Origin of the sequence: Sutcliffiella deserti (assembly GCF_020037475.1) — a bacterium.
Classification (GTDB): domain Bacteria; phylum Bacillota; class Bacilli; order Bacillales; family Bacillaceae_I; genus Sutcliffiella_A; species Sutcliffiella_A deserti.
This window is the reverse complement of record NZ_JAIQDB010000005.1, coordinates 1-57,671: the sequence shown is the minus strand read 5'-3', so window position 1 is coordinate 57,671 and position 57,671 is coordinate 1. Positions and strand designations below refer to the sequence as shown.

The window sequence follows — 57,671 nt, the reverse complement described above, 5'->3', positions numbered from 1 at the left end:
CTGTAAAATACCATTACCTGCTTTAAAGTTCTCCGCTGAAATCTCCACTTCATACCCGTTTAAGTTCCAGTTTTCACTTTCTCCATTAAGGACCAAGTGATCCCTCTTATTAGTTTCTTCATGAATACAGCCAGATAGTATAATTAATGAAATCAACATTAGTTTTAACACACTGTTACTCTTCTTCACTCTATCCCGCCTTTTTTATAATAATATTTATTTTGTTACAGAAATCCCCAGCAACATGGTGTTTTATGGTAAAATTTGTAGATAAGTGATACTTTTACCTTCATTGGTCTACTTTTAATCTATAGGTGCAAACCTTATGCACTATAAGCCGCAGTAAAGAAAATTATGTATGGTACTGGGGGGCGTATAAACTACAATGAAAACTAAGCTTGCTAAAATTCTCACAACATCGTTCATACTAGTTCTATTCATTGTTTCAGGTTGCACTGATGTAAATACTGAACATAAGGATATGGAGAGCATAGCCATTGAACTAGAGAAAAGACCAGTAAATCAATTTCAATCGCAAAGTGATAATTACAACATACAAGGGAAAATATTTAAGAGCTTATTAGAAGACAGGGACGTTATTAATTTTGAAGTCATACTTGATGAACCTAAATCCGAACTTTTAGATTTAACTGTTACATTTGTTCTGAATGAGGATTTAATACATTACTTACACGCTAATTTCTTTTTCACATCAAATTTATTTAGTACATCTAACCTTTCTCCTGATGGCGAGGAAAAAGGATTGGGTGTATCCAAATCTTTCTCCTTGCTACCTGATGACCATGTGTTAAAGTATGAAAAATTTGATAAAGAAACGTTTAAATCCTTGATTGAGCAGATTAAAGTTAAGACATCTTGGAGAGATACAAACGGAAATGAACATAGTGAGTATATTTTACTCGAAGGTAAAAATATATCTATAGATGAAACTATCTATACTTTGTTTGAATAGAAAAACAAAATAATGCAGGACGGAAAGAGAACAAACTTTTCCGTCCTGCTTTTTTGGGTTGCTTTGTTTTCTACTGCAGTAATAAAGTTCACCAACGATAATGCCACGAGGTTACCTTCCCACCATATTATTACTCCAACTCTAAATTCCCTATAATATTTTCCATTTTCTCATAATAATCATGGCTGTTTAGAACATAATAGTGGCCCGAATTTTCTGATGAAATGATTATCCGGTTGCTGTCATCAAAGTTAATGTAAAGAGAATCAGTTTTTAAAACACCTGGTGATTTTTCGTTACTTACCTGAACAGAAATACTGTATTCTCCAAGCCACCTATCTGTCGGATTAGCCTCTCGTCTTAACCATAATCCAGAGAAGTTTTCTACCATTTCTTTAATTAATTCTACATCTTCAGTTGATCCTTCAGCTATTTTTGCGTCAAATCTATTCCCATCTTCAGAAGGTGCATACTTTGTGACAGTGGCACTTTTAATAATGGTGTCTTCATTAAATTGCTTTGAAATAATGGTGTCAGATGTTTTTATATTGATAAAAATGATGAGTGCTATAAAGGCTAGGAAGACTGTACTGATGATAATGGATAATTTCCTCATGTACTTTGAAGACTCCTTCCTTTTTTAATAAAATATTAGCTACTAATTTAGTTTTCTTCCATTAGCTAATTACCAGCAAGGAATCTATTAGTAATCCCGAAAAAATTAAAGCAATACCTATTAAAAGGTTCACTTTTTTTTCATTCATCTCGGTTTTCTCAAGGAAATATATTGGTACACCTATTGATGCTAAGTATTGGATGCTGTTTAAAAGATAATATTCTTTAAAGATCATTAAATTAGGGAAATATTGATAGATCCCTGAAACTAATCCCAATATAAAAAGCATCATTGGTATTCTTAATTTCCACTTCATCTCTAACCTCCCAATATCTATAATGGTGCACAAACTTTACGTCACCAGTGTCTGCTTTTACAAAAGTTCTTCCACAGCAGCCATCACCTTATGCGGCCCTGCTGCCTTGTTGGACGGAATAACAAGGATGTTGCCTGAAGCCGGGTAGTAGCCCGAGGCAAAGCTTACGCCAGGATCGTATCCCATAATATGATACTTCACTATGTTGTCGTTTTGCTTCTCGATCCATATTCCATATCCATAATTGTCTTCTTCATCCACTTCTACATGTGGAGTCAGAAGCAGGGTGGTCATCTCTTCATTTAATAACCTGTGCTCCATCAAGGCTTTCCAAAGCTTCGCCATATCTGGTGCTGTAATAAAAGCCCCGCCATCTGCTCCGCCTTTAATTGGAATCGAGTAAATATTACTTCTCCACGTTCCATCGTCGTTGTCGATATATCCTGTCGCTGTGTTGGCAGGCAAACTATCTAAAGAAAAATATCCGGACCCTCTCATATCGGAAGGAAGGAAAATACTCTCTTCTATATAATGAGTAAAGCTTTTTCCTGTGATTTGTTCCACAATCAATCCCAATAAAATAAAGCCCGCATTATTATAATGAAATCTCTCACCGGGTGAAAACATCATGTCAGCCTGCTGAAATAGAGGCAAAAAATCCTGCAGCCTCTTGATCCCATACATCGGCCTGCTCTTCCACAGATCCTCGTAATCCTCCATAACCTCTTCATCAAAATAATCCGGTATTCCCGAGGTATGCGTTAACAAATGATGGATCGTGACACTTATATCAAAGTTTGGAAAACTAAACTCCAGAACTTCCTGCAACTTTGACTCGAAACTCAACTTTCCGTCCTGTACCAGACGGCATATGGCAATGGCGGTAAAGAGCTTGCAGCCCGAAGCTATTCCGAACTTAGTTTCCACTTTATTTACTAATCTATCAGCCCGATTCGCATATCCATGGGCAGAGCTGTATACAGTGCCTGTATTGTTCTCCAAATAGACCACACCTGAAAAATCAATCTCTCTGGCTTTCTGCTCTATCAGACTATCTATCTTTATCATCAAATACACATCCTCGTTTTTGTTTCCATTGGCATATGCAGCTCATTGTCGTTATATACGGTTAGGGACTCACTAACAATATTACCATATTATTCTTATCTGTGGGCAGAGGGTGTGTTTTTACAAATCCAATACTGTGAGTCTTATTTGAATGGCTGTGTTAAACGCCCTGTTGATTTCCGCAAAAGGCTACGCGTTCCACGGGGCGGTGCTAGAGCCTCCTCGGCTGTGCCTGCGGATCGCAAGTATTCCGCGGCCGGACGTGGAGTCTCCGCCTTTTGCTCCAATCATCGCTAGAATAGCGTTATTATCAACATAAAACTTTAACAGAGCCATTTGAATAAAAAAAACGCCCTTCCACATATAAAATGTAGTAGAACGCTTCTATATTCTCTGCAGGATGAAGCCCGACTGCCTTTAATTTGTTGTTTTAACTGCTCTTTGCAAGGAAGGGCCGGGCTGGAATTCGATTTATCGTCCATTCTCGAGCGGTTATTGTCCGAAATTTATTTTTATCGTTCAAAATAGCCAACTTATCATCCACTATTTTATTTTATCAACCATTCTATCCGATATATCGACCATTCGACAAATCGTGACAAGTTTCGCCCCCCGTCTCTTCCTTCGTCACTCAGCCCCCAAACCGCCATCAATAAGCCTTCGCCCAATAAACCATCTTCTTCGCTTCACCACCACAGCACACACATTCCTCTGACAGTTTTTCCTGCTCAAATGGCATGCAGCGTGACGTCGCACCAGTCTCTTCCTTAACCTTGTCTTCACAGCTTTGCTCGCCGCACCACATTGCCTTGATGAAGCCTGCTTTTTCCTCGAGCTCTTTTCTAAATTCGTCAAAAGTCACGGCGACACTTGTCTTCTCCTCGCGATGCTGCCTTGCTTTTTCCAGCAAGCTCGCTTGAATTTCCTCAAGCAGCCCTGCAACCGTCGTTTCCAGACCATCCATCGAAACGATCAGTTTTTCCCCCGTATCACGCCGCACCAGCACAACCTGGTTTTGCTCGATATCGCGTGGACCAGCCTCTAAGCGAAGCGGAATGCCTTTCATTTCGTACTCGTTGAATTTCCAGCCCGGCTTTTTATCGCTTGCATCAATGCCGACACGGAACTGGGCAGCCAGACGCTCTTTCAAGTTATAGGAAAAGTCCAGCACGCCTTCTTTATGCTGTGCAATTGGCACGATCATCACCTGAGTTGGTGCAACTCGAGGTGGAACCACCAAGCCCCTGTCATCCCCATGCACCATGATCATGGCGCCGATAATGCGAGTGGTAAAGCCCCATGAGGTTTGCTGAACATACTGCTGCTTGCCTTCGCGGTCAAGGAATTGAATCCCGAACGCTCGCGCAAAACCGTCCCCTAAATGATGGGAGGTGGCAGACTGCAAGGCCTTTCCGTCATGCATCAAGCTCTCAATAGTATACGTATGCTTGGCGCCTGCAAACTTTTCCTTCTCGGTCTTTTGTCCTTTTACAACTGGAATCGCCAGAAACTTTTCACAGATTTCTGCATACACATCCAGCATTTTCACGGTTTCTTCCTGTGCATCCTCATCAGTTTCATGGCACGTATGGCCCTCCTGCCACAAGAATTCCAGGGTACGCAGGAACGGCCTTGTTGTTTTCTCCCAACGAACCACATTTGCCCACTGGTTATATAACTTCGGCAGGTCACGGTAGGAATGGATAATATTTTTATAATGCTCCCCGAAAAGCACCTCAGATGTTGGACGAACCACCAGCCGCTCTGCCAGCTTCTCGTCACCGCCATGTGTTACCCAGGCCACTTCAGGTGCAAAGCCTTCAATATGATCCTTTTCTTTTTGCAAAAGGCTCTCCGGAATAAACAATGGCATATACACATTCTCATGTCCCGTCTCCTTAATCCGGCGGTCCAGCTCATTTTTGATATTTTCCCATAACGCATAGCCATATGGCCGGATAATCATCGAACCACGTACACTCGAATAGTCCACAAGCTCCGCCTTTGTTACCACATCGGTATACCACTGTGCAAAATCATCATCCATCCCGGTAATCTTTTCAACAAACTTCTTGCTCATCGCCAACACCTCTTTTTATAAAATAAAAAAAGCCATGCTCGTATAAGGGACCATTTCTGGCGGTACCACCCTTATTCAAAGCATCGCTTTACACTCTCCATGGTAACGGTTTTGAACCGCTGTATCTTCATACAATCTGATACAGAACTCTGAGGCAGGTTCAAATGAACATCTATAGGCGCCTCTCACCACTCAGCACCCTCTCTTAATAGACATGACCACTCTACTAATCCTCTTCCACGTTTTGATATTTGAAAAGATTATATCCAGTTTGTCTTGCATTGTCAATGTTCCAAAAAGGGAAGCTAAATGATTTATATTCTATACCTAGTACTTCAAACCCGCATCACAATACCCTTCTCCGATAGTAGCCGTTGCAGGGAAAAGCATTATTTAACATCTGTTTCCTTTATTTCAATCAGTTCTGACACAGTTCCGACCTTTGCTGCTTGGTATTTCGTGCCATCAGCTGTTTGAAAATACACACCTTGAATGGATGCATCCTGTTCCAAAAGTTGAATAATTTCCTCTTGCGATAGCTCTTTAGAATTAAAAGTAATTTTACCTTTGATTCTAAATTTATTGTCATCCAACTCTTCAAAATCACTAATTTCTTGTTCTATTAATCTCTCTTCAATCCAGCCTGCGATTAAAGGTTCTACCGTTTCATTGTCCATTTCAAGTCTGTCACTATAATTCATATGAATTTCATAAAATAAAGATTGTTGATTAAGTTCTTCATTCTCTTCCATGGAGGATGTGATTTCATAGATGTCTACTTCCAGCGGTTCATTGTCTTGAGGATTAGAAGTACAGCCAACAAGCATTATTGCTATAAGGCATAATAAAATAAAGCCTTTACATTTCTCTGCATTCATTTGTTTTCCTCCCCCTGGCTAAAAGAAGTTCTTCTAAATCTTAACATATTTTTCCTTAAAACAGTGAGAAAAACGGTGCAAATCTTCTAGGAGATTTGCACCGTTTTTTAGATTCCTTTAGTCATATTCCATTTTCTCAATCTAACTATCTTTGCTTCCCCTTTTGCAAAAAAGGAAATTCCATTTGCAAGTTGGGAAGGATAGATTCTTGCTGTCATTACTTTTTCCCCGCCGTTGATGAATACTTCAACCGAAGAGGAGTCGACAAATATCCGGAGAGTGAGCTTATTGTCCACCAAGGACACTGGAGCTTGACGAGTCCCCCCTGGCCCTGCTCCACTTTTTTCCCTGTCGAGCGTAAGAAGCTTTTCTTTTACATTATAGGTGAGGACGGTTTCTTCCTGCTCACTTTTACGCAGCTTTATCCCAAATTCCTCTGCTTGTCCGGAATTAATTGTTACCTCCATTTCAAGACTCGTGCCTTCCACTGAAGAAAATGATGTCTCTGTGGTCAGCAGTTCATTTTCAAAACTTACTTCATCAGCCCGCAGCTTTTTCAATTCTTCCACCGGTGTGCTTATGATTTTACCGTCTACTAATTGAAGCTCACGAGGGATCGTCATCGCACCGGCCCATTGATACTTCTGCTCCGGCATCTCACTTTCCCACATCGCCATCCATGCAATCGCGATTCGTCGGCCGCTGTCATCCACCGTGGTTTGAGGAGCGTAGAAATCAAAGCCATAATCAAGCATTTCAAAAGGTCCATGTTCCAATCTTCCTGTTTTATAATCAAGTGATCCCAGCACATAACCTGCCTGGTGAAGATTATGGAATTTTACACCCTCTGGTTTCATTCCTTGAGGCGACATCACGAGGACGCCCTTGCCATCAAGCTCAAAATAATCGGGACATTCCCACATGTAACCGAAATTCCCTTCCCCTTTTGCCATAACAGACATAAAATTCCACTCTACAAGATCATGGGACTGATAAAGCAAGACCTGTCCGATATGTTCCTTCGTTCTCGATCCAAGCACGCAATAGTAGTTCCTATTATGCTGCCATACCTTTGGATCACGAAAATGAAATGGGTGAATATCGCCCTCTGGCGCCTTTGCTATCACAGGATTATTCTCATACTTTGTGAAATGGATTCCATCCTCACTGATGGCTAATGCTTGTACTTGCTCTAGTTCACTTTCATGGTCTTCCCCTGTCCATACATTTCCGGTATACATTAAATAGAGCTTACCGTCCTTTTCCACTGCACTTCCAGAAAAGCACCCATCTTTATCATATTCGCTGCTTGGAGCCAAGGCGATTGGAAGGTGCTCCCATGACGCCAGATCCCTACTTTTCACATGTCCCCAATGCATCGGTCCCCATGTCGGATCGTAGGGATGATGTTGATAGAATAGATGATATTCCCCTTTGTAGTAGGAAAATCCGTTAGGGTCATTAATCCAGTGTGCAGGAGAAGCTATATGGTAGTTAAGGCGCCAATGATTTTGACTTACGCTTGCTTTTGCCTTATGTATAGAATGCTCTGCTTCTTGAATTGCTTTTTCGTGGCTGTTCATCATCTGCCTCCTCTTTTCTATCCATTATAATAAAACGCTGACCTTTTTGAAACTTCACCGTCCTACCTTCTACAGGATAAACTTAAGAAGGCTGGCGTAACATGTCAGCTGTACGTAAACTGTAACCTTCTCTGGTTTTTATCGTCAAAAGATTAAAGGGGGAATTAGTTTGAAATTATTGATTAAGTATACTTCATCTATATTACTTTCTATTCTGGTTCTTGTTATCACTGGCTGCTCAGGGGATAAGGTTAATATGGATGAAGAATTCCCTCCATCTATGCCTGGCTTTATTATGGTAGATGATACGGAATATGAAATGGCTCAGGGGAATTATCGTTGGGAGAAAAAAGAGGGCTTTTCCACACATGTGGCTCGGACTGACGCAGCTTCCCCTAACCAGATTGCTGAGAATGTTGAAGCAATCAAGATCCCACCCAACACCAAGTTGACCATTATAGTTGAAGAAAAACCTGCCTTGACTCTCTATCAATGGAATGAAGACGGTGGAAAAAAAGCGATGACATTAACTGATCATTCCTTCTCAGTCCCAACAGAGGAAGGCAGATATATCTACGAAGTCTTGGCTGAGTGGAAAAATGGGGAAGTGTCCTACACAATTGTGGTAGAAGTTGAGTGATGGAGGAGGGAGAAGATTTCATCATTCTGCTCCAACCTTACTTTTCATATACTAGCTTCGAGTTCTGGTAACTTTCTTCCCAAAATAAAAAAACAGCAGGCTTTCCCGCTGTTTAGTGGCATTTATTCATTTCAGTGACTCTACGTTTCTCGGATACAATCACTTCAAGGTGGCGATAAAGATTAACGAATTCTCCAGGAAGAAGGCCGCCATATTCCCCATCAAGGTTCAACTGCATTTTTTCCTGCGTACTGACTTTTACACGATTTGCTTTTGTATAAATAATATGAGGATCCTTAATGTGGTCCCCTCTTAATGCCATTGTAGCAATTCGGATAAAATCAGCGATGTTTGCTTTTTTCAAGATAATTAAATCAAACATCCCGTCGTTCATGCAGGAATCAGGGGCAAGCTTCTCAAATCCACCGACTGAATTGGATAAGGAAACAAGAAAAAGCATGATTTCTCCTTCATACACCTTCCCGTCAAATTCGATAACTACATTGGTTGGCCTGATAGAGGGCAGCATTTCCATTCCTTTTATATAATAAGCAAGCTGGCCAATGACAGTTTTCATCTTGCTTGGAACCTCGTAGGATAACTCGGTCATTTTTCCGCCACCGGCAATGTTCACGAAATATTGATCATTCGCTTTGCCGATATCGATTGGCATTGGAACTCCATTCGTGATAACGTCCACACACCCTAAAATATCGTCCCTTGGAAGATCAAGTGCTCGAGCAAAATCATTGGTGGTACCAACAGGAATGACGCCGAGTTGCGGTCGGTAAGGTTGTTCCGCCAACCCGTTTACCACTTCGTTAATAGTGCCATCTCCTCCTGCTGCAACAACTAAGTCATACTCGCGTTCTACAGCGAGCCTTGCTGCCTCTGTTGCATCCCCTTGGCATGTGGTGGCATGGCAGGACGTTTCGTATCCAGCCTTCTCTAACCTCACTAACACTTCTGGTAAGTGCTTTCGAAAAGCTTCACGCCCAGAGGTCGGGTTATAAATAACTCTTGCACGCTTCATTTACCATCATCCTATAATTAAATTTGCAAACTTGTATATATAGATTAAAATCTCGCTATGCTTAGATGAATGATTGATTATTGATCGATCTATTGAATCACTAAATTTACAGATCAAATAGAGTCAACCCCTATTTAACCACAGATAACATATTAGCCTATTATATGGTCAAGATGCAATAAAAATGAAAACCCAACTAACTCCGCACACCCAAACTAAAAGGGCCAGGCCCTCGGCAATACTACATAGAGTAGCAAATTCCTGCCGGGGTCTGGCCCCTAAAATAAATTTATTTATTGAGCATTTGGACTTTCGTCGTTTTTGTTTTGAGCTTTGATTTCATTTTTTACTGATAGTTCGTTTGCTAGGCTGTCGATGCTGTTTCTGACGTTGCCTTTTCCTGAGAAGTTCTCGATTAGCTCTTTTACATCGATCCCAGATGATGCTTTTAGTGATTCCTGTAATGTGGACATCAGGTTTGTCGCATAGCCAGTAACTTTGTTGGCACCGCTGTTTTCGCCACTTCCACCTGTATCGACAACTGTGATCTTATCGATGTTTCCAAGCGGAGCTGCCACTTGTTTCGCATATTCAGGAAGCATTTTGAGAATCATGTCGAGGATGGCCGCTTGACCGAACTGTTCGAATGCTTCTGCAATCTTCTCTTTCGCTTCTGCCTCTGCAAGACCTTTCAGACGAATGATATCAGCTTCGGATTCCCCTTGTGCTCTTTGTGCATCCGCTTTTGCCAAACCATCAATACGGATTTTTTCAGCTTCTGCTTTGGCCATTGCCTCAATGCGGTACTTTGTTGCATCCGCTTCTGCCATTTGCTTCGCTTTATCCCCGTTTGCAGCTTGCTCGACGGAGTAACGGTCCGCATCTGCTTTTTTCTTCACTTCAGAGTCATATTGACGTTCACGACGCAAGATTTCTTTCTCTTCTAATTCAATTTGCTTCTGACGCTCAATGATTTGTACTTGCATTTGCTGCTCCGTTACTTCTTGCTTGGCGCGTGCTTCTTCTAGATGGTACGCTTGGTCCGCACGGGCTTTCGCGATATCTTGCTCTCGGCGGTATTCTGCCATTTTCATTTTGTTTTCTTTTTCTGCTTCCGCAATCTCGGTTGCACGCTCAAGCTCCGCACGCTGCGCATCTTTGGATGCCTCTGCACGCTTGATACGTGTTTCTTTGTCTGCTTCTGCTGTTGCAATATCAGCGTCACGCTTTACTTGTGCGATACGTGGCTTACCAAGTGATTCTAAGTATCCATTGCTGTCACGGATGTCACGAATGGTGAAGGATACGATAATTAATCCCATTTTCGCTAAATCTTGTGAAGCAACACGTTGTACTTCCTGAGAGAATTTTTCACGGTTTTTGTAGATTTCCTCTACTGTCATGGATCCTAAAATAGAACGTAAATGTCCTTCTAAAACTTCACGAGCTTCATTTTCCATGTCTTCTTTTGCTTTTCCTAAAAATTGTTCCGCAGCTGTTGCGATATCACCAATAGAGTTTCCAATTTTGATGATTGCTGTACCATCTGCCATGACAGGTACACCTTGTTCCGTGTAAACCTCTGGAGTTTTTACATCCAATTTGATCGAAAGTAAACTTAAAGGGTCCGATTGTTGGAAAACAGGAACGATGAATGCCCCTCCACCTCGAACAATCTTGATCTTGTTTCCTGATTCATCTACATGTACGTTTTTTCCACCTAAATAGCTACCTGTAATAATTAGTGCTTCATCCGGTCCAGCCGTCTTATAGCGTGCAACAAACACGACAATAAGTGCAAAAAGAAGTATAACGACTACACCAATAATGATGGCGATTTCACCAAATACCATTACCCATTCCCCCTATTGATTATATGATTCTAATACTTTTTCGTAAGGAGTAACAAAAACTACCCCTTGTTGGACGTTGATGATCAGTACTTCCGTATCGTATGGAATTGGTTCATTATCGAAGCTTTGGGCTGATTTGGATACCGTGCTCCCGCCAATGCTAAGCACAACTTCACCAAAACCGTCCTGCGGCACCGATATAATAACCTTCGCAAGTTTGCCTTTTAAATCCTCATCAGAGTAACCAAGCGAAGATTCCGCAGAACGAATCGGTACAAAAACAAAGAAATGCAGCAAGGTAACCAGCCCGATCGCGATTAAGGAAGCAGCTCCCAGCACTAACCAGTCCGAAAAGGGAGAGAATTTCTCCAATAGATAACCCGAGGCGCTGAACACAGTGAAAAACGAAAGAATAAGTGCAGGATCCACAGGTATCACATCAAATATTCCATCCACAACATCAGAAAGTAAAATATAGATTAGTGTTACGCTCCCGAAAATAATGAGCCCCCATAAATAGAGAGACACCATTTCCATTCCAAACATCGTCATAAGCAATCGATCCTTTATCTTTAGATTAGTCTTGCTGATCTGTCTTGCATTCAAAAGTCTGCCAGCCGTATTCCATCAAACGTTTCCTGACCTCCCCCTCCATTTACTCTTCCGATAGTATATACGGTTTATACCAATCTTTGGTTTCATAAAATTGCAAATTTTATCTTCATTTGCGATTTTTTTACCGTTGGTTTTGCGTAAGTTGACACTATCAGTTCAACAGCTCCATACCCAAATTCTAATTCAGCAAAAAGAGACTATGATAAATAGTGTAAAAGTGTAAAATAGAAGAGAGACTTTTTTGAATAAACGAATTATTCGCACCTCTTCCATAATAAACCAAGTTAGTGAGGAATACCATTGCAAATTTTAAAAAAGATGATAATTGGTACAGCAAGCATTAGCCTACTTATTGGATGTAGTCCATTAGAAGAGAAACTCTTATTAGTTGGTTCACCTCATTCTTCCAAGTCCACCTCTCCCCTCAACCTATCCAAGGAAAATGCGATATGGGATGAATTTTTCATAAAGAAGGAAGTGGTGGTGGTAGACGAAGTGGAGAATCAAGAAGAAGGAGAAGAAGCACCTCCTGCCTCTGAGGAGCAAGGTGAACAAGTGGAACCTTCGACCCCTGAAGAAGAGGCCATACCAGTTGTGGCGAATCCATCCACGATTACAGTGATGGTTAACAAGTTTTGGGCGTTACCTGAAGGATACCGTCCGCCAGATCTAATTCGTCCAAATGTGCCATTCTCGTTTGGAGATGAAAAAAGTGACCGCTCGAAGCTGCGACAAGAGGCTGCAGAATCGTTGGAAATGATGTTTGCTGATGCCCAGTCAGAAGGAATTGAACTTTATGCTCGGTCTGGTTTCCGCTCGTACGAAACACAAAATTCCATTTTTCAAAATGAAATTGCAACCTTTGGGTACGAACAAGCGGTTCTATATGTTGCACGGCCAGGAACAAGCGAGCACCAAACCGGCCTCGCCATGGATATTACAGCCAAAAGCGTCAACTTGGAGCTAGTGGAAAGCTTTGAAAATACCGTAGAAGGTAAGTGGTTGGCAAACAACGCGCATCACTATGGCTTCATTTTGCGCTATCCAAAAGGGAAAACAAACATCACAGGGTACGCCTTTGAGCCTTGGCATTACCGCTATATCGGTGTGGAAATTGCAACAGAGATTTTCAACAAAGAAATTACGTTGGAAGAATACATGGGTGATGTGCGGGAGTTTTAATAGGAAGCAAGGTGCGGCGGAATGTCGTGCTTTGCTTTTTTTATCGGGCTCGCAGTGGTGAAGCGGGGGAAACCGCAGCGGGGTCTGTTGAATTTACAGCCGCTCGCCATATTGAAATAACAAATTAGAGCTTTTGGAGAAAAAGCGTTCCGTGCGCAAATGTCGAGAAGTGATACGAAAAAACCGAGTTCCGTGCACAAGTCCCGAGAAGTGGTGCGCAACATCGGAATGCGGGAAGCATGTCGCCAGAGATCTACCCACTAAACGCGTTCTGTGGTGGACTACCCTGAAATGTAACACAAAAACAGCATTGCTGGAAGCATGTCGCCGTGAAATCTACCCACTTAAAGCATTTTGTGGGTGAATACCCCAAAATGTAACACAAAAACGAAGAACCGCCGGGCAACCCCGGAAGTTGCGCATAAGGTCTGGTGCAGTGAGCAAATTCCCATAAGCTTTGGAGAAAAGCGTTCAGTGCGCAAATGTCGAGAAGTGATACGAAAAAACCGAGTTGCGTGCGCAAATCTCGAGAAGTGGTACGAAAAAACCGAGTTGCGTGCGCAAATCTCGAGAAGTGGTACGAAAAAACCGAGTTGCGTGCGCTAATCCGGAGAAGTGGTACACCACACCGGAATGCGGGAGGCAGGTCCCCAGAAATCTACCCACTAAACGCGTTCTGCGGTGGAATACCCCAAAATGTAACACAAAAACAGCATTTTTATCGGCCGTTCCACCATGAAAGTTGCGCATAATATCTGGTGCCGAGCGCAAATTGCCATAAGCGATGGAAAAAAGCGTTCCGTGCACAAATGTCGAGAAGTGATACGAAAAAACCGAGTTGCGTGCGCAAGTCCCGAGAAGTGATACGAAAAAACCGAGTTGCGTGCACAAATCCGGAGAAGTGGTACACAACACCGGAATGCGGGATGCAAGTCCCCAAGAAATCTACCCACTAAACGCATTCTGTGGTGGAATACCCCAAAATGTAACACAAAAACAGCATTTTTATCGGCCGTTCCACCATGGAAGAAACACTCACCCGTTCAGCCGCTGTCTGCTTTTTCTGCACCACCACACCATATCCCTTACGCACAAAAAAAAACAGAACCCCCACAACACCCGGAGTTCTGCCCTAAAACAAAAACACTACTTATCGTTTCTTAATCTCCTCAAGTAAAAGCTTGTTAACCAAAGGAGGATTTGCTTGTCCTTTTGTTGCTTTCATGATTTGGCCAACGAGGAAGCCGATTGCCCGGTCCTTACCGCTTTTGAAGTCTTCAATCGATTGCGGGTTGTTATCAAGTGCCTCGCCAACGATTTTACGAAGGGTTGCTTCATCAGAAATTTGCACAAGACCTTTTTCTTTTACAATTTCTTCTGCGTCGCCGCCGTTTTCGATTAGTTCCTTGAATACCTTTTTCGCTATTTTGGAAGAGATTGTTCCTTTTTCGAGAAGCTTAATCATCCCAGCCAAGCCTTTTGGCTCTAGGGAAGTTTCATGTAGTTCTTTTTGCTCGGCATTAAGGTAGGCGGAAACTTCTCCCATTAGCCAGTTGGATGCAAGCTTTGCATCTGCTCCATTGTTCACTGTCTCGTCGAAGAAATCGGACATTTCTTTTGTTATCGTAATAACCTGAGCATCATAAGCAGGCAACCCGAGTTCTTCTACATAGCGCTTTTTCCGTACATCAGGCAGTTCTGGAATAGAAAGGCGAATTCGTTCTTTCCATTCATCATCAATGTGAAGTGCCAGTAGGTCAGGCTCTGGGAAGTAACGGTAATCGTCTGATCCTTCTTTTACACGCATGAGCACAGTTTTCTTCGTTGCCTCATCATAGCGACGTGTTTCCTGTTGGATAATTCCTCCTGATAAAAGAACCTTCTCCTGACGAACCACTTCATGCTCCAAGCCTTTTTGTACAAAGTTAAAGCTGTTTAAGTTTTTAAGCTCTGCTTTCGTGCCGAATTTTCCCTGCCCAACTGGACGAATGGAAATATTCGCATCACAGCGAAGGGAGCCTTCTTCCATTTTACAATCAGAAACGCCTGTATATTGAATGATTGATTTTATTTTTTCAAGGTAGGCATAGGCTTCTTCTGGCGTTCTTATATCAGGTTCTGAAACAATCTCAATGAGAGGTGTTCCTTGGCGGTTAAAATCAACTAGGGAATAGCCGTCGCCTGTGTGCATTAGTTTTCCTGCATCTTCTTCGAGGTGAAGACGAGTAATTCCTATGCGCTTCTTTTCGCCACCGACTTCTATTTCAATCCAGCCATTTTCCCCAATTGGCTTGTCATACTGAGAAATTTGGTATGCTTTTGGATTGTCAGGATAGAAGTAGTTTTTCCGATCAAACTTAGTGTCAGATGCAATTTCGCAGTTGAGAGCCATCGCAGCCTTCATTGCGTATTCTACTGCCTGCTTATTTAGGACAGGAAGGACACCTGGGTACCCTAAGTCGATTACACTTGTTTGTGTGTTAGGATCCGCTCCAAATTCCGTTGGGCTGGAGGAAAATATTTTCGACCGGGTTTTCAACTCTACGTGTATCTCTAGACCTATAACCGATTCAAAGTTCATCGTCTCACCCCTTACAGTTGTGGTTTTTGTTTATGATGGTCGGTTGCTTGCTCAAATGCATGGGCAACCTGGTAAACTGTACTTTCATCAAAATGCCTGCCGATAATTTGCAGTCCGACCGGCAGCCCATCTACAAAGCCTGCTGGCACGGATATTGCTGGTACACCTGCAAGGTTCACTGGGATGGTTAAAATATCGTTTGCATACATCGTTAAAGGGTCTTTCGTATTTTCGCCTAATTTAAAGGCTGGAGTTGGCGTGGTTGGCCCGATAATTACGTCAAATTTATTAAAAATTTCTTCAAAGTCCTGCTTAATTAACGTTCGGACCTTTTGAGCCTTAATGTAATATGCATCATAGTGGCCTGCGCTTAATGCATAGGTTCCGAGCATGATTCGACGTTTCACTTCTGGTCCAAAGCCTTCGCTCCGTGTTTGTTTGTACATATCGAGTAAATTCTTCGCATTATCTGTACGATAGCCATAACGCACACCATCAAAGCGAGCAAGGTTGGCCGATGCTTCAGATGAAGACAATAAATAGTAGGTAGCTAGCGCGTACTTAGAGTGAGGGAGTGACACTTCTTCCCACGATGCTCCAAGACCTTCCAATACTTTAAGTGCATCTTTTACAGATTGACAAACTTCTTCACTGACTCCTTCACCAAGGTATTGACTTGGTACTCCAATTTTCAGCCCCTTCACATCGCCTGTTAAGCTAGATAAAAAGTCCGGTATTTCTGCTTGTGCAGAAGTGGAGTCATTTGGGTCTAGACCGGATATTGCTTGTAAAAGGTAGGCATTATCCTCTACTGTACGTGTAATAGGACCGATTTGGTCTAGAGACGAGGCAAATGCGACTAACCCATAACGAGATACGCGGCCATAGGTAGGTTTTAACCCAACCACACCACAAAATGCTGCTGGCTGCCGAATGGAGCCGCCTGTATCAGATCCTAGCGAGAAAAAGACTTCACCTGCTGCAACTGCTGCTGCTGATCCACCGCTTGAACCACCTGGTACATGGTCAAGACTCCACGGATTTCGTACTGCTGCAAAAGCGGAGTTCTCATTAGAAGATCCCATTCCGAATTCATCCATGTTAATTTTCCCGATGGTTACAGTTTCTGCCTGCTTTAATTTCTCGACAACCGTCGCATCGTAAATCGGATTAAAGTCACCAAGGATTTTACTAGCACATGTAGTTCGAATTCCTTTCGTGACGATGTTATCCTTCAATCCGATAGGAATCCCGAATAATAAGCCGTGGTCCCTCTCAAGTCCAAGTGCTTCATCTAGAACTTTCGCTTGTTTTCGTGCATTCTCTTCATCTAGTGTCAAGAAAGCTTTTACCTTACCGTCTACTTCGCTTATACGAGTAACGGAAGTGTCCACTAGATCTGAAACTGTGATTTCTTTTTTATGTAGTAGACTATGTAATTCTGATATCTTTTTATCAAATAATGACATGGTTACCCCTTCTTCCTACTCTATAATTGTAGGTACGCGAACTTGTCCATCCTTATGGTCCGGTGCGTTCTTTAATACCTCATCCACTGGTAAACCTTTTTTCGGCACATCTTCTCTCAAAACGTTCTTCATATTAAGAACATGGGAAGTTGGTAGAACATTATCGGTATCTAATTCATTTAGCTGTTCTGCAAATGAAATAATTGCATCTAATTGACTTGTGAACATTTGAGCTTCCTCTTCACTAAAGGTAAGACGAGCCAAATGAGCCACGTGCTTTACTTGATCTTCTGAAATACGGGACATACAATTCACCTCCGCAAAATATCGAAACCTGCACAATACCCTTATCATACTAAACAACCCCACCCCCAAGCAATAAAATGACCTCTCGCTCACTATATTTCTCCACACCAACACCTAAAAATATCACCTGACCCTAGTTACATATATTGTAAAAAGGGGCCAGACCCCTCTTTCACACACTACTGTAACAAAGCACAAGATGTAGGGTTTTTTTTGTTATGTTTGGGTCAAAATATGGAGGGGTCGGCGGAAAAATAGTAGCAAACATAACAAGAATATTACGGAAATATTACACATCTGAATATTCTGAATAGTTTTACTTTAATTTCTTCTCGATTCTCCCTTAAGCCTTAAGCCTCAAGGGATAGAACTATTTACTTCCTATTGGAAAATGTTTGGTTCCCTTGAAATGTGGGAAATACTTTGTTAGCTTAAATACTCATAACCGGTATAAGTGCAATTCGGGGCGCCGGAATTGCCAAAAAAAGAGAAATTATAGGGGAGTGTTAGGATGGATACTGGAACAATTATATCCCTCGCAATTTACTTTATTGCAATGCTTGGGATTGGGTATTATGCTTATAAAAAATCTACAGGTGATTTATCAGAATACATGCTAGGCGGTCGTAATTTAGGACCAGGAGTTACTGCACTTTCAGCTGGTGCATCAGATATGAGTGGCTGGATGCTAATGGGGTTACCCGGTGCAATGTATGCATCAGGTATATCAAGTGCTTGGATTGCTATTGGTTTAACAATTGGTGCTTATTTAAATTATATTATCGTAGCACCTCGTCTTCGTACCTATACTGAGGTAGCAAACGATTCTATTACAATTCCAGATTATTTTGAAAACCGCTTTTTTGATCAAACTCGCATTCTTCGCTTTGTATCTGCGATTGTTATCATTATTTTCTTTACACTTTATACATCTGCCGGACTCGTTTCCGGGGGGACTCTTTTTGAAAGTGCCTTTGGCTTAGACTATAGATGGGGCCTATTCGTTACAGCAGGTGTTGTTGTAGCCTACACTCTATTTGGTGGATTCTTGGCAGTTAGTTTAACGGACTTTGTTCAAGGTTGTATTATGTTAATCGCCTTGGTTCTTGTCCCAATCGTCGCCTTCACTTCACTTGGAGGCATTGATGCAACTTTAACTGATGTAAGAGCTATTGATCCAACTTATCTTGACTTTTTCACTGGAACAACCATTCTAGGAATTATATCATTGCTTGCATGGGGACTTGGTTATTTTGGCCAGCCACACATTATCGTTCGATTTATGGCGATTAAAAGTGTTCGTGAATTCAAAGCAGCTCGCCGTATCGGAATTGGCTGGATGATTGTTTCTATTATTGGTGCATTAGCGACAGGATTTGTCGGTATCGCTTATGTATCACAGAACGGAATGGACTTTGAAAACTCAGAGACGATTTTCATTGTCTTATCGCAATTACTTTTCCATCCTTTAGTCGGAGGATTCTTACTGGCAGCAATTTTGGCAGCCATTATGAGCACAATTTCTTCTCAGTTGCTTGTTACTTCAAGTGCCTTAACAGAAGATTTTTACAAAACATTCTTCCGTCGCGATGCTTCTGATAAAGAATTAGTATTAGCAGGACGTATTTCCGTACTAATCGTTGCAATTGTGGGTATTTTCCTTTCCTACACACCAAATGACACCATCCTTGATTTGGTTGGTAACGCATGGGCTGGATTTGGTGCAGCATTTGGGCCAGCAATTATCCTTAGCCTATACTGGAAACGTATGAACCGTTGGGGAGCACTTGCAGGGATGCTCGTAGGTGCCATAACCGTTCTAATATGGATCTATACTCCAGTTGAGTGGATTGAAATCAACGGTGGCTCACTAAGCGACTTTATTTATGAAATCGTACCTGGATTTATCCTGAGTACCATTGCCATTGTCGCTGTAAGTTATCTTACTAACTTCCCAAGAAAACCAGTTCGTGAAACATTCACCGAAATGGAAGATACTTTGGAAGAAGAACAGAATAAATAATCTCTATAATGGGTACCAAAAGAGAGCCTTGCTACTGCAGGCTCTCTTTTTGCCCTTTCTAGGCTTAAGAAGGTTTTATACGATAGTACTTTAAAAAGTTCATTTGTTACACACCAGCTGTAGCCATTGGTAATACTGTATTTAATTTTACAGTTAAACAATCGTTTGTTTGAAAAATTCTTTATAAAAATAATAATACATTGCAAAACAGTGAAAATAACCCATAATAGACCATAAATCTACTATAACATTTTAAAAAGTTGTTTTCTAAATGAACCTTCAAACCCCTTGGTACTCCCACGTTCACTTCTTCTTTCAATCAAACGTTTGTTTGAATTTTCCTATAGTAGCATAACGATAAAAAAAGCTATTCCCATTAGCATATTCTAATGGGAATGGCCTTATATTTTTAGTTTGTTTTAGCGTTGTCTACCAACGCCAAAACTTCTAGTTTGTCAGCAGTGTTAACTGCAAATAGACTATACACATTATTTCCTTCTAGTTTGGATCCGGATAAATCCAGTACTTGCTTTCCATCAGGCGTTCGGATTTCTAAATCATAAAGGCCTGGGGCAACTTCAATATAGTCGGTTACACCCTTGAACGATGCACCTTTAAATAATGCTTCTCCCCCTTTTAATCCTACATCCACGGTAGGCGCATCAGGTGAAAGATGTCCAACACGGATTTTCGTCTTTCCTTCTGTTACATCCATTGAATCCTCCACAATCACTAGTTCCAGATTAGCAAGCTTGTTCGCTGCCGCCACGGTATAAGCTTTTCCTTGTTCTACCGTGACTTTTTGCGAAATTACCGCTTGATCTTTTTTTCCTGCTGGAAAGATTTCCACTGTATGTTCTCCAGCTTTGAGTGGAAGATACTCTGTTGCCGCTTTAAATGCTGCTGCTTTTACAACAGGCGCCCCGTCTACATACACATCTACTTCAGGAGCATCTGGTGAAGCGTGTAAAATTCGCACCTTTGCTCCTCCTTCAGAAGCAAAAGCCCCACCTGCCACACCCAAAACAAGCATACAAACCGATAGCATGAACAATAATTTTTTCATTATCTTATCCTCCTTTTTTCTAAAACACATGTTTTGCACAATAGTTAGTATTTAGCCATCTTTCCAAAATATACAAACAAATATTTCAGTAGAGAAAAAAAAGAAGCCGACCCGAAAGTCAGCTTCTTTTTCATCTTATAATGTTTCAGATGTAGTTTTTGCTTGTAGGTGTAATAATAGGTAGTCAGGTCCGCCTGCTTTGGAGTCTGTTCCTGACATGTTGAATCCACCAAATGGCTGGTATCCAACGATGGCGCCTGTACAACCACGGTTAAAGTATAAGTTACCTACGTGGAAGTCTTCACGTGCTTTTTCGATATGGTCACGGTTGTTTGTGATAACCGCTCCTGTTAATCCGTAATCTGTGTTGTTGGCAATCTCAAGGGCATGATCAAAGTCTTTTGCTTTTGAGAATGCTACTACTGGTCCGAAGATTTCTTCTTGCATTAAGCGAGCTTTTGGATCAACGTCCGCTACGATTGTAGGTTGTACGAAGAATCCTTTCGAGCTGTCGCCCTCTCCACCCGCTAGGATGCGTCCTTCTTCTCTTCCGATTTCAACGTATTTCATAATTTTATCAAATGCAGCTTGGTCAATTACTGGACCCATGAAATGATTGTTTTCAGTAGGATCTCCCACTGTTAATTCTTTTGTCAATTCAACTGCACGGTTTAAAACTTGGTCATATACATCTTCCACAATTACTGCACGGGAACAAGCAGAACATTTTTGTCCTGAGAAACCGAATGCAGATTTCACGATGGATTGAGCAGCTAATTCAAGATCACCATCTTTATCAACTACCATGGTATCTTTTCCACCCATTTCAGCAATCACGCGTTTCAACCAGATTTGGCCTTCGTTTACTTTGGAAGCACGCTCATAGATTCTTGTCCCAACATCACGAGATCCTGTAAAAGAAATGAATCGAGTACGTGGGTGATCAACGAGATAGTCTCCTACTTCTGCTCCACTTCCTGGTACAAAGTTAAGAACACCAGCAGGTAAGCCCGCCTCTTCCATTACTTCAACAAACTTTGCAGCTACAACCGGCGTTGTTGATGCAGGTTTCAATAGCACAGTGTTACCTGTTACAATTGCCGCTACTGTTGTACCAGCCATAATTGCAAATGGGAAGTTCCAAGGTGAAATGATAACGCCGACACCTAGTGGAATATAGTTATAACGATTGTATTCACCTGCACGACTTTCTACAGGCATACCATCTTTTAATTCAAGCATTTGACGAGCATAGTATTCTAGGAAATCAATTGCTTCTGCTGTATCAGCATCTGCCTCGTTCCAAGGTTTACCCGCTTCTTTCGTTAATAATGCAGAAAATTCATGCTTACGGCGGCGAATGATAGCTGCCGCACGGAATAGGATGTCCGCTCTAACTTCTGGCTTCACTTTACGCCAAGTTTGGAACGTTTCATCTGCAACCTGCATCGCCTTTTCCGCTAAATCACGATCAGCTTTTGACACACGACCAATAATTTCTTCTTTATTGGAAGGGTTAACGGATACGATCTTATCTTCAGTCGTAACACGCTCTCCACCAATTAATAGGTCATAATCTTGTCCTAAATAAGAGTTTACTAGCTTTAAGCCCTCTAAATAGGCCTGCTTGTTCTCCTCATTAGTGAAATCAGTAAATGGTTCATGTTTGTAAGGTACTACCATTACATTCGCCTCCTTCAATTCTAAGCGCTTGCATACAATTCTCATTCTACCTCATACTCGATAGTCTTTCAAATATTGTTTGTTATCAGAAAAGTGGAAGCGGTTTGTTTTTGGGGGCGTTGGTATGGAGATGACGGGCATTGCGGGCGGGTGGGGATTGAGGTGAGGACGAATAATATTTCTTCAGCATTACGAATGGTTTTCTCTCTATTTTGTTTGTTTGTTTTCTATTTTAATTGGTAATTGAGGTTTTTTATGGTGCCGGTTCCATATTGGGGCTATTTTCACTTGTTCTAGCAGTAAAAGGACTGCAATTTAGGGAGTTTTTCGCTACTTTTGGTGATCTATCTAACAACTTTTCCTATTTCATCTAACTACTTTCTAAATTTATCTAACAACTTTACTCTCTTCATCTAACTTTTTTTCTATTTTATCTAACAACCTCCCTGATTTATCTAACTACTTTCCTATTTCATCTAACAACCTCCCTGATTTATCTAACTACTTCCTATTTCATCTCACAACTTCCACCTCCCATCTAACTACTTCCCCAATCCATCTAACAAACTCCTCCAACAACCCAAAAAACCCACCATCCAAAGATAGTAGGTTTCTCTATATATCCATTCAGCATCAGTATATAACACCCAAATAACCAAATTCCCTTTTAATAAATATGAACAAATGGTTCTTCTGCTCCAGCATCTCTGACAATCAAGGCTTCTTCTCCACTGATGGAAGAAATGGAAAGTTGTAGATTAATATAGTTTGGAAAATGCTCCACTACTAAGCCGGTAACATACTGGGTGAAGCCAATCAGTTCCGCCTTGCCGTAAAAGTCCATATTCACTTCGATATTTAATTGCTGGAGATCTTCATCAATATAAAAACCTTTTCCAATAATACCGGTATGGTTAGGAAAGTAGTCATCAATATCGAGTTTAAAGTTGTCAAATCTTACTGCATCGTCACGGTATGCTTCTGTAGCAGCTGTTGATGGGAACAGATGGTACTCTTCCTTTAGGTCATCCCAATTATTTATGGAGTTTTGACCTGCTGGAACAGTGGCTGTGGCAATGAAATTTCCTGGAATAATGGAAGTGGCGGCACTTTGCTTGAATAAACCTACAGTAATAGGGATATCGCTTAGCCCCGTCATTTCACGAACTCGTTGGACAACCTTTTCTGCAATCTCACGGCCAGCGGTATCAAGCTCAGCATCGTCAATCTCGTACTCCCTCGGATATCCGCCATCTTCTGCATCGAGGTTATAATAGTGAACAGAGTTTAACGCAATACCAATCGAAATTCCTCCAAGTTCAACCGTGCCATCATCGTTTCGAACCAAATAGTTTTGTTCGAGAATGTGTGCAAGATAGATAGGGCTGTTTTCATTTGTTTCTTCGGTTGATCCTCCCTGAACGAGAGGGGGATTTAAGCCTACATTTTGAAAATCCTCATTTTCTTCCAGTTCACGTTCAAGCTGGGCGGGGGTTAATTCGCGACCAAGCCACGATCTTACTGTGTCGCGATCAATGTACTGCCCTTCTTGATACAAGTAATTATCAGAAGGAAACGGATCTTGCGCCAAGCGCATAAGGCCAGTTTCCAGCTCTTCGACATCTACTCTGCTGTTTAATCGCGCCACTACCTGGCCACGAGTCTGACCCGCTTTAAAAGGTAGGATTGTTTGATAATAATCATCGGAAATTTTAAACCTGGGAACAATCGCTTTTTCCATTGTTTCCTGTTCCCCTGGATCTTGAATAACTTCTTCTTCTTTCTCAAAGCCAGGGATACAGCCCGTGGCAAAAAGAGAAAACATAAGGAGAATCGTTAAAAACCTATTCACCTTCCAACACCTCTTATGATTGTATTTCTTCAAGCATTCTCGCTTCATTCCATACTTCTATTCCAAGCTCCTCGGCTTTTGCAAGCTTAGAACCCGCTTCTTCACCGGCAATAACTAAATGGGTATTCTTGCTAACGCTACCGGTCACTTTTCCACCTAATTGTTCGATTGCTGCTTTCGCATCGTTTCGGGACATTTCTTCCAGCTTTCCTGTTAGAACAATCGTTTTTCCGGCAAAATAAGAATCAACATCGTCTGCACTGACCTTTTTGGGGCCTTTGTATGCCATGTTAACGCCTGCATTTTTTAATTCCTGCAACAGCTCCATTGCCTCTGGCTGTTCAAAATAGGTCACGATAGAATCGGCCATTTTATCACCAATTTCGTGCACGGCTGTTAGCTCTTCTTTGGTTAAGGAAGCTAACCGATCCATGTGGTCAAATTCCTGTGCCAATGTTTTTGCTGCCTTTGCTCCAACTAAACGGATTCCAAGACCAAACAAGAGGCGTTCCATGGAATTGCTCTTTGTTTTATCAATTGCGCTTATTAGGTTATCTGCTGACTTTTCGCCCATTCTCTCTAACTCAAGAAGCTGTTCTTTTGTTAGCTTATAAAGATCTGCCACATCTTCAATCAGGTTTTCGTGAAATAGCTGTGCAATGACCTTTTCACCTAGACCGTCAATATTCATGGCATTTCTCGATACAAAGTGGATAAGTCCCTCCCGGATTTGCGCAGGGCATTTAGGATTAATGCAGCGTAGGGCTACTTCTCCTTCGATTCGGACCAGTTCACTTTCGCATTCCGGACAGTGTGTTGGCATATGAAAGTCCTGTTCTTCTCCTGTGCGCTTTTCAACTAGAACATTGACCACTTCAGGAATGATGTCCCCTGCTTTTTTTACAATAACATAATCACCAAGCTTTATGTCCTTTTCACGAATTAAATCCTCATTATGTAAGGATGCTCGTTGAACCGTTGTACCCGCAACACGAACGGGCTCTAAGATAGCGGTCGGTGTTATGACGCCTGTTCTTCCGATATTTAATTCAATATCAAGTAGTCTAGTTGCTACTTCCTCGGCCGGGAATTTATAGGCAATTGCCCAGCGAGGACTTTTAGCGGTAAAGCCGAGCTGTTCTTGGTGGTCTGTTTCATCTACCTTTATGACAATACCGTCTATATCATACGCTAGTTCTGGACGCTTAGTGTTCCAGGACTCGACGTACTCAATTACTTCCTCGATAGTGGAGCATTTCTTTCTTTCATTATTCGTTTTAAAGCCAACACGATCTAGATAGTCCAGTGCTTCGCTATGCGCATCAATCCCGGTTTCTCCCGCATCAGCCAAGCTATAAACATAAACATCCAGGTTACGGCTTGCAGCGATTTTGGGATCCAATTGACGCAACGAGCCTGCTGCCGCATTCCGAGGGTTAGCAAAAGGTTCTTCTTCACGTTCCACTTTTGCCTCATTTAAAGCTTCAAAGGATTTTTTCGGCATAAAAGCTTCTCCGCGCACCTCAATGGTAACAGAATCCTTTAAGCGCAAAGGAACGGAACGTATGGTCTTTAAGTTCATTGTAATGTCTTCGCCTGTGGTTCCGTCCCCACGGGTTGCACCTAGAACAAACAAGCCATCTTCATAGCGAAGGGAAACCGCTAATCCATCAATTTTCAACTCACACACATAGGTGAAGCTGTCCCCGACTGCCTGCCGGACACGACGGTCAAAATCGCGCAGGTCCGCTTCATCGAAGGCATTGCCAAGGCTAAGCATCGGGGTGCGATGCTCGACTTTATTGAACATTTCTAAAATGGTTCCGCCCACTCGTTGGGAGGGGGAGTCTGAGGTTTGAAACTCAGGAAACTCGGTTTCTAGTGTTAAGAGCTCCCGTAAAAGAGAATCGTACTCTTCATCCGAAACAGAGGGTTTGTCGAGTACATGATACTCATAATTATATTGATGAAGCATCTCTTGAAGCTCTTTTACCCTTTTTTCAGCTTTTTCTCTTTCCATCTAAGCCCGCCCTTTCTTTTTCCGTGTCACCTTGCCTTGTTAAGCCTTCGTTACTGGAGCAAACTTTGCTAAAAGTCTTTTTACTCCCGTTGGACTTGGAAACGCAATATCAAGTTCTTTGTTGTCGCCTTCTCCTTTGACACTGACTACCGTTCCTGTGCCCCATTTTTTATGCTCCGCTTTGTCGCCTACATTCCAATCATGGCTTTCGCCGCCAGTGGCAGTCAAACCTCTGTTAACAGATGATGTCGCTCGGCGTTGCACTGGAGCAGAGGCTGCTGTACCGCCAAATGGGGTTCTTCCGCCGAATGGGGTAGCTCTTGGTGGTATTTTGGTTTCTTGAACTGCCTCATTTTCCATTAGTTCTTCTGGTATTTCTTTAATAAAGCGCGATGGAGGGTTCATATTGGTACGGCCGTACAGGGTTCTCATCTGGGCGTTCGTTATGAATAGTTCCTCTTCTGCCCTAGTGATTCCTACATAAGCAAGACGTCGTTCTTCTTCCATTTCCGCTTCTTCAAAAAGAGAGCGACTATGTGGGAATACTCCCTCCTCAAGGCCGATCAGGAATACTACTGGAAACTCTAATCCTTTTGCAGCATGTAGGGTCATTAAGATAACAGCCTCTTGCTGGGACTCGTCTTCTTCATCTAGCTTATCAATATCGGCCACCAAAGCTAGATCTGTTAAAAACGCCAGCAGGCTTTTGTCGTCGTATTTTTCTTCAAAATTCTTCGTTACCGATAGAAATTCATCTATATTCTCTAAGCGGCTTTGCGACTCGATGGTCTTATCCGCTTTCAGCATTTCACGGTATCCCGATTTCTCAAGAACTTCTTCCACTAGTTCGGTTACTGACAGGTATTCCTGCATTTGAACGTAGTTATCGATTAATGAACGGAATTCTTTTAATGCTGCTGTTGCACGGCCACTTACACCGATTAAATCAATTTCAGCCAGTGCGATGAATAGGGAAATATCATGTTGTGCTGCGTAGTTAGATATTTTGTCCAAAGTTGTAGCTCCGATACCACGCTTTGGGGTGTTCACGATGCGAGCTAGGCTGATATCATCATCCGGATTAGCAATAAGGCGCAAATAGGCAAGTATGTCCTTGATTTCTTTACGGTCGTAGAACTTTGTCCCTCCAACGATCGAGTAGTTGATATTGGACATCAAGAGCATTTCCTCCATCACACGCGATTGGGCGTTCGTGCGATATAGGATGGCAAAATCAGAGAACTTTCTTTGTGGATTCTTTCGAATAATCTCTCTCATTTTTCCAACAACGAACTGCGCTTCAGATTTCTCGGAATCTGCTTGATAGTAGATTATCTTTTGACCTTCCGTATTTTCTGTCCATAAGTTTTTAGGTTTTCTGCTGATATTATGCTCGATTACTTTATTTGCTGCCTCAAGAATTCGTTTCGTTGAGCGGTAATTCTGCTCTAACAGAACGACCTCGGCATTCGGGTAATCTTTTTCAAAGGAAAGAATATTGGCAATGTCTGCTCCACGCCAGCGATAGATGGACTGATCAGAGTCCCCTACAACACAAAGATTCTTCAAACGGTCAGCAAGCAGCTTTACTAAGGTGTACTGGGCATGGTTTGTATCTTGATACTCATCCACATGGATATATTGAAACTTGCGCTGATAGTACTCGAGAACTTCAGGTACTCTCTTGAATAGGTGAATAGTTGTCATAATCAAATCATCAAAATCTAGTGCTTGGTTTTTTTTTAAGCGCTTTTGATAGTCGGTATAAACCTCACTTACCATTTGCTCATAGGGCCCAAGAGGCTGTTTTGCATAGTCTTCCGGGTTCATTAGTTCATTTTTTGCAGAACTGATTGTTCCAAGCATCGTACGTGGTTCAAATTTCTTTGGATCCATATTTTTATCTTTTAAAACATTTTTAATAACGGAAAGCTGATCCGTTGTATCTAGGATGGTAAAATTTCTATTCATACCGATCCGGTCAATATCCCGACGCAAAATCCGCACGCACATCGAGTGAAAAGTGGAGATCCAAATATCCTCTGCCGCCGGTCCAAGCAATACTTGTACACGTTCTTTCATTTCCCTTGCTGCTTTGTTGGTAAAGGTAATCGCAAGGATATTCCATGGTGCCACTTCTTTTTCAGCCATTAAATAGGCGATCCTGTGTGTTAGAACCTTCGTTTTTCCACTACCCGCACCTGCCATGATTAGAAGTGGACCGTCTGTTTTTTTTACCGCTTCCTGCTGCATCGGATTTAACCCTTCTAACAGCCTTTGACTTAAATATTGCATTTTTCCACCGCCTATACAAACATATGTTCTTATTTTATCATACTAAATATCTTCTGTTTTGTCTTTATTAACCTTTATTTATTTTTCCGAACGGCTCTTACCGTTTTTAAGGCTTCTTCTAAATCATCATAGACGACATTTCCCACTACGATCGTGTCCGCGTGCTGCGCCATTTCTTTTGCCTGCTCCGCTGAGGTAATTCCTCCACCATAGAATAATTGTGTCGTCTCTAATGTGTCCTTAGCCGCTTTCACGAGGTCTGCATCTCCATACATTCCACTATATTCTAAGTAGAAGATAGGCAGATTAAACATTTTCTCCGCCAGTCTAGCATAGGCGATGATATCGTCTTGTTCTAAGTTTGTTTTCGCTTCTGTTAATCTCGCTGCCTTACAATCAGGGTTTAAGATACAATAGCCTTCCGCTACAATCTCGTCCCAGTTCATGATGTCCCCGTATTCCTTGATTGCTTCTATTTGAAGATCGACAACCCAGTCCGTTTTCCCACTATTCAACACAGTTGGGATAAAATAAAAATCAAACCCTGGTGTGACCGATTCTATATTGGAAACCTCTAATACACAAGGCAGGGAATATCGGCGAACCCTACTCATTAAGTGAAGGACATTGTCTAATGTTACTCCGTCCGTCCCACCAACAAGGATGGCGTCGGTTCCGGATTCACATACAAGCTCCAGATCTTCATCCGTTATCTCTTTATTAGGATCTAATTTAAAAACGTGCTGCCATTCACGTATTTCCGTTAACACCGCATACGTCCCCCATTCTAATTTTCCATTCCCCTATTATAGCAAAATCACAAGCAATACGAAAAACAAGAAAGAAGATTGTTTGCTGGAAGTTAAGCCCTTTTTAGTGCAGAAATAAAAAACGACCCACGCAAGCGGTTCACGTGAGTCATCTTTTATTACTCTACTTCTTCCTTCTTCTCTTCGGCAACACGGTTTAATGCCATTTCGTACGCATCGTTTCCGTAGTTCAAGCAACGCTTTACACGAGAAATTGTAGCCGTGCTTGCGCCTGTTTCGGTTTCGATTTTATGGTAGGTAAAGCCATCTTTCAGCATTCTTGCCACTTCAAGTCGTTGGGCCAAAGATTGAATTTCATTTACCGTACAGAGATCGTCAAAGAAGCGGTAGCATTCTTCCATATCTTTTAGGGAAAGAACTGCTTCAAATAATTGATCAAGTTCCTTGCCTCTTAACTTATTGATTTGCATATATTGGTCTCCTTTTTTCTCCTATTAATAGGACACTATATTTAGATTCGGAATAATCTGTATCCAAGTTTTACCTGGAGTGAATGGCACAGGTTGCTCATTTTTAAAGGGGAGAATTCTGCCATCCACCTCTTTCCAATCCACTTCCTGTCGAACGCCCTCTCTGATAAGAATTCCTCGTCCACCGGATGTAAGATCAATGTCTCTTCTTCCGACATCATCCACAACCCTATGACTTGTTTCAACAATAAAAATGTTATGGGCGATAATTTCTTCCGAAGAATCCAAGTCTATATTCTTCTCTTGCCCACTATACCTGACATAATTGGCGTTCGCTTCGTCAAATTTGTATTCTACTTGTGTAGCGATTCTAGAAGAGTAGGATAGTTTCACATATTCTGTAGCTTCCCCTTCGACTGAGTCTGCTTCTTGTTTAAAAGTTAGTGGGGGTATATCTGCTTCTATCTCATAGTTCAATTGGTTTGCACCTTTAATGATATTCTCGTGAGTAATATAAGAGTTATGTGGAGCCTTTCGAAAGCTTGCCCGTTTAAAAAGCGTGCCATCATAAGACAGTCCATTTACTCCATCAATTTCGCCCGCTTCAATTTTGGTCTTTGCTCCTGGACTCCAGCCATGGAAAACGAAAACTGGATCGAATCCCTTAGCCAAGTCCACATTGTAACTTCTGGCACTTCGGACAGGTCCAATGGTATCAGGGGGAATTTCACTTTGGAATATAGCGACAAGCCTGGTAATATCACCTTCAGCCAGTACCTCATAAACAACATCGGCTTTATGTAGGCCTGATTGTGGACGAGCTTTTATGTCATTATTGATTATTACAGCAAAAGGTCTTCTGTCTAAGGTTGTCTCTCCTCTTGTTCCTGTGAGTGGATAAACTTCTTTCTGCTGCTCTGTTTCTTTCGGTTCTGCAGGTTCTTCACTTGACTCTGGTGTTGTTTCGGTTACTGTTTGATTCTGTTCCGTTGCAGTATCATCTGTATTAGCACTGCATCCTGCTAAAATCACCATCATTGCTGTTAATAGGACTAAATATTTACTGAACATTCCTTTATGCACAACCTTTAAGTAATAAGCTGTTTTCGCACTGCTTCTAGATAAGTGGAAATAACCCGTCACAATTTTCGCGAAAAGAGCCTAGTAATTTGACCTTTTTCTCTATATTTTAAGGTTTTGTCTATACAACGCTGTTGCTCTCAGGAAGCCGTTTGACTTCGCCTGCCTGGTCTCCCAATTAGCGGGAGTCTACACCTTTTTGTTTCCATCAGTCGCTTGAGAACTCTATAATCCAGCATGATGCTTTACCATAGTTATATTTTAACGCATTATTGACGGAAAGAGTACCGTTTTATTCATTACATCATAGATTCCCCGAGGTGTTATTCTAATATAAGGAAGATGTGTCGACGATAAAAATAGCAAAGTATAAATTGGATCATTATAAGAATAGCCTCTTGCAAACAGAGTATTGCGCAGAGAGGTTTCTTGCGTAATTAAGTCTTCCATTGCCGCATCCGACATTCCGCCACCTAGTGGGAGAGGAATCTCACTTATAACTTCTCCTTCTTCCACCAGCACCATTCCTCCGCCTATAGCCTTCATATGCTGAAATGCTTTAATCATGTCCTGCTTGTTTTTCCCGATCAAAACAATATCTCCTGTATTAGAATAAGAGCTTGCAAAGCCATGAAGGGTGGAGCCAAAGCCTTTTATAATTGTATTGATGCGCCACTTTCCAGCTCTATCTACAAGCATCAGAAAGCATTGATCATGGTTCATTGATAAGGAATCTCCTGAAACGTCGCATGTAATAGAATAAGGTTTAATGATTACTTCGTTCATCATTTCTAAGCCCATCGCCATCGAAAATTGCAAGTCATCAATGGTTAAATCCCAGTCCATTTCAAGGGGTGGCAAGCCTATTTCTTTCCAATTCATTTCTGCATAGGCATCCCGGACAGGTATATTGTCTTTCTTGATCCAATGGCCTTTTGACAACACAGCGACAGGGACGGGCTTGTCTTTACCTGTTAGGAAGTTTATATTGGCTATTCTCCCTGTTGCAATGCTTCCATGAAGATCTTCCATTTGAAAATGCTTCGCCACATTAAGGGATGCCATTCGATAGGCTTCCACTAACGGCACTCCTTTTTCTATGGCGATCGCTAGCGTCCTATCAATAACCCCCTGCTCATAAAAGCTTGGTGTTGAGCCGTCCGTCGTAAAGAACGTCTGGTCATAATAATGAATCCCTGATTTTTCTAATTCCTCTAAAATCACAGGCAGATCAGGGCGTATCGATGAATAACGAAGCGCTGCAGTGTATCCTTGTCGGATTCTTTTTTCCACATCAGCGCCTGACATCGATTCATGGTCACTATCAATGCCAAGGAGCTTCATCTTGGTTAGCGTTTTTTCAGATGCTCCTGGAAAATGCCCTTCTACAGGTTTATTACGAGCTTTTGCATCTTGTACCCATTGCAGCAGCAAGTCGTCCCCTGCCATCAGCTTCGGCCAAGCCGTAAGCTCACCACCCTGAATGACACTTGGATGATTCAGCCAGTCCTTCATATTGGTTGTCGAAAAAATTGCGTCTTCCTGATTGATTTCTGTTTGAGCATCAAAACGGCACCACCAATACATCGTAGCAGCTGTTTTGTTCATCTCCTCTATAAAAGAAAACGCTTTCTTTTTTGTCATTTGTAAAATAAGCATCAAATTATCATTAACGAATGTTGTTGTTCCAGATTTTGATGCATATTGAGCAAAAGAGAGGGGATTATATAACTGAAACGGATGAACATGAGGTTCAATGTATCCTGGTACAAGGTAAAGGGAAGAGCAGTCCGTCATCTCTGTGCCCACTGTATTTTCAGGAAGATTGTCTCCAACGTAGACGATTCGATCCTCATAGATCCAAATATTGGCCTGCAGCCATACCTTTAAGTGAACATTCAAGTAGGTTGCATTTGTCAGGACACAGCTTGGAGCGATTTGTCCATCTATGACAGCTACATGTTCTCTTAATTTTTTACTTTTCCATCTATATTTATGTTCTTGCAACAGCTTCACCCACTTTTAGTTGTTGATTATTTATTAGGCTCTTTTCGGAAAAATTGTTGCTATAAAACCGTAAAGAATCGGTAAAAGCAACAATAGATCTGAAAAAACAGCCATTTATCAAATTTCTTACTTCGATATGCTAAATATTATCTTGATATAACCTCTTTTTACCATGTTACCATATCAACGTTTTAATCGCATTATCGATTTAAGAATTGTTAGAAAATAGTCAAACGGAAGTGGTAAAACTAAATCTTCATTTTTGGAGGAGACAATATGAGACCTAACATCGGAATAGTCAATGCATTAATTCGGATTACAGCCGGCTTTACGATTTTAGCCTGGATTACAAGCAAGATGGTTCGTAAACCATATCGTGACTCTTATATCTTTGTGGCACTACTCGCTGCCATGAAAATCGGAGAAGGAATTGTTAGATACTGCCCGATAACAGATCTTTTCGATCGTTACCAAGACCACGATGACGATGATTACGCCTTTGAATTTGAAGACCTTGATGACTTTCAACAACAAACCGATGCCAACGGAGTGGAATCCATTAATCCTTCTTGAAATTTGGTTTAATGGACAAGTGAAGGCTTTGTGGTTGATCGTTTGCAGTTGATGGGTAGCGGATGATGAATAGCGGTTGATGGTTTGAAAAAAAATTCCTATTGGGGCCAGACCCCAATAGGAATTTCACTATTATTGTCGAACTGTATAAGGTTGTGTTGTTTTTTTCCCAAGTTACATTTACGTTTTAGTGATTGGAGGTTGGTTGTATGTTTTGGGAGTTTTTGACGGATATGTCGTTTGTTCTTGCTTCTGTTATTGGCGGGATAGTAGCGATTCTTTTTGTTTTTGTGAAGAAGAAACGCCGGCCGCAATAGCTTTGTGTGCAATATCCCTGCGATAGAAAAGCCCTTCACTTTGGACTTTTTCCAGTTCCGCATATACAGCCTGTTGAGCATCCAAGAGCGAAGTCTTCTGAGATGCGACTAGCAGCACACGTCCTCCGTTTGTAACGAGATTGCCGTCTTCCATTGCCGTTCCTGCATGAAACACATAGGATTCCTCAATCTTGTCCAGACCTTTAATTTCCACGCCATTATCATACCGTTCTGGGTAGCCTTTGGATGCCAGCACCACACCCACCATCGATTTTTCCGACCACTCTAGCACCATGTCCTCCTTATTTAGCACCTTAACCAGTACTTCCCCTAAGTCAGATTCTAGTCTTGGTAGCACGACCTGTGTTTCCGGGTCTCCGAAGCGAGCGTTAAATTCAATTACCTTTGGACCATCTGTTGTTAGTATTAATCCAGCATACAAGATCCCTACAAATGGCCTTCCCTCTTTGACCAGCGCTTTGGCTGTTGGCAGCAGAATGGTCTCTAATGCTTCCTCTACAATGCTGTTTTGGATATGTGGGACAGGGGAATAGGCACCCATTCCACCTGTATTTGGTCCAAGATCTCCATCGTAAGCCCGTTTATGATCTTGTGCGATGCTCATCGGATATACCTTATCGCCATTTACAAACGCCATAAAGGAAAACTCTTCGCCTTCGAGAAACTCTTCCACTACAACTTTACTTGAGGCTTCACCGAACTTAGATTCTTCCATCATCTCATGGATAGCTTCTAATGCTTCTTCCTCTGTCATGGCAACGACCACACCTTTGCCAGCTGCCAAACCATCCGCTTTAAGAACAATCGGTGCACCTTTGCTTTCGATATATAGCCTTGCTTCTTCATAGGATTCAAATGTTTCATAGGCCGCTGTTGGAATAGCATATCTTTTCATAAGGTCCTTGGCGTAGCTTTTGCTTCCTTCAATAAGCGCCGCTGCTTTGGATGGACCAAAAATCTGTAGTCCCTCTTCTTTAAAACGATCCGCGATTCCATTTAGTAACGGTACTTCCGGTCCAACAATAGTCAGGTTCACCAATTCTTTTTTAGCAAAAGCAATCAGCCCTTGTGTATCATTTTCCTGAAGAGTTGGCAGACAAGTCCCTAATCCTTGCATCCCAACATTCCCTGGCGCAATGAATACCTCTGTTACGGATGGGCTTTGTGAGAGCTTCCATGCGATGGCATGCTCTCTTCCCCCTTTTCCAACTACTAATACTTTCATAGGATCCCCTCCAGGTGTTCTCGTTTAATGTTTGGCTGTTTACGCATTGATTGTTGCTTTTATGTTGTGTGTGGATAGGACAGCAACAATCTTTACAAAAAAAGCTTAATGCTTAAAATGACGTATTCCCGTAAATACCATTGCAATTCCATACTCATCCGCTTTTTTAATGGAATCTTCATCGCGAATAGAACCGCCTGGCTGAATAATCGCCGTTACGCCTGCTTTTGCTGCCGCTTCAATGGTATCGTCCATCGGAAAGAACGCATCTGAGCCAAGTGCAGATCCTTTTGCTTTTTCACCTGCTTGTTCTAAGGCGATTTTGGCTGCTCCTACGCGGTTCATTTGTCCAGCTCCGACACCTACTGTTTGATTTCCTTTCGTCAACACAATAGCATTGGACTTCACATGCTTTACCACTTTCCAAGCAAGCTTCAGATCCTCCCATTCTTTTTCCGTTGGTTCACGCTTAGTAGGAATCGTTAATCTGGCCTGCTCTATTCCTGCATAATCCTCGTCCTGAACAAGAAGTCCTCCACGCACAGATGAGTATTGAAGATCTCGGCTATCTTTCCCACTCATATCCAATGTCAATAAGCGGATATTTTTCTTTTTCTTTAACACTTCTAATGCCCCCACCGAGAAGGATGGCGCAATAATGATTTCTAAAAATAATTCATGTAACAGAAGTGCCGTTTCCTTATCCACTTCTGTATTAAAGGCAAGAATTCCTCCAAAGATGGACACAGGATCTGCCTCATAAGCACGGCTGTATGCTTCAACTGTAGAGGATCCCACTCCAACACCACATGGATTCATATGCTTAACCGCCACAACAGCTGGCTCTGTAAACTCTTTGACGATCTGCAAAGCAGTGTTAGCATCGTTAATATTATTATAGGATAGTTCTTTTCCATGCATTTGCTCAGCTGAGGCCACTGAAAAATCAGAAACTAGCGGCGCTTGATAAAAAGTTGCTTTTTGATGAGGATTCTCTCCGTATCGCAGTCCCTGTTTTTTTTCAAACGTAAGCGTTAATGATTCTGGGTGCGTTTCTTCCACAGCTTCTGTCAGGTAGTTTGCAATCATCGCATCATAGGCTGCCGTGTGGCGGAAAACCTTCGCTGCTAGCCGGCGGCGCGTTCCTTCCTCCACCTTGCCAGCTTCCTTCAGTTCCGCAAGAACTCCCTCATAATCCGCCGGGTCAACCATTACCGCTACGTCACGGTGATTTTTTGCTGCTGAACGAAGCATGGTCGGGCCGCCAATATCAATGTTTTCAATGGCATCCTCGAATGTTGCATCCTTTTTGGAGATGGTTTCTTTAAACGGATACAAGTTCACAACAACCAAATCAATTGGCGTAATGCCATATGTTTCTAGTTGTTGTCTGTGATCTTCATTGTCTCTCATCGCAAGAAGCCCACCATGTATCATAGGGTGAAGCGTTTTAACCCGTCCATCTAATATCTCGGGAAAGCCGGTTACCGCAGAAATCCCAATTACTTCTATCCCGTTTTCTTCTAGTACTTTTTTCGTTCCGCCTGTGGAAATAACCTCAATACCAAGCTCAACAAGCTGCTTTACAAACGATACAATATTTTCTTTATTGGAAACACTAACAAGGGCTCTCATCGTATAATTTTCTCTCCTTTATTCGAAAAAATCTGTTGTAATGTTTGTGGATAATATTCATGTTCTATCTTGTGAATTTTTTGCTGGAGCGTTTCTTGCGTGTCATTAGGTTCAATCTCAAGTGCTTTTTGCGCTATGATCGGACCGGTGTCCATCCCCTCATCAACAAAATGAATCGTAACTCCTGTTAATTTCACGCCGTAGCTTATCGCTTGCCCAATGGCATCCAGTCCAGGAAAAGCAGGCAATAGCGAAGGGTGAATATTAACGATTTTCCCTTTATAAGCAGTTAGCAGCGTGGAACCGATAAGACGCATATATCCTGCTAAAACGAGGAAATCAATTTTGTGTTTTTCTAACTGCAGGAGGATTTCAGATTCAAACTCCTTTTTGTTCTTGTAAGATTTCGGTGTAAACACAAATGATGGCACAGCTTCAGCTTTCGCCCTGTTTACAACAATTGCATCCTCCTTATCACAAATCAATAAGGCAGGGACTGCATCAAGCGCTCCCGATCGGCAAGCATCCACGATTGCTTGAAAATTGGAGCCGCTGCCTGATGCAAAAATAGCCATTCTCGTCATCGGATTTCTCCTCCGCCAAAGGTGATGCCTGCTCCATTTTTAATTCTACCAATGATATAGGCTTTTTCTCCATTATCTTCAAGCGTTTTAATAACTTCTGAAAGAATTTCTTCATCAATAGCAAGTACCATTCCAATGCCCATATTAAAAATGTTGAACATTTCATTTCTGTCTAGTTCTCCTACCTCTTGCAGCAGGTCAAAGATTGGCGGGATTGGCCAAGTACCATAATCCACCTCTGCCTGCAGGCCTTGTGGAAGCATACGCGGGATATTTTCGATAAATCCACCACCTGTAATATGGGCCATCCCATTAATGTCATATTTTTTCAAAACTTCTAAAATAGGCTTAACATAGATTTTAGTTGGTGTTAATAGTTCTTCACCCAAGGTAGTATTAAATCCTGCATATTTCTTATTTAAATCTAAATTTCCTTTTTCAAAAACGATTTTCCGAACTAACGAATAGCCATTGCTGTGTATTCCGCTGGATGAAAGGCCAAGTAAAACATTTCCTGCCTTAATGTTCTTACCGGTAATAAGACGTTCCTTGTCCACCACACCTACTGTAAAACCTGCCAAATCGTATTCATCGTCATTGTACATGCCTGGCATCTCGGCCGTTTCTCCACCAACAAGTGCACAACCTGCCTGTTCGCAACCATCGGCAATTCCCTTTACAATACTTTCAATATTTTCAGGAATGGCTTTCCCGCACGCGATATAATCGAGAAAGTACAATGGCTCAGCCCCTTGTACAACCACATCGTTGACACACATCGCAACTGCATCCACCCCAATTGTGTCGTGTTTATTAAGATGAAAGGCAAGCATCAATTTGGTCCCTACTCCATCGGTACCTGAGACTAACACAGGGTTCTTCACGTTCACTGCGGACAAATCAAAAAGACCGCCAAACCCGCCAAGACCTCCCATCACCTCTGGCCTCATCGTTCTTGCCACATGCTTTTTCATACGCGACACTGCTTCGTAGCCTGCTTCTATATCAACACCTGCTTGCTTATATGCATTTGCCATATGTGTCTCCCTTCTAATAGAAAAGCGACGAAATTTCCTCCGTCGCCTTATTTTTTACTTATTTAGCTTGTTAACATTTCTCGTGAGGCAAAGCTGTATCTGGGAAAATCTCGGTCGGATATTTTCCTGTAAAGCATGCCATACATTGACCTCGAGTTTCTCCCTCATATGGTCTATCGATCGCTTCTAATAAGCCGCTAGGACTTAAAAAGGACAAAGAGTCGGCTCCAATAAGCTTTCTCATCTCTTCAATAGAATGAGAAGAAGCAATTAACTCTTCATGTGTGGATGTATCAATACCGTAGAAACACGGATTTTTGATGGGAGGGGAACTGATTCGAACATGCACCTCCGTAGCTCCTGCTTCTCTGAGCATATGCACAATCCGCTTGCTTGTCGTTCCTCGGACAATCGAGTCATCCACCATTACCACACGTTTTCCTTCTACAACACCCCGCACAGGTGAAAGTTTCATTTTCACCCCTTGCTCTCGCAAAGCTTGCGAAGGCTGGATAAAGGTTCTGCCTACATAACGGTTTTTAATTAATCCTAGCTCATACGGTATCCCGGTAAGTTCAGCATAGCCAATCGCCGCAGAGATACTTGAGTCAGGCACCCCGGTTACAACATCTGCCTCAATGGGTGATTCCATCGCAAGCTGTTTTCCTAGGCTTTTTCGCGCAGTATGGACATTAATGCCGTCGATATTGCTGTCAGGTCTGGAAAAATAAATATACTCCATGCTGCACATTGCACGTTGGGTATGCATCGTGAAACGCTCCGAATGGAGACCGCCATTATCAATAATCAATAATTCCCCCGGCTCGATATCACGAATATATTCGGCACCCACAATATCAAATGCACATGTTTCGGAAGCTACCACGTAAGCATCATTCAACTTCCCTAAGGAAAGCGGCCGCAAGCCGTTTGGATCTAACGCTACCATCATTTCTGTTTCTGTCATAAGTACAAATGCATAGGCACCTTTTAACATGGAAAGCGCATTTTTCATCCGATCCTTAAGTAAGGTGTAGCCGCTTCTTTTAATAAGATGTGCTAGCACTTCTGTATCAGATGTTGTCTGCAAAATACTGCCCTGGCTTTCAAGCTGATGCTTTAAGGCATTGGCGTTGACAAGGTTTCCATTATGAGCAAGCGCAAGACTGCCCCTTTGCGAATGAAACAAGAGTGGCTGGACATTTTCAAAGCCTCCGCCCCCTGCAGTCGCATAGCGCACATGACCGATCGCCGCATTTCCATGCAAGTCTTTCAATCTACCGTTTCCGAACACTTCGTTCACAAGGCCTTCCCCTTTGACCGCTGTGAGTTTCTCCCCATCTGTTGTAACAATTCCTGCTCCTTCTTGGCCACGATGCTGCAAACTATGCAGACCATAATAGGTGATTTGGGAGGCTTCCGGATGTCCCCACACCCCGAAAACTCCACACTCTTCATTTAAGCCTTTTAATTCAGCAAGCATGGAATAGCTCCCTTCCAAGCAGTTCTCATTTTATCTACTGATAGATTAATAGCAACTTGATGTTCCGCCGTTCTGATGTGTAAAAGATTCGTCAAAGTCACTTCTCCAATAAGTGAAGCCTCTACCATCTGTTCAAATCTCTCTTTGTTTTCAGGCTTAACCGATAGCACAAAGCGTGATTGCGTTTCACTGAACAGTGCGGTGGTAAGTTCCCCTTCCACTGTCACTTCCGCTCCGAGGCCCTTGGCACCCATTGCACTTTCTGCCAGCGCTACACTTAATCCACCCTCCGACACATCATGGGCAGATTCCACAAGGCCTGCGCGAATAGCAGCCAACACTTGAGATTGACGGAATACTTCCACTTCCAAATCTAATGCCGGTGCTTTTCCAAAAATCTTACCATAGGTTAATTTCTGCAGTTCACTACCACCAAATTCTGGGAGTGTTTCCCCTACTAGATAAATAAGATCACCGGCATTCTTAAACTCCTGTGTTGTGATATGGGCAAGATTATCAATTAATCCAACCATTCCTACCACAGGGGTTGGATACACCGCCACACCGTTTGTTTCATTGTATAAACTAACATTCCCGCCAATGACTGGAGATTCTAGCATACGACAAGCTTCACTCATGCCATCTGTTGCTTTTTCAATTTGCCAAAAGATCTCAGGCTTTTCCGGATTTCCAAAGTTCAAGCAATCAGTAATTGCTAAAGGCTTTGCACCAGAACATACGATGTTTCGCGCCGCTTCTGCTACCGCAATTTTTCCGCCTACTTCAGGATCAAGGTATAAATAACGGGAGTTACAGTCTGTCGTCATAGCCAAGGCTTTTTCGGTTCCACGGATCCGTACAACCGCTGCATCAGATCCTGGACAAACGACCGTGTTGGTGCGAACTTGATAATCGTACTGGTCGTACACCCATTCTTTACTTGCAATCGTAGGTTGTTGTAAAAGCTGCATCAGGGTGTCTTCAATATTCACCACTTCTGGAATGCTGACAACCATTTCTTGAAACTCTTTATAATAGGCAGGTTCCGCAGAAGGCTTATGGTATACAGGTGCTTCTTCCGCTAAAGCATCGACTGGAACATCTGCAATTACTTCTCCTTTATGAAAAAGACGAAGCATTTTGTCATCTGTCACTTTTCCAATTGCAACTGCTTCAAGGTCATATTTAGCAACAATCGCTTGTGCTTCATGCTCCCGGCCAACTTCGACGACAATCAACATGCGTTCCTGTGATTCAGAAAGCATCATTTCATACCCTGTCATCCCCGTTTCACGTTGAGGCACGAGGTCTAAATTCATTTCAATCCCAGAACCTGCTTTTGATGCCATCTCAGCCGAAGAGCTTGTTAAACCTGCAGCTCCCATGTCCTGAATTCCAACCAAGCCATCCCATTTAACTATTTCAAGACATGCTTCAAGTAAAAGCTTCTCCATGAACGGATCACCAACTTGAACTGCCGGGCGCTTCTCCTCAGATGCTTCGGATAGCTCCTCAGAAGCAAAAGTTGCACCATGAATGCCGTCACGACCTGTTTTAGCCCCAACATACATCACCGTATTGCCGACGCCCTTTGCCTGCCCTTTTTTTATATCCTCATGGTTAATTAACCCGACACACATTGCATTAACTAAGGGATTTCCATCATAAGAAGGATCAAACTGAATCTCTCCTCCAACTGTTGGAATTCCGACACAATTGCCGTATCCTGCAATTCCTGCCACTACTTCTTCAAACAAATATTTCACACGTGGAGATGTTAGCTCCCCAAAACGCAGCGAGTTTAATAGTGCGATCGGGCGTGCACCCATTGAGAAAACATCACGGATAATACCGCCTACACCTGTAGCCGCACCTTGGTAAGGTTCAATCGCAGAAGGATGGTTATGGCTTTCAATTTTGAAAACCACCGCTTGGTTGTCTCCAATATCAACAATCCCCGCTCCTTCTCCTGGTCCTTGCAATACTTTTGGACCTTCTGTTGGGAATTTGCGCAGCACAGGCTTTGAGTTTTTATAACTGCAGTGCTCTGACCACATAACAGAGAAAAGACCTGTTTCCGTATAATTAGGCAAACGCCCCAAGATCTTTTCTACCATTAAAAACTCTTCATCACTGAGACCCATTTCTTTATAAATGCCCTCTGCTTTGATCATCTCTGGATTTGGTTCAAGAAGTAACGACATATGTTTCCCTCCAATTACGAACAATAGATTTAAAGAGTTTTAACCCATCATCACTGCCTAAAAGGTCAGAAACTGCTCTTTCAGGATGTGGCATCATACCTAGTACATTTCCTTTTTCATTTACAATGCCAGCTATATCATGTAAACTACCATTTGGATTATCACCATTATAGGAAAAAGCAATTTGCCGATTGCTTCTTAATTTCCCTAAAGTTGTTTCATCACAAAAATAATTTCCTTCCCCATGCGCGATGGGGATGGTGATAATCTCCCCTTTTTCATAGTTCGAGGTAAAAATCGTTTCATTGTTTTCTACTTTCAATTCCACCGGCCTGCATAAAAACTTCAATTCTTTATTTCTTCTCATCGCACCAGGAAGCAGCCCTGACTCTAGTAAAATTTGAAATCCATTACATACTCCTAAAACCGGCTTACCAGCCTCAGCCGCCTTTTGAACCTCTAACATGACATTCGAAAAACGAGCAATCGCACCAGAGCGCAAGTAATCTCCATAAGAAAACCCGCCAGGAAGCAATATTCCATCATACTCTTCTAAATTTGTCGCATCATGCCATACATATTCAACTTCTTCACCAAGTTCGTCTTTAATAGCATGATACATATCCACATCACAGTTTGATCCTGGAAACACGATCACAGCAAACTTCACGATCCAACTACCTCCTCCACCTCATAACGGTAATCTTCAATCACAGTGTTTGCCAATAATCTTTCACACATTTCCTTTACCACAACATCCAAATCGCGGTCAGACTTTGCTATAGTTAATTCTAAAAATTTCCCGATACGAACTTCTTCCACCTCATGGTAAGAAAGGCTGTGAAGTGAATTTTTAACTGCTGTTCCTTGAGGATCCAAAACACTCTCTCTTAACGTTACGAATACTTTTACTTTAAACATGCTGTTCTCCCCCGATTCGCGCTAGAATTTTCTCATATGCATCTGTTAAACTGCCTAAATCTCTTCTGAAAACATCCTTATCCAGCTTTTCGTTTGTAGCTTTATCCCATAATCTGCAGGTGTCCGGTGAAACCTCATCCGCCAATAAAATACACCCGTCATTTGTTTTCCCAAACTCGAGTTTAAAGTCGACCAGCGTCAAGCTTCTATCTGCAAAGAACTTCGATAATATCCCATTAACCTTCAGCGCTACATGCTTTAACACATCAATTTCAGCTGGGGTTGCAAGCTTCATCATCTTAATGTGATCTTCTGTGATCAGCGGATCTCCTAGACTATCATCTTTATAATAAAATTCCACTAAGGTTTCTTCTAATGGAATGCCTTCCTCTAACCCGAGACGTTTAGCCATGCTGCCCGCTGTGACATTGCGTACTACTACCTCTAAAGGAATGATGGACACCTTTTGAACAAGCTGTTCTGTTGCGGATTTTTTTTCGATAAAATGATTCTCGATTCCGGCTTCTTGTAGCATGGAAAATAGCAAACTCGTAATCTCGTTGTTCAGACGACCTTTGCCGTCAATGTTCGCTTTTTTTTCTCCGTTATACGCTGTGGCGGAGTTTTTGTATTCGATCCAAACGATGTTTTCATCTGTTGTCGCGTAGACAAGTTTGGCTTTTCCTTCGTACATAAGGTCTTTTTTTTGTAGCATTTAGGTCATCTCCTTTTAAAGGTGCCTGTTATCGGGTTATTGCTATTTAGGTAGGGTGTTTCACGTTGCTTATTATGGTTTTCACTTGGAGAGATTGCTGAAAATAAAGGTTATCGTTTTAACTCCCTGTTCCTTTGCGTTCCAGGTGATCGCTTTCCGCGGGGCGGTGCGGGAGCCTCCTCGGCTACGCCTGTGGGGTCTCCCGTCTACCGCTACCTCCCGCCGGAGTCGATCACCTTCCACTTCAATACACAGGGGGGTGCACTTTTTATGTGATGAGCTTCTTTCCGGTGCTCATTATGGTTTTTCCTTTAAGAGATTGCCTGAATATATAGGTTATCGTTCTAACTCCCTGTTCCTTTTCGTTTCAGGTGCTCGCTTTCCGCGGGGCGGTGCAGGAGCCTCCTCGGCTGCGCCTGTGGGGTCTCCTGTCTACAAGCGGCCGGACGCTGGAGTCGATCACCTTCCACTTCAATACACAGGGGGGAATACTTTAGATATAAAGTCATTTTCTACCTTGATTATGGTGGTTAGTTTTTATATAGAATTCTAAGTTTTATAACGGTGAGACTGTTTAAAAGACCTTTAAAGACCACCCATAGAACTTTTGGTTCCTAGCTGTGTATCGGAACGAAAGGCGGAGACTCCTGCGGGAGGTAGTGCTTAGGGTAGACCCCGCAGGCTTTAGCCGAGGAGGCTTCCCAAGCACCCCGCGGACGCGAAGCCTTTCGTGCAGAGGAACAGCGGTATTCGTAGTCCCTCTTAAATACTTGGTCATTAGGTCTTCATGGTAACTCCCTAGATCTCCGCTTAAACGAGCACTATCTAATTCTAGTTGCCCACAGCTGTGGATCGGAACGAAAGGCGGAGACTCCTGCGGGAGGTAGTGCTTTGGGAAGACCCAGCAGGCTTTAGCCGAGGAGGCTTCCCAAGCACCCCGCGGACGCGAAGCCTTTCGTGCAGAGGAACAGCGGTGTTCAAAGAGACCTTTAACAGTACCTTGTACAAGATGATATCACTCAATAGAAAGGTATCCCCTTAACCAACCTATGGACTATTGTTTCATCTGAGCATCATCCGACTCTAAGTAACAGCGGCCTATAAAGTAGCCTCATAATATACACCCTCGAAGTCTCCACTCCCAATGGAATCCGTTACTTATAACCCAAGACGATCAAATATCGTGTCCACATGCTGCAAGTGGTAGTTGTAGTCAAAGCAGTCCTCAATCTGTTCAGCAGAAAGACGAGAAGTAATTTTTTCTTCCCCTTCCACCAGCTCACGGAAATGCACCTGCTTTTCCCAAGCCTCCATTGCCTTAGGCTGAACAGTATCATATGCTTCCTCACGGGACATTCCTGAATCAATCAAGGCAAGCAACACACGCTGGGAATAGATAAGACCAAGCGTGCGGTCCATATTGCGCTTCATGTTTTCCGGGAATACCGTTAAATTTTTAATAATATTTCCAAATCGGTTCAGCATGTAATTTAATGCGATGGTCGAATCGGGTAAGATAATACGCTCCGCAGAAGAATGGGAGATGTCTCTTTCATGCCATAATGGCACGTTTTCATAAGCTGTCATCATGTAGCCGCGAATCACTCGTGCTAAGCCTGTCATGTTTTCCGAACCGATCGGATTACGTTTATGCGGCATCGCGGAGGATCCTTTTTGGCCTTTTGCAAAAAACTCTTCTACCTCACGCGTTTCACTCTTTTGCAATGCGCGAACTTCCACTGCGAATTTTTCGATGGAAGTTGCAATTAGTGCAAGCGTTCCTAAGTAGTGAGCATGGCGGTCGCGTTGAAGCGTTTGAGTGGAAATTGGAGCATGCTGCAAGCCCAACTTTTCACAAACAAACTCTTCTACAAAGGGATTGATGTTGGCATAGGTTCCAACAGCTCCTGAGATTTTACCAAACTCGATGCCTTCTGCCGCTTGCTTAAAGCGCTCCAGATTACGTTTCATTTCCTCATACCAAAGGGCAAGCTTGAGACCAAATGTTGTCGGTTCAGCATGAACTCCATGTGTACGGCCCATCATAACGGTTAATTTATGTTCCTGGGCTTTTTCTTTTAAAATTGCCACAAAGCGTTCAATGTCTGCTTGTAGGATTGTATTTGCTTGCTTTAGTTGGTAGGAAAGAGCAGTGTCGACAACGTCTGTAGAAGTTAAGCCGTAGTGCACCCATTTTTTTTCATCGCCAAGTGTTTCGGATACAGCTCTTGTAAAAGCTACCACATCATGACGGGTTTCTTCTTCAATTTCTTTAATTCGATTGATATCGAAAGTGGCCTTTTCTCGTAAAAGCTTCACGTCTTCTTTTGGGATCTCCCCGAGCTCTGCCCATGCCTCACAAGCTAGTATTTCCACCTCAAGCCATGCTTGAAAACGGTTTTGTTCGGTCCATATGGCACCCATTTCCGGTCTTGTATATCGTTCAATCATGTTAAAATCCTCCGTTCGTTCTTATCCCATATTTGCAATGCAGCTTCCCGCTCCAAAGCCTGTTCCATTGTATCAGCTAGTATGGTTAGATGCCCCATTTTTCGCTTTGTTTTGATTTCTTTTTTACCATAAAGGTGAAGCTTCACGTCTTTGTATTCAGGAACGAGGCTTAATGCGCGTTCTACATGTTCCCCTAGTAGATTAACCATAACAGCCGGCTTCCATAAGCTTGTTTGTCCAAGAGCCAATCCGCAGATAGCACGGACATGCTGTTCAAACTGGGATGTTTCGCAGGCATCTATTGTGTAATGACCTGAATTATGAGGTCTTGGCGCTAATTCATTGATATAGATTGTGCCATCCTCTAACATAAACATCTCTACTGCTAGGGTTCCGACTAATCCTAAGTTCTCCGCTAAAGAGGCTGCATACTCTAATGCTCTATTTTTCACATGTTTGGAAACACGTGCCGGTACAATCGATTTATATAAAATATTTTCTTGATGCTCGTTTTCTGCAACAGGAAAGGCGACTGTTTCGCCTGTTGTGCTTCTTGCCACAACTACCGAAATCTCTTTTTTAAAAGGTATCCACTGCTCTAACACACATTCCCCTTGTTCCAGAAGCTTTTCTGCATCTTGTAATGCTTCCGCATCCTTAAGTACAACCTGACCTTTGCCATCGTAGCCAAGGCGACATGTTTTAAGGACAGATGGATAGCCAAGGTTGGCAATGGCTTCTTTTAACTCGGCAGGTGTTTGTACCTCGATAAAAGGTGCAACTTGCAGCCCAGCAGCCTCAATTGCTCTTTTCTCTGTTCCACGGTGTTGGGTTTTCTTTAGCACCTGACTTCCTTGGGGAAGATAGGCATTTTCCTCCAACCAAGTTAATGCATCATAGTCAATATTCTCGAATTCATAAGTAACTACATCAGATAAATCGGCCAGTTTTTTGATTGCTTCGATGTCATCAAATGCTGCAGTTATTTCAGTATCTGCTAGCTGCCCGCAAGGAGAGTTTGGGGTTGGATCCAAAACTGCAATTTTATACCCCATTTCCCTTGCAGCGATGGCCATCATTCGCCCTAGCTGACCTCCGCCTATAATTCCAATTGTTGAGGGTGGAAGAATTTGTTTAAACAAGTTGCTCACTACTTTCCATCACTTGCTTTTTCGTATTTTCTCTTTTATTATCCAGCCTTTGTGCGACTTGCTCATCAAATGCGCCTAATATTTGTGCCGCAAGCAACCCAGCGTTGGTGGCGCCAGCTTTTCCAATTGCCACTGTAGCAACAGGAACACCTCCAGGCATTTGAACAATACTTAGCAAAGAGTCCAAGCCGTTTAAGCTTTTAGATTGAACAGGAACACCGATAACAGGTAGTGTCGTTTTGGCGGCTACCATTCCAGGTAAATGTGCCGCTCCACCTGCACCTGCAATGATTACCTTTAACCCTCTGTCTCTTGCTTGTTCCGCATAATCAAACATTAAGTCAGGTGTTCGGTGTGCGGAGACAACCTTTTTTTCGTACGGTATATGTAAATCATCAAGTATGTTACAGGCATGTTTCATTGTTTCCCAATCAGAAGTACTTCCCATGATTACTCCAACTTGTGTATTCATTTTTTTCCTCCTACAAAACATAATAAAAGCCCAGTGTAGACCGCTCCCTACTTAAGGGAAAGCGATCCACCTGGGCTTGTTTTAGCATAACAAAGATTAAACGTGGGTTGTTATGATAAACAAAGCTGATGATCGTAACTTCCCCTCATAGTCCGACCAATTAATGGAGGTCAGGTAGAGACTTATGGGCCATATTCCCAAAATTATATGAGGTTTCATTCATTCGTAATTATCTATATTTATCTTAACGATATTTTCGGTTTTTGTCAATTAATTTCATGAACATTAAGTGTGTTTAGAGAAACCATCGTTCGTATTTTAGGCTTATTCTTCTACCAATTTACCTTCAAAGGTGATTTTTTTGCCGATTGGCAGTATTTCTTTTTGGCCATCCTTTACAACTTCCTGGAAAATTGGCTCTTCCATTCTTCTAGAAGGCTTGTATCCCTCTTTTTCCATGCGGTCCAAGCAGTCACTTATACTTTCTTTTTCCATTACTTCAAATTTTCTTTTTCTTGGCTTTTGGCTGCCCATTCTTTTATTTTCCTTTCTTTCACCGCTTTTACCCAGAACCCTCCATGAATTGTTTTCGGTTCATATGCAATAATAAATGCTTTCGGATCATGTTCTTTTATTGCATGGTATAAGCTTATTTCATATTTTCTTGGAGTTAAAATTTGCATAGCCATCCGATCACCCTCAAGTCCGTTGGCTTGCCAATTCGTCACTCCATATCCTTTTTCCCTCAATAATCTTGGAAGGTCCTTATCATACTCTTTAGTTATTACATTTACCGTAGTATAACCGAGCGCAAGCATTTCTTCTATCTTCATTCCAACGATTACTCCAATCCCGTACCCTAGGGCATAAGCAATCAAATTCTGGATTTGATCTAAATTCTCAAGAACCAAGCCTAACCCTACAACGTAAATAACCACTTCGATCATACTGATTCCTGCCGCTAAATACCTGCGACCCTTAAGGGTTAAGATCATTCTGATGGTAAAAAAAGAAACATAGACAATATTGATGATGATAATGATAGCTACCATTACGATACCATTTTCCAACAAGAGAATATACCTCCCAACATAGTTAATATTTTAACGGATATAATTCTAAGTAAAGAAGTCTATACAAAATAATTGGACCATTGGCCTATTAATGATACGATTGTATAGTTGGCCGTCTGAATACAAATACTTTTATAGGAAAGAAGTGATCGAAATTTTAAAAGGAGTGAAGATAGATTGAAAAAAACAACCCCTGTATTTATAGTTTCAGTTATCGTAGCAGTCTTATTCATTGTCTGGGGGGTTATCCCTGGAAGCATCCTTGGCGATGCTAGTTTAAATGCTGTCACTACTGTGGTTCAAAGCTTTATTGTGGAGAAATTTGGCTGGTTTTATTTATTAACCGCTACTGGCTTCTTGTTATTTTGTATTGTACTTATATTCACTAAATATGGCCGTATCAAACTTGGAAAAGATACAGATGAACCGGAGTACAATTATCTTACTTGGTTTGCGATGCTATTTAGTGCTGGTATGGGTATCGGATTAGTATTTTGGGGTGCTTCAGAACCGATGTACCACTATTTTGCCCCTCCAACTGGAGAAGGGGAAACTGCTGAGTCAGCCCGAATAGCAATGCGATATTCATTTTTCCATTGGGGACTTCACCCGTGGGCAATCTATTCTGTCATCGCCCTTGCATTGGCATATTTTCAATTCCGTAAAGGAAGCCCAGGCGTAATCGCACAAATTTTACGCCCAATACTCGGGGATAAAGTCGATGGCAAAATTGGTGTGTTGATTAACTTTATCGCTGTTTTTGCGACTATTTTTGGTGTTGCAACCTCTCTTGGGTTAGGCGCTATTCAAATAAGCGGCGGCCTATCAAGTATGACACCTGCTGTTACAAACAATCTTACCACACAGCTTGTCATCATTTTAGTAATCACAATCTTGTTTATGCTATCTGCACAAACAGGGATTAATAAAGGAATCAAATATTTAAGTAACCTTAATGTCGTTTTAGCAATTTCATTAATGTTATTTTTACTTTTTGCCGGACCAACAAACTTTATAATGGATCTCTTTACAACTACACTTGGAGGATATTTGCAAAACCTCCCATCGATGAGCTTCCGCTTGTTCCCATTCGATCAGGATAATTCTTGGGTTCGCGATTGGACAATCTTTTATTGGGCATGGTGGATTGCTTGGGCACCATTTGTTGGTACCTTTATTGCACGAATTTCTAAAGGAAGAACAATCCGTGAATTTCTCTTAGGTGTTCTACTTGTTCCAACCGTTTTTGGTGGACTTTGGTTCTCCGTATTTGGAGGATCCGCCATATTCCTTGAGTTCTTCGAAGGAATACCTATCTATGATGTTATTAGTTCACAAGGTACAGAAGTAGCGTTATTCTCGGTGCTGCAAAACTATCCGCTTGGCATGATTATGTCAGGGCTTGCGATTTTCTTGATCTGTACCTTCTTTATTACATCGGCCGATTCTGCTACCTTTGTTCTTGGGATGCAGACAACCAACGGCAGCCTTCACCCGCCGAATAGCGTCAAATTCATCTGGGGTGTGATTCAATCATCTGCGGCTGCGATATTACTATGGACTGGTGGGCTTCAAGCATTACAAACTGCCTCCATTATTGCCGCTTTCCCGTTTGCCATTATCATGATCTTGATGGTATTTTCATTAGTAAAATCCTTCAAGACAGAACATGTGCCAGATGCCAAACCAAAGCAGAAAAAGATTTAATGGAATACTTAAGCTAGCAGCGGAATTTTCCGCTGCTTTTTTTTATACCGTTTTACTATAGGCACTTTCCCTACATCCTTTGCATAATCTGATGATAGAAATGTAATCATGGGAAAGGATGATAGTAAAGATGCCTTTTAATCAATTTAAACAAATGGGCGATTGGCGAAAGCAGTGGGATCAGTTTTTTGGAGATGAATTCTGGAATGGCTTTGAACCTTACTTTGAAAACATGCAAACGCAAACGAATATCTACAAGAAAGAAAATGAGCTATTATGTGTCATGTGCTTGCCTGGTCTCGTCAACCCAGAAGAAGTTAAGCTTTTTGTCCGACCACAGCAGCTAGAAGTAAAAGGACAAATCAACCTGAAAATTCAAGGCTATGAACTCATAGAAGAAGGCATCGCTCAAGGTGACTTCCAACGCAGCTTTGAACTGCCATTCCCTGTTCGGGACGACAAAGTCGATGCCACCTACGAAAACGGACTGCTCTACATCCAGCTTCACCGCCACATTCCAAGCGACACCAAAAAACAAATCATCATTCAACGAGGCACCAAAAAAGCACCTAACCCTAATATCTAGGCACCAAATTGGAACAAATTTGGGGCCAGACCCCGGCAGGAATTTTTTCATTTATGTCGAACTTATACAGGTTAGGTAAGATACAAGCCGTTCTCCATCCAAAATCCTCTTGCTTTTAGCAGGAGGATTTTTGTGCTTGTTCTTGTATTCCAGATAAAATTTGGAATACTGTTTTTATGTGGATTTTTTAACAGATTGCAAATTGGAAGGAAATTCATATGAACGATCCAGCTCATTGGAGCGTCTCATCATTGTACGAATAGAAAGGAGGCATCGAAGTGAAGATGGCAGAAGAAGATGATAGTTCGCTTATTAGCAAAGCTTTGGCAGGCAGCGATGATGCCTTCACACAAATATTTCACCGGTATTATTCTTTTCTTTATAAATATCTTTTAAAGCTAACCCTAGATGAGGAAACAAGCAGTGACCTTGCTCAGGAAACGATGGTCAAATGCTATACAAAGCTCGCTTCCTACAAGGGGGAAGGGAAATTCTCCACTTGGATGATTTCGATTGCTTCCCGACTTTATCTTGACTCATTAAGGAAAAAAGCAAGGGAACAAAAGAAAATCACTCGAATCATGCATTCTCTTACCCGGCAATTGAATTGGAGATCTCAAAATCAAGGGATAGAATGGAGTGACACTTTTGTTGATTTTAATCAATTGGAAGCAGATGTGCGAACCCCAATACTCCTTCGTCACTATTATGGATACACCTATGAAGAAATCGGTTCGATGTTAGGAGTCAGAACAGGTACAGTGAAGTCCCGTGTCCACAATGGAATCAAATTGTTACGAAAGGAGTGGGATGGTGATGAGTAGATACAAAGAAAACTCCAAAGAGAAGCTTATCGAAAAGCTCCACAAGGACTGGAAGCATATTGATGATCTAGCTTCGCCACCAAGTCCGTCAAACGAAGAACTAAAAGAAATGCTTGTTACAGCAAAAGTGGAAGCCAGAAAAGCTTTTTATAAAGAACTCACCATCTTCATCACAAGTGCGATGATAATTCTTGCATTTCTTACCACTGCTGTTTTCCAAGCACCGATGACTTTTATCGTGGTTCAAGTACTGGCAATTATTATAGCCCCTATTATTTTTGTTCTATTATATAGCAGAAAGCAGGAAGGACCTACCTTATCATGACACAAGCAGAACAAGAGGTACTCTACTACATCCTGCCCTTTCTCCTTCCTGTCTTATTGGCACAAAGCATCCTCCTATTCATCAATGCAAAAAAAAGGGGAGGCTATGCATGGTTTTGGGGGATATGGGGGCTTATCCAATTTCCAATGCCAACGCTGTTTTATTTACTATTCGTCGTCATTTTACCTAAAAAAAGAAAAAACAAAAAGGAGCAAAACTAAAATGGAACTAAATTGGGCAATTCTTACCCCTATCCTTATTTTGCAAGCAATCTTAACCATCACAGCATTAGTCAGTTGTATTAAACAAGAAACTACTAATGGACCAAAATGGATGTGGATTTTACTCATCCTTCTTCTTAATACAGTTGGACCTATTCTTTATTTCGTCATCGGCCGAAAAAACCAGTAAAAGGAGGGAAACTATTTGCTCGTACAAGTTAGTCATTTGACCAAAACCTATAAACATCAGCAAGCAGTGAAAGATATCTCTTTTCAAATAGAAACCGGAAAGTGCGTTGCTCTCCTTGGGCCTAATGGTGCCGGAAAAACAACCACCCTTCAAATGCTTGCTGGACTTTTAACACCCACATCCGGTACTATCCAATTTCAAGAACATCAAAAGAAAGACTACCGGCATCTGATTGGTTTTCTACCACAGCATCCTGCTTTCTTTACATGGATGAGCCCGAAGGAATATTTGCTCTTTGCGGGTAGACTGTCAAACCTTTCTAAAAAAGAACTTTCACTAAAAATAGAAGAAACGCTGGAATACGTCAGTCTGCTAGATGTAAAAAATAAAAAAATCGGCGGCTTTTCCGGTGGCATGAAGCAGCGATTAGGTCTTGCTCAAGCGCTCTTACATGAACCAAAGCTCTTAATATTAGATGAGCCGGTCTCGGCACTTGACCCTAATGGGAGAAGAGATGTGTTGAAAATTCTTGAGCAACTAAAAAGTAAGATGACCATCCTTTTTTCGACTCATGTTTTGCACGATGCCGAACAGGTTTGTGATTCCGTTATGATGTTAAAGGATGGGCAAATCAAATGGGATGGCAGCTTAACCAACTTGATGAAAAGCAATCCCATCTCTGCCGTAAAAATAAAAACGGACCTCCCGCTAGAAGATGTCTTTTCCGGGATTCCCAACTTGTCCCACATTGACTATTCTGATTTGACCTGCGCAACTCTATATTTTGACGATCCTGTTTATAACACCAGACATCTCTTAAAAAGACTAGTGGAGAAGGATTTAACTTTATTGCATTTTGAAAAGCTGCACGACTCCTTAGAGGAAGCCTATATGAAGGTGATGAATACATGAGAAACTTTCGTATTTTATTTCAAAAAGAACTAATGGAAAGTCTTCGGAATGGAAAATGGATCTGGCTGCCTATCGCATTTATCATCATTGGAATCACCCAGCCAATCACAAGCTACTATATGCCTCAAATCCTTGAAACCGCCGGCAATTTGCCTGAAGGTACTGTAATTGAAATTCCTACCCCTTCTGGAGAAGAGGTACTAGCCAGTACTCTAAGTCAATATGGTACAATTGGAACCTTATTATTCGTGCTTGCCACTATGGGTGCCGTCTCCAATGAACGCCAAAGCGGTGCCTTAACGCTTGTGATGGTTAGACCAGTACAACCTTTTCAATATATAGCCAGTAAATGGGCCTCTCAACTACTCATAGCATTATTTTCGCTATTATTAAGTTTCGGTTTAACCTGGTACTATACAAATCTGCTTTTTACGTTCGTTGATCTTCAGAAAATGCTCTTAAGCTTTGTCATTTACAGTCTATGGATTCTTTTTGTTATCTCAGTCACAATAATGGCAGGTACCTTCCTCAAATCCACTGGTGGCATCGCAGGAGTTAGTATAAGCATATTAGGCATTCTGTCTGTTGCTACTGGCCTTTTCACAAAATATACCCTATGGAGCCCGTCTCATTTAAGAATGCACGCAACGGCGATGCTTATGGAAGGCGATTTAATAAAAAACGGCTTGCTCGTTATTTTCACTACACTAGCTTTGTCCTTCCTATGTCTTCTGGTTGCAACCTTTAACTTTAAACGATTTGAACAGTTTTAATGCTACTCCTATAAAACTCAAAAAGGGTGGTGCTCAAGGAGCTACCACCCTTTTACTCTTTTGCACTTTCCTTATGTATGAATCTATTTCTCTTCTATTCTTTAAAATAATTACCTGTTTATCCTTTTCATATTCACGGAAACGTTCTCTCATCTTTCTTTTTCGGGGATAATAGGTAGTATAAATAAAATGGATAAATTTCCAATCCAGCTTTTCAGTACATCCATCCGCTCTGTCTGGACGAGTTTTCCCTTGATTAGTAATCCACCTCTTTACCACCCGATAAAGACAAACATATAACGGTAATTCTAAATAAATAATGGCGTCTGCATGTTCCACACGTATGTCAAAGGTACCTGTATAATTTCCTTCGATAATCCATGAAGATTTACTGCTTACAATGTCTGCTTGTGCCTGAGCAAACTCTTCCGATGAAGCCTCGACCCAGTCAGGCTTCCAATAATAACAATCCAAATGATATACAGAAAGATCCAAGGCTTCCCCTAATTTCCTAGCAAAAGTGGACTTCCCAGCACCAGCTGAGACCCCTATAACCATAATCCTCATCTCAAGCCTCCTCAAGAACGCCTATTCCATTCTTGTCCTACCTAAATTCTAAAGTCTATCATAAAAAGTACCATTAAAAAGCAAAGCAATGTCACCTATTACCCCAATACAAAAAAAGATAAAATAATAACTTGCCTTAGTAATCTCCTTATTGAAAAGCTCTTTAAAAGCTTTAATAAATATCTGCTCAAAATCAAACCAGCTTAAAATCCATGCTATTACAAGAAAGCTAACGATGGTCATTCTTTATATACCTCCAAGTCCATCTACTCACAGAAAATATAGATGGTTCATCTTCAATCTTACTTTCTAATTTGTCATCCATTATATCATATTTAGCTTTTTCTTCTTTTACTATTTTCTTTTGCTCGAATAAAGCACGCCAAAAAAACCCCCTTATAAAAAACCATCAATGGAAAGCATCTAATTAAAGGAATTATAATTATTTTGTCGAAAGCTTTGTTAAAGTTGCTTGTTGATAATAACGCTATTCTAGCGATGATTGGAGCAAAAGGCGGAGACTCCTACGGGAGATAGCGGTTGGTGGAGACCCCGCTTGCACAGCCGAGGACAGCACCGCCCCGTGGAACGCGTAGCCTTTTGCGGAAATCAACAGCGGCGTTTAACACAGCCTTGTCGAAAGAAAATGTTATTGAGATAACGAGTTAAGATAATCAGTCCACTAAAACATTTTCAAGGAAAGTAGAGATCGGGATGAATCCATTATATCTTGCATTAGATAAAGCAGGTTTAATATTTAAAGAACTTACAGAACATGGAGAGATTGACTTCATCCTTCTCGCTACTGACAAGAATGGAACAATACAATCAGTTGATGTGCCTTCATTCGAAACTCTTTTTGGAGATGCAGCAGTAAATCCAAGCTATGAAGCTTTGTCGGGGTCTCATACTTTTAAATTAGGAGATACGCTATACACAATGACAGCAGAGGAAATGGGTTATCAACAGTATTTCGACAAATGGAAAGAGCAGGGATTGTTAATATAATGAAGAGCTTTATGGAGGCATATATTATGAAAAGCATTTGGCAAGAGGATAATGAGTATGGAAGATTGGAGCCTTTATCAGATGAAATGGTAAAAAAAGCAGAAGAGATGTTAAAAGTAAATTTACCATCTTCCTACATAAATATCTTGAAGCAACAAAATGGTGGTTATATAAAATATAATGCACACCCAACAGACGTTCCTACATCATTTGCTGCAACTCATGTGAATGTAGAGCATATATTCGGGATAGGGTTCGGCAAGGAAAAAGGAATAGTAGATAGTCAGTACTTAATAGATGAGTGGGGTCTGCCAGAAAATCTTGTGCTGATTTCCGGTGATGGACATTCCTGGATCGCACTTGACTATCGAAAAAATAAAACAGAGCCTCCTATTATTTTTATAGATGTAGAAGAAAATCAAGAAATTAGTTTAGCAAAGAGTTTTGAAGAATTTATCAACGGGCTAGTGGAATACATTGAAGAAGAGGATTCCGATTTAAATAACCCCTCCCTTTCCGAACACGAAATAAAAGATTATTACGCTAAAATTGACGATGTAATACAAAAAGGAACACCAAAAGAAATTGACCGTTTATTTACAAACATCCTATCCACTAATAACGAACTAGTACGATACATGGTTGAAAAAATGAGACAACATGCCAAGCCAAAAGTTCACTTTAATTTGTTACTTTATTTAATGTGTTGTGCAGAAGGTGACAACAAGGGAAGCTTAGAAGATGATTATCTAAATGAGGTTTTAAATGAGCTTTCTAAAAGTAAAAACAAAGACGTTAAAGAATTTGCTTTATATTCCTTAGAGCAATTACAAAGCAGACTTAATCAATAGTTAACTTAGTATCTATTAATGTAAGCATTGATCCTGGATGGACAACGCTTTTCTTCGATTTTATTATGTAAGGAAGTATAGAAAAAACATGTATGGGGATGAGAAAGTGTTGAGTAATAAATTTATAAAATATACTGTTGTCTTTCTTTTGATAATATCCCTTGGATTTAACTATTACCTCTACAAAGAAAAGGAAGGGTATATGATTCAACTTGGTGTTGAAAACCATTTGACTGTAGCAAGAACACTCAATGAGATTAGTGATGTAAACACAGATGATTGGATTGAGATTTTAGAAGAAAATAAAGGTGATGTTCTTTTAGAACGGTATATTGGTGAACTTAGAAGGTTAAGTAGGGAATTTCATGGAATGAGTGGAATGACACCTATTGGAATGTTAATAGATGATACAATAAGGCAATATTATGCATTAGAGGATGGGATGAAAAGTGGAAAGAATATAGAGGTTTATAAAAGAGCAATAGAAGAAAATATTCAGTTTAAAAAAACGATATTATCCCAAATTAATTCTGAATTTGGTGAAGATGAAAAATTATGGTACAAAGAATTATCCGGTTTTCAAACAAAAACACAAAAAGAAATCCAGGAAAAGTTCATAGAGTTTCAAAATAAACAATAATATTTCAACTAGTAGGTGCTTGAATGAAAGAACAGGGGTTGTCGTTATGCCTAGCGCTTATAGTTCTAAAAGGATAGTAATTTTAAAAACATTAATAACAATATAAAGCTTAGGGGATTGAAATTATGAGAAAATCATTTCTTGTTTCTATCATAATTGCTCTTTTAGTTGTAAACGGTTGCAGTCAGAATACTGTAGATAAAATTAAAGCGGATTATTTTGATATTGGCTTGGGAGAGAGTTTGTATAGTGGATATGATAAAGTGGAGCAAGATACTGTTCAGTCACTTGTAGATGCTTACAATCAAATTGAATACATTAGACAAACCAACCAACAAATCAATTATGATAAAGCAATAACAGTAACATTTATCTTTAATGATCAAATTTCAGGCATGTTAGTGCTAGATGATAAAGGTATTTTTCAACTAAATGATAGCCTTGAAAATTATCAGCTTGAGTCAAACAATGATTTGTATGATCAAGCAATTGAAATATATAACGAATTAAAGCAACAATATTAAAAAAGCTACTTATCAGACTGTATGTATATTACACATTTGATTCCCCTATGAATGAAAGACTGATTAAATTTTCACCATTTTGCATAAGATCCGGTTTGTTTGTTTTTTTCTCCGTTCCACCAGTGAATTGGCTACATGTAAACAAAAAAAATCAGCGCTTCTCAGCACTGATCCTTTTCTAATTTGCCTGGCAACGTCCTACTCTCACAGGGGGACAGCCCC

General features: G+C 41.5%; 55 protein-coding genes, 2 pseudogenes, 1 riboswitch and 1 other annotated feature (1 of these 59 running past the window's edge). Of the genes and pseudogenes, 19 read left to right on the top strand and 38 right to left on the bottom strand.

Annotated features, from left to right (window positions below; all coding sequences use genetic code 11):
- Positions 1-189, bottom strand: the 5' end (the start) of a protein-coding gene (locus K9B36_RS11060) for a hypothetical protein (protein WP_223702123.1). 273 nt of this gene lie to the left of the window's left edge; 189 of the gene's 462 nt are visible here — the first part of the coding sequence; it begins with the start codon at positions 187-189; the stop codon falls past the left edge of the window.
- Positions 190-385: 196 nt separating this feature from the next.
- On the opposite strand from K9B36_RS11060, the gene K9B36_RS11055 reads away from it, so the two are divergent.
- Positions 386-973, top strand: a complete 588-nt coding sequence (locus tag K9B36_RS11055; RefSeq protein WP_223702122.1) for a hypothetical protein — start codon at positions 386-388, stop codon at positions 971-973.
- Positions 974-1,103: 130 nt separating this feature from the next.
- Here the strand turns inward: K9B36_RS11055 and K9B36_RS11050 are convergent, their stop codons facing one another.
- The 6 genes from K9B36_RS11050 to K9B36_RS11025 all read right to left on the bottom strand — a co-directional run bounded on the left by K9B36_RS11050 (position 1,104) and on the right by K9B36_RS11025 (position 7,514).
- Positions 1,104-1,589, bottom strand: coding sequence for a hypothetical protein (locus tag K9B36_RS11050; protein WP_223702121.1), 486 nt, complete (start codon positions 1,587-1,589; stop codon positions 1,104-1,106).
- Positions 1,590-1,650: 61 nt separating this feature from the next.
- Entirely contained in the window at positions 1,651-1,905 is a 255-nt protein-coding gene (locus tag K9B36_RS11045; RefSeq protein WP_223702120.1) for a hypothetical protein, read from the bottom strand.
- 57 nt (positions 1,906-1,962) lie between these two features.
- Positions 1,963-2,973, bottom strand: a complete 1,011-nt coding sequence (locus K9B36_RS11040) for a serine hydrolase domain-containing protein (RefSeq protein ID WP_223702119.1) — start codon at positions 2,971-2,973, stop codon at positions 1,963-1,965.
- 649 nt (positions 2,974-3,622) lie between these two features.
- Complete coding sequence (gene proS, locus K9B36_RS11035; protein WP_223702118.1) at positions 3,623-5,053, bottom strand: proline--tRNA ligase; 1,431 nt, start codon at positions 5,051-5,053, stop codon at positions 3,623-3,625.
- A 42-nt stretch (positions 5,054-5,095) separates the two neighbouring features.
- Positions 5,096-5,302, bottom strand: a binding site (T-box leader).
- Between the two features lie 140 nt (positions 5,303-5,442).
- Positions 5,443-5,931, bottom strand: coding sequence for a hypothetical protein (locus K9B36_RS11030; protein WP_223702117.1), 489 nt, complete (start codon positions 5,929-5,931; stop codon positions 5,443-5,445).
- Positions 5,932-6,038: 107 nt separating this feature from the next.
- Complete coding sequence (locus K9B36_RS11025; RefSeq protein WP_223702116.1) at positions 6,039-7,514, bottom strand: glycoside hydrolase family 32 protein; 1,476 nt, start codon at positions 7,512-7,514, stop codon at positions 6,039-6,041.
- 169 nt (positions 7,515-7,683) lie between these two features.
- On the opposite strand from K9B36_RS11025, the gene K9B36_RS11020 reads away from it, so the two are divergent.
- A complete protein-coding gene (locus K9B36_RS11020; RefSeq protein ID WP_223702115.1) occupies positions 7,684-8,154 on the top strand; it encodes a hypothetical protein in 471 nt (156 codons plus the stop codon).
- Between the two features lie 112 nt (positions 8,155-8,266).
- Here the strand turns inward: K9B36_RS11020 and K9B36_RS11015 are convergent, their stop codons facing one another.
- The 3 genes from K9B36_RS11015 to K9B36_RS11005 form a co-directional block, all read right to left on the bottom strand.
- Complete coding sequence (locus K9B36_RS11015; protein WP_223702114.1) at positions 8,267-9,187, bottom strand: diacylglycerol kinase; 921 nt, start codon at positions 9,185-9,187, stop codon at positions 8,267-8,269.
- Positions 9,188-9,480: 293 nt separating this feature from the next.
- Positions 9,481-11,040: a flotillin family protein gene (locus tag K9B36_RS11010; protein WP_223702113.1), complete on the bottom strand. Its 1,560-nt coding sequence runs from the start codon at positions 11,038-11,040 to the stop codon at positions 9,481-9,483.
- A 12-nt stretch (positions 11,041-11,052) separates the two neighbouring features.
- Entirely contained in the window at positions 11,053-11,592 is a 540-nt protein-coding gene (locus tag K9B36_RS11005; protein WP_399201794.1) for a hypothetical protein, read from the bottom strand.
- Between the two features lie 363 nt (positions 11,593-11,955).
- Here K9B36_RS11005 and K9B36_RS11000 point away from each other — a divergent pair, with 363 nt between their 5' ends.
- Complete coding sequence (locus K9B36_RS11000; protein WP_223702111.1) at positions 11,956-12,837, top strand: M15 family metallopeptidase; 882 nt, start codon at positions 11,956-11,958, stop codon at positions 12,835-12,837.
- Between the two features lie 1,150 nt (positions 12,838-13,987).
- On the opposite strand, the gene gatB is transcribed toward K9B36_RS11000, so the two are convergent.
- The 3 genes from gatB to gatC are packed head-to-tail and all read right to left on the bottom strand — an operon-like array spanning position 13,988 to position 17,193.
- Positions 13,988-15,418: an Asp-tRNA(Asn)/Glu-tRNA(Gln) amidotransferase subunit GatB gene (gatB, locus tag K9B36_RS10995; protein ID WP_223702110.1), complete on the bottom strand. Its 1,431-nt coding sequence runs from the start codon at positions 15,416-15,418 to the stop codon at positions 13,988-13,990.
- 11 nt (positions 15,419-15,429) lie between these two features.
- On the bottom strand, positions 15,430-16,887 hold the full coding sequence (gene gatA, locus K9B36_RS10990) for an Asp-tRNA(Asn)/Glu-tRNA(Gln) amidotransferase subunit GatA (protein WP_223702109.1): 1,458 nt from the start codon (positions 16,885-16,887) through the stop codon (positions 15,430-15,432).
- Between the two features lie 15 nt (positions 16,888-16,902).
- On the bottom strand, positions 16,903-17,193 hold the full coding sequence (gatC, locus tag K9B36_RS10985) for an Asp-tRNA(Asn)/Glu-tRNA(Gln) amidotransferase subunit GatC (RefSeq protein WP_223702108.1): 291 nt from the start codon (positions 17,191-17,193) through the stop codon (positions 16,903-16,905).
- 511 nt (positions 17,194-17,704) lie between these two features.
- Between gatC and putP the strand changes: the two genes are divergently transcribed.
- Complete coding sequence (gene putP, locus K9B36_RS10980; protein WP_223702107.1) at positions 17,705-19,216, top strand: sodium/proline symporter PutP; 1,512 nt, start codon at positions 17,705-17,707, stop codon at positions 19,214-19,216.
- Between the two features lie 409 nt (positions 19,217-19,625).
- Here putP and K9B36_RS10975 read toward each other — a convergent pair whose 3' ends face one another.
- From K9B36_RS10975 to K9B36_RS10935, 9 genes are all read right to left on the bottom strand, one after another.
- Positions 19,626-20,282 (bottom strand): DUF4397 domain-containing protein, encoded by a 657-nt coding sequence (locus K9B36_RS10975; protein ID WP_223702106.1) that lies wholly within the window; start codon positions 20,280-20,282, stop codon positions 19,626-19,628.
- A gap of 135 nt (positions 20,283-20,417) precedes the next feature.
- On the bottom strand, positions 20,418-21,965 hold the full coding sequence (gene pruA / locus K9B36_RS10970) for an L-glutamate gamma-semialdehyde dehydrogenase (protein ID WP_223702105.1): 1,548 nt from the start codon (positions 21,963-21,965) through the stop codon (positions 20,418-20,420).
- Between the two features lie 667 nt (positions 21,966-22,632).
- On the bottom strand, positions 22,633-23,817 hold the full coding sequence (locus K9B36_RS10965) for a CamS family sex pheromone protein (RefSeq protein ID WP_223702104.1): 1,185 nt from the start codon (positions 23,815-23,817) through the stop codon (positions 22,633-22,635).
- 13 nt (positions 23,818-23,830) lie between these two features.
- Positions 23,831-25,837 (bottom strand): NAD-dependent DNA ligase LigA, encoded by a 2,007-nt coding sequence (gene ligA / locus K9B36_RS10960; protein ID WP_223702103.1) that lies wholly within the window; start codon positions 25,835-25,837, stop codon positions 23,831-23,833.
- Between the two features lie 39 nt (positions 25,838-25,876).
- A complete protein-coding gene (pcrA, locus tag K9B36_RS10955; RefSeq protein ID WP_223702102.1) occupies positions 25,877-28,132 on the bottom strand; it encodes a DNA helicase PcrA in 2,256 nt (751 codons plus the stop codon).
- A gap of 74 nt (positions 28,133-28,206) precedes the next feature.
- Entirely contained in the window at positions 28,207-28,902 is a 696-nt protein-coding gene (locus K9B36_RS10950) for a heptaprenylglyceryl phosphate synthase (RefSeq protein ID WP_223702101.1), read from the bottom strand.
- A 158-nt stretch (positions 28,903-29,060) separates the two neighbouring features.
- Positions 29,061-29,372, bottom strand: a complete 312-nt coding sequence (locus K9B36_RS10945; protein WP_223702100.1) for a YerC/YecD family TrpR-related protein — start codon at positions 29,370-29,372, stop codon at positions 29,061-29,063.
- Positions 29,373-29,396: 24 nt separating this feature from the next.
- On the bottom strand, positions 29,397-30,443 hold the full coding sequence (locus K9B36_RS10940) for a DUF3048 domain-containing protein (RefSeq protein ID WP_223702099.1): 1,047 nt from the start codon (positions 30,441-30,443) through the stop codon (positions 29,397-29,399).
- Positions 30,444-30,713: 270 nt separating this feature from the next.
- Positions 30,714-32,459: an adenine deaminase C-terminal domain-containing protein gene (locus K9B36_RS10935; RefSeq protein ID WP_223702098.1), complete on the bottom strand. Its 1,746-nt coding sequence runs from the start codon at positions 32,457-32,459 to the stop codon at positions 30,714-30,716.
- A 276-nt stretch (positions 32,460-32,735) separates the two neighbouring features.
- Between K9B36_RS10935 and K9B36_RS10930 the strand changes: the two genes are divergently transcribed.
- Positions 32,736-33,032 carry a YgaP family membrane protein gene (locus K9B36_RS10930; protein ID WP_223702097.1) on the top strand — a complete coding sequence of 99 codons (297 nt, stop codon included), beginning with the start codon at positions 32,736-32,738 and terminating at the stop codon, positions 33,030-33,032.
- A 209-nt stretch (positions 33,033-33,241) separates the two neighbouring features.
- Positions 33,242-33,295 (top strand): annotated as a pseudogene (locus tag K9B36_RS17065) (EYxxD motif small membrane protein); the annotation flags it as partial.
- Here K9B36_RS17065 and purD read toward each other — a convergent pair.
- From purD to purC, 9 genes are all read right to left on the bottom strand, one after another.
- Positions 33,288-34,595, bottom strand: a complete 1,308-nt coding sequence (gene purD, locus K9B36_RS10925; protein WP_223702096.1) for a phosphoribosylamine--glycine ligase — start codon at positions 34,593-34,595, stop codon at positions 33,288-33,290. The pseudogene K9B36_RS17065 and the gene purD sit on opposite strands and share 8 nt — an antisense overlap.
- A gap of 105 nt (positions 34,596-34,700) precedes the next feature.
- On the bottom strand, positions 34,701-36,230 hold the full coding sequence (gene purH / locus K9B36_RS10920; protein WP_223702095.1) for a bifunctional phosphoribosylaminoimidazolecarboxamide formyltransferase/IMP cyclohydrolase: 1,530 nt from the start codon (positions 36,228-36,230) through the stop codon (positions 34,701-34,703).
- Entirely contained in the window at positions 36,227-36,814 is a 588-nt protein-coding gene (gene purN / locus K9B36_RS10915) for a phosphoribosylglycinamide formyltransferase (protein WP_223702094.1), read from the bottom strand. Before purN ends, purH begins: the two co-directional genes overlap by 4 nt.
- Positions 36,811-37,851, bottom strand: a complete 1,041-nt coding sequence (gene purM, locus K9B36_RS10910; protein ID WP_223702093.1) for a phosphoribosylformylglycinamidine cyclo-ligase — start codon at positions 37,849-37,851, stop codon at positions 36,811-36,813. The genes purN and purM overlap by 4 nt, the downstream gene beginning before the upstream one ends.
- A gap of 70 nt (positions 37,852-37,921) precedes the next feature.
- Positions 37,922-39,334: an amidophosphoribosyltransferase gene (gene purF, locus K9B36_RS10905; protein WP_223702092.1), complete on the bottom strand. Its 1,413-nt coding sequence runs from the start codon at positions 39,332-39,334 to the stop codon at positions 37,922-37,924.
- The gene (purL, locus tag K9B36_RS10900) at positions 39,319-41,538 is read right to left on the bottom strand and encodes a phosphoribosylformylglycinamidine synthase subunit PurL (RefSeq protein ID WP_223702091.1); all 2,220 of its coding nucleotides are present in this window, start codon (positions 41,536-41,538) and stop codon (positions 39,319-39,321) included. Before purL ends, purF begins: the two co-directional genes overlap by 16 nt.
- Entirely contained in the window at positions 41,522-42,208 is a 687-nt protein-coding gene (purQ, locus tag K9B36_RS10895; RefSeq protein ID WP_223702090.1) for a phosphoribosylformylglycinamidine synthase subunit PurQ, read from the bottom strand. Before purQ ends, purL begins: the two co-directional genes overlap by 17 nt.
- Complete coding sequence (gene purS / locus K9B36_RS10890) at positions 42,205-42,459, bottom strand: phosphoribosylformylglycinamidine synthase subunit PurS (RefSeq protein ID WP_223702089.1); 255 nt, start codon at positions 42,457-42,459, stop codon at positions 42,205-42,207. Before purS ends, purQ begins: the two co-directional genes overlap by 4 nt.
- The gene (gene purC / locus K9B36_RS10885) at positions 42,452-43,174 is read right to left on the bottom strand and encodes a phosphoribosylaminoimidazolesuccinocarboxamide synthase (RefSeq protein ID WP_223702088.1); all 723 of its coding nucleotides are present in this window, start codon (positions 43,172-43,174) and stop codon (positions 42,452-42,454) included. The genes purS and purC overlap by 8 nt, the downstream gene beginning before the upstream one ends.
- Positions 43,175-43,433: 259 nt before the next feature.
- Between purC and K9B36_RS10880 the strand changes: the two genes are divergently transcribed.
- Positions 43,434-43,727 (top strand): hypothetical protein, encoded by a 294-nt coding sequence (locus K9B36_RS10880; protein ID WP_223702087.1) that lies wholly within the window; start codon positions 43,434-43,436, stop codon positions 43,725-43,727.
- A gap of 605 nt (positions 43,728-44,332) precedes the next feature.
- Here the strand turns inward: K9B36_RS10880 and purB are convergent.
- The 5 genes from purB to K9B36_RS10855 all read right to left on the bottom strand — a co-directional run bounded on the left by purB (position 44,333) and on the right by K9B36_RS10855 (position 48,300).
- Positions 44,333-45,625, bottom strand: a complete 1,293-nt coding sequence (purB, locus tag K9B36_RS10875; protein ID WP_223702086.1) for an adenylosuccinate lyase — start codon at positions 45,623-45,625, stop codon at positions 44,333-44,335.
- Positions 45,622-46,767, bottom strand: coding sequence for a 5-(carboxyamino)imidazole ribonucleotide synthase (gene purK / locus K9B36_RS10870; RefSeq protein WP_223702234.1), 1,146 nt, complete (start codon positions 46,765-46,767; stop codon positions 45,622-45,624). The genes purB and purK overlap by 4 nt, the downstream gene beginning before the upstream one ends.
- Positions 46,760-47,248 carry a 5-(carboxyamino)imidazole ribonucleotide mutase gene (gene purE / locus K9B36_RS10865; RefSeq protein ID WP_223702085.1) on the bottom strand — a complete coding sequence of 163 codons (489 nt, stop codon included), beginning with the start codon at positions 47,246-47,248 and terminating at the stop codon, positions 46,760-46,762. The genes purK and purE overlap by 8 nt, the downstream gene beginning before the upstream one ends.
- 128 nt (positions 47,249-47,376) lie before the next feature.
- Positions 47,377-47,479: riboswitch (purine riboswitch) on the bottom strand.
- Between the two features lie 93 nt (positions 47,480-47,572).
- Complete coding sequence (locus K9B36_RS10860; RefSeq protein WP_223702084.1) at positions 47,573-47,782, bottom strand: NETI motif-containing protein; 210 nt, start codon at positions 47,780-47,782, stop codon at positions 47,573-47,575.
- Positions 47,743-48,300: a DUF2179 domain-containing protein gene (locus tag K9B36_RS10855; RefSeq protein WP_223702233.1), complete on the bottom strand. Its 558-nt coding sequence runs from the start codon at positions 48,298-48,300 to the stop codon at positions 47,743-47,745. The genes K9B36_RS10860 and K9B36_RS10855 overlap by 40 nt, the downstream gene beginning before the upstream one ends.
- A gap of 198 nt (positions 48,301-48,498) precedes the next feature.
- Here K9B36_RS10855 and K9B36_RS10850 point away from each other — a divergent pair, with 198 nt between their 5' ends.
- From K9B36_RS10850 to K9B36_RS10815, 8 genes are all read left to right on the top strand, one after another.
- Positions 48,499-50,028 (top strand): glycine betaine uptake BCCT transporter, encoded by a 1,530-nt coding sequence (locus K9B36_RS10850; protein ID WP_223702083.1) that lies wholly within the window; start codon positions 48,499-48,501, stop codon positions 50,026-50,028.
- Between the two features lie 130 nt (positions 50,029-50,158).
- Positions 50,159-50,614 (top strand): Hsp20/alpha crystallin family protein, encoded by a 456-nt coding sequence (locus K9B36_RS10845; protein ID WP_223702082.1) that lies wholly within the window; start codon positions 50,159-50,161, stop codon positions 50,612-50,614.
- 284 nt (positions 50,615-50,898) lie between these two features.
- Positions 50,899-51,438: an RNA polymerase sigma factor SigY gene (sigY, locus tag K9B36_RS10840; RefSeq protein ID WP_223702232.1), complete on the top strand. Its 540-nt coding sequence runs from the start codon at positions 50,899-50,901 to the stop codon at positions 51,436-51,438.
- Positions 51,431-51,763, top strand: a complete 333-nt coding sequence (locus K9B36_RS10835) for a YxlC family protein (RefSeq protein WP_223702081.1) — start codon at positions 51,431-51,433, stop codon at positions 51,761-51,763. Before sigY ends, K9B36_RS10835 begins: the two co-directional genes overlap by 8 nt.
- The gene (locus tag K9B36_RS10830; protein ID WP_223702080.1) at positions 51,760-51,984 is read left to right on the top strand and encodes a transcriptional regulator; all 225 of its coding nucleotides are present in this window, start codon (positions 51,760-51,762) and stop codon (positions 51,982-51,984) included. The genes K9B36_RS10835 and K9B36_RS10830 overlap by 4 nt, the downstream gene beginning before the upstream one ends.
- Before the next feature lies 1 nt (position 51,985).
- Positions 51,986-52,174: a PLD nuclease N-terminal domain-containing protein gene (locus tag K9B36_RS10825; RefSeq protein ID WP_223702079.1), complete on the top strand. Its 189-nt coding sequence runs from the start codon at positions 51,986-51,988 to the stop codon at positions 52,172-52,174.
- Positions 52,175-52,189: 15 nt separating this feature from the next.
- Positions 52,190-53,086, top strand: a complete 897-nt coding sequence (locus tag K9B36_RS10820; RefSeq protein WP_223702078.1) for an ABC transporter ATP-binding protein — start codon at positions 52,190-52,192, stop codon at positions 53,084-53,086.
- On the top strand, positions 53,083-53,859 hold the full coding sequence (locus K9B36_RS10815) for an ABC transporter permease (protein ID WP_223702077.1): 777 nt from the start codon (positions 53,083-53,085) through the stop codon (positions 53,857-53,859). The genes K9B36_RS10820 and K9B36_RS10815 overlap by 4 nt, the downstream gene beginning before the upstream one ends.
- A 33-nt stretch (positions 53,860-53,892) precedes the next feature.
- Here the strand turns inward: K9B36_RS10815 and K9B36_RS10810 are convergent, their stop codons facing one another.
- Together K9B36_RS10810 and K9B36_RS10805 are read right to left on the bottom strand one after the other, a co-directional pair.
- On the bottom strand, positions 53,893-54,426 hold the full coding sequence (locus K9B36_RS10810; RefSeq protein WP_223702076.1) for a P-loop NTPase family protein: 534 nt from the start codon (positions 54,424-54,426) through the stop codon (positions 53,893-53,895).
- A 48-nt stretch (positions 54,427-54,474) separates the two neighbouring features.
- Entirely contained in the window at positions 54,475-54,669 is a 195-nt protein-coding gene (locus K9B36_RS10805; RefSeq protein WP_223702075.1) for a hypothetical protein, read from the bottom strand.
- Positions 54,670-55,140: 471 nt separating this feature from the next.
- Between K9B36_RS10805 and K9B36_RS10800 the strand changes: the two genes are divergently transcribed.
- From K9B36_RS10800 to K9B36_RS10785, 4 genes and pseudogenes are all read left to right on the top strand, one after another.
- A complete protein-coding gene (locus K9B36_RS10800; protein WP_223702074.1) occupies positions 55,141-55,434 on the top strand; it encodes a hypothetical protein in 294 nt (97 codons plus the stop codon).
- A 26-nt stretch (positions 55,435-55,460) separates the two neighbouring features.
- Positions 55,461-55,925: pseudogene (locus tag K9B36_RS16980) on the top strand (SMI1/KNR4 family protein); the annotation flags it as partial.
- 448 nt (positions 55,926-56,373) lie between these two features.
- Positions 56,374-56,925 carry a hypothetical protein gene (locus K9B36_RS10790; RefSeq protein WP_223702072.1) on the top strand — a complete coding sequence of 184 codons (552 nt, stop codon included), beginning with the start codon at positions 56,374-56,376 and terminating at the stop codon, positions 56,923-56,925.
- 125 nt (positions 56,926-57,050) lie between these two features.
- Positions 57,051-57,449, top strand: a complete 399-nt coding sequence (locus K9B36_RS10785) for a hypothetical protein (protein WP_223702071.1) — start codon at positions 57,051-57,053, stop codon at positions 57,447-57,449.
- The last annotated feature ends 222 nt before the right edge of the window (positions 57,450-57,671 follow it).

Bases quoted from the DNA above. Each gene is read 5' to 3' on its own strand.
- K9B36_RS11055 (WP_223702122.1), top strand. From the start codon at position 386: ATGAAAACTAAGCTTGCTAAAATTCTCACAACATCGTTCATACTAGTT.
- K9B36_RS11050 (WP_223702121.1), bottom strand. From the start codon at position 1,589: ATGAGGAAATTATCCATTATCATCAGTACAGTCTTCCTAGCCTTTATA.
- K9B36_RS11045 (WP_223702120.1), bottom strand. From the start codon at position 1,905: ATGAAGTGGAAATTAAGAATACCAATGATGCTTTTTATATTGGGATTA.
- K9B36_RS11040 (WP_223702119.1), bottom strand. From the start codon at position 2,973: ATGATAAAGATAGATAGTCTGATAGAGCAGAAAGCCAGAGAGATTGAT.
- proS (WP_223702118.1), bottom strand. From the start codon at position 5,053: ATGAGCAAGAAGTTTGTTGAAAAGATTACCGGGATGGATGATGATTTT.
- K9B36_RS11030 (WP_223702117.1), bottom strand. From the start codon at position 5,931: ATGAATGCAGAGAAATGTAAAGGCTTTATTTTATTATGCCTTATAGCA.
- K9B36_RS11025 (WP_223702116.1), bottom strand. From the start codon at position 7,514: ATGAACAGCCACGAAAAAGCAATTCAAGAAGCAGAGCATTCTATACAT.
- K9B36_RS11015 (WP_223702114.1), bottom strand. From the start codon at position 9,187: ATGAAGCGTGCAAGAGTTATTTATAACCCGACCTCTGGGCGTGAAGCT.
- K9B36_RS11010 (WP_223702113.1), bottom strand. From the start codon at position 11,040: ATGGTATTTGGTGAAATCGCCATCATTATTGGTGTAGTCGTTATACTT.
- K9B36_RS11005 (WP_399201794.1), bottom strand. From the start codon at position 11,592: ATGACGATGTTTGGAATGGAAATGGTGTCTCTCTATTTATGGGGGCTC.
- gatB (WP_223702110.1), bottom strand. From the start codon at position 15,418: ATGAACTTTGAATCGGTTATAGGTCTAGAGATACACGTAGAGTTGAAA.
- gatA (WP_223702109.1), bottom strand. From the start codon at position 16,887: ATGTCATTATTTGATAAAAAGATATCAGAATTACATAGTCTACTACAT.
- gatC (WP_223702108.1), bottom strand. From the start codon at position 17,193: ATGTCCCGTATTTCAGAAGATCAAGTAAAGCACGTGGCTCATTTGGCT.
- putP (WP_223702107.1), top strand. From the start codon at position 17,705: ATGGATACTGGAACAATTATATCCCTCGCAATTTACTTTATTGCAATG.
- K9B36_RS10975 (WP_223702106.1), bottom strand. From the start codon at position 20,282: ATGAAAAAATTATTGTTCATGCTATCGGTTTGTATGCTTGTTTTGGGT.
- pruA (WP_223702105.1), bottom strand. From the start codon at position 21,965: ATGGTAGTACCTTACAAACATGAACCATTTACTGATTTCACTAATGAG.
- ligA (WP_223702103.1), bottom strand. From the start codon at position 25,837: ATGGAAAGAGAAAAAGCTGAAAAAAGGGTAAAAGAGCTTCAAGAGATG.
- pcrA (WP_223702102.1), bottom strand. From the start codon at position 28,132: ATGCAATATTTAAGTCAAAGGCTGTTAGAAGGGTTAAATCCGATGCAG.
- K9B36_RS10945 (WP_223702100.1), bottom strand. From the start codon at position 29,372: ATGCAAATCAATAAGTTAAGAGGCAAGGAACTTGATCAATTATTTGAA.
- K9B36_RS10940 (WP_223702099.1), bottom strand. From the start codon at position 30,443: ATGTTCAGTAAATATTTAGTCCTATTAACAGCAATGATGGTGATTTTA.
- K9B36_RS10930 (WP_223702097.1), top strand. From the start codon at position 32,736: ATGAGACCTAACATCGGAATAGTCAATGCATTAATTCGGATTACAGCC.
- purD (WP_223702096.1), bottom strand. From the start codon at position 34,595: ATGAAAGTATTAGTAGTTGGAAAAGGGGGAAGAGAGCATGCCATCGCA.
- purH (WP_223702095.1), bottom strand. From the start codon at position 36,230: ATGAGAGCCCTTGTTAGTGTTTCCAATAAAGAAAATATTGTATCGTTT.
- purN (WP_223702094.1), bottom strand. From the start codon at position 36,814: ATGACGAGAATGGCTATTTTTGCATCAGGCAGCGGCTCCAATTTTCAA.
- purM (WP_223702093.1), bottom strand. From the start codon at position 37,851: ATGGCAAATGCATATAAGCAAGCAGGTGTTGATATAGAAGCAGGCTAC.
- purF (WP_223702092.1), bottom strand. From the start codon at position 39,334: ATGCTTGCTGAATTAAAAGGCTTAAATGAAGAGTGTGGAGTTTTCGGG.
- purL (WP_223702091.1), bottom strand. From the start codon at position 41,538: ATGTCGTTACTTCTTGAACCAAATCCAGAGATGATCAAAGCAGAGGGC.
- purS (WP_223702089.1), bottom strand. From the start codon at position 42,459: ATGTTTAAAGTAAAAGTATTCGTAACGTTAAGAGAGAGTGTTTTGGAT.
- purC (WP_223702088.1), bottom strand. From the start codon at position 43,174: ATGCTACAAAAAAAAGACCTTATGTACGAAGGAAAAGCCAAACTTGTC.
- purB (WP_223702086.1), bottom strand. From the start codon at position 45,625: ATGATTGAACGATATACAAGACCGGAAATGGGTGCCATATGGACCGAA.
- purE (WP_223702085.1), bottom strand. From the start codon at position 47,248: ATGAATACACAAGTTGGAGTAATCATGGGAAGTACTTCTGATTGGGAA.
- K9B36_RS10860 (WP_223702084.1), bottom strand. From the start codon at position 47,782: ATGGGCAGCCAAAAGCCAAGAAAAAGAAAATTTGAAGTAATGGAAAAA.
- K9B36_RS10855 (WP_223702233.1), bottom strand. From the start codon at position 48,300: ATGGTAGCTATCATTATCATCATCAATATTGTCTATGTTTCTTTTTTT.
- K9B36_RS10845 (WP_223702082.1), top strand. From the start codon at position 50,159: ATGCCTTTTAATCAATTTAAACAAATGGGCGATTGGCGAAAGCAGTGG.
- sigY (WP_223702232.1), top strand. From the start codon at position 50,899: ATGGCAGAAGAAGATGATAGTTCGCTTATTAGCAAAGCTTTGGCAGGC.
- K9B36_RS10835 (WP_223702081.1), top strand. From the start codon at position 51,431: ATGAGTAGATACAAAGAAAACTCCAAAGAGAAGCTTATCGAAAAGCTC.
- K9B36_RS10830 (WP_223702080.1), top strand. From the start codon at position 51,760: ATGACACAAGCAGAACAAGAGGTACTCTACTACATCCTGCCCTTTCTC.
- K9B36_RS10825 (WP_223702079.1), top strand. From the start codon at position 51,986: ATGGAACTAAATTGGGCAATTCTTACCCCTATCCTTATTTTGCAAGCA.
- K9B36_RS10815 (WP_223702077.1), top strand. From the start codon at position 53,083: ATGAGAAACTTTCGTATTTTATTTCAAAAAGAACTAATGGAAAGTCTT.
- K9B36_RS10810 (WP_223702076.1), bottom strand. From the start codon at position 54,426: ATGAGGATTATGGTTATAGGGGTCTCAGCTGGTGCTGGGAAGTCCACT.
- K9B36_RS10805 (WP_223702075.1), bottom strand. From the start codon at position 54,669: ATGACCATCGTTAGCTTTCTTGTAATAGCATGGATTTTAAGCTGGTTT.
- K9B36_RS10800 (WP_223702074.1), top strand. From the start codon at position 55,141: ATGAATCCATTATATCTTGCATTAGATAAAGCAGGTTTAATATTTAAA.
- K9B36_RS10790 (WP_223702072.1), top strand. From the start codon at position 56,374: ATGTATGGGGATGAGAAAGTGTTGAGTAATAAATTTATAAAATATACT.
- K9B36_RS10785 (WP_223702071.1), top strand. From the start codon at position 57,051: ATGAGAAAATCATTTCTTGTTTCTATCATAATTGCTCTTTTAGTTGTA.